This window comes from Sphingomonas elodea ATCC 31461 (genome assembly GCF_000226955.1).
In the GTDB taxonomy this organism is placed as follows: domain Bacteria; phylum Pseudomonadota; class Alphaproteobacteria; order Sphingomonadales; family Sphingomonadaceae; genus Sphingomonas; species Sphingomonas elodea.
The window spans coordinates 1-46,841 of record NZ_AGFU01000027.1; the positions used below are offsets into that span (position 1 = coordinate 1).

Consider the following 46,841-nt stretch of genomic DNA (forward strand, 5'->3'; position numbering starts at 1 on the left):
TCCAAGGATCCGCTGGTCGTCGCGTCCGACGAGGCGGCTGAAGCCCGCAAGGCGCTGGCGAACAACCCGCGGGGGCAGGTGGTGGTGCTGGAAGGGCTCAGCCACTGGTTCCAGGAAGGTGCCGTGACGGGCGGCGAGGAGGAAGTGGCAAGGCTGGGGCCGAACGCCGGTTCCCCGCGCCTGGTATCGCTCGTCGGCGACTGGCTGCAGAACGTCCTGACGGCGAAGTGATGGTGGCAGGCTGGGAACCGGGCAGGCCGCGCAGAGCAATCATCGCACATGAGGACGAGGCTCTCTCGACGCAACGTGAAACGCCGCGATTATAAATCACGGCTGACAACTTGAACCATCGCGGCATTCTCTGAGCTAGCCGATAGGGAACATGCAAAGCTGAATGCCCGGTCCTGGCAATACCTGACGTTCAACTTATAGCTAAGGAACGGCAGGAACGTCCCACATCAAGCTATCGGCCCGACGGTCGCCAACGACAATCAACGACAACAGCTGACTACAAGGCCCACTGAAGCGTCTTCCTCTCGATCTTCCCACGGCAAGACAACCAGGCCGATCTCAAAATGAGTTGCAATGCGCCACCCTGCGGGCAAAATGAAACCGGGGTGATGCCCGTTGTGCATCAGATTGGGGACTGAATGGCCAGCGTAGTGAAGGATAGGGCGCCAGAGGAGAAGTCCGGCCGTGCAACCATCATGCGGCTTTTTGACGATACCAGACGGAGACTTGTCGAGACGGGCACGCGCAACCGGCTCGTCCACGTCAACCGCAGCAACACCCGGGGCAACGTACTGAACGTCGTTAACGAGCGGTCGAATGACGTTTATGCGATCTTGTCCGGGGGCAAGGCGATGCGCTTCCTGGCCATCGGGCAGGATGTCGCCTCCGGCCAGGATGACATCCACTTCGGAGACTCAGGCGCCACAGACGCCGACGAGGGTCGCTTTACCGACGATTTCCTCGAAACGCGGCTTGGGCCGGACGCGCTTCAGAAGAAGCTGCTGAAAATCGCCCGCGAGGCGCAGACCGCCGAGGAAGAAAGCGGCGTCAACATTCTGTACCTCGCATTGGGCTTCCTCACCTGGTTCGAGGATAAGTCGTCCAGCGCGCCGCGTGAAGCGCCGCTGGTGCTGCTTCCCGTCGAACTCGTGCGCAACGCCCGCACATCGACCTATGACGTCCGCGTCCGCGAAGACGACATCATGACCAACCTGCCGCTGCAGCAGCGGCTGAAGGACGACTTCGGTATCGACCTGCCGGAGATCGACATCGACGAGGACTGGAGGCCTTCCAACTATTTCGCCGCTGTCGGAGAGACGATCGCCTCCCGCGCGCGCTGGAAGGTGGACGCCGACGGGATCCAGCTCGGCTTTTTCAGTTTCAGCAAGCAGCTGATGTATCGCGACCTGGATGTGCAGGCGTGGTCCGACGAGGCGCTGGCAGACCATCCGCTGACCCGCGGGTTGCTGTTCGAAGGCTTCGACAACGAACGACCGATGTTCAGCGGCGAGGATCGTCTGGACGATCTTCTCCCGCCCGAGCGCCTGTTTCACGTCGTCGACGCCGATGCCTCGCAGGCAAAGGTCATTGAGGAGGTCCGTTCGGGACACAATCTGGTCGTGCAGGGTCCGCCGGGCACCGGCAAGTCGCAGACCATCACCAATATCATTGCCTCGGCTGTACGCGATGGAAAGCGGGTGCTGTTCGTCGCGGAAAAGATGGCTGCGCTGTCCGTGGTGCACGATCGGCTGGTGAAGGTCGGCCTGCGCGACATCTGTCTGGAACTGCACTCGCGCACGGCGAACAAGAAGGCGGTACTGTCGGAACTGGGACGTACCATTACACAGGCGAGTACGCCTCCCGGCGAAGCCGGCGCGCCGACGGCGCTTCGGCAGTCGCGCGACCGCTTGAACGCTATCGCCACGGCGCTGCATGCCCCCATTGATTCAACCGGGGAGACGCCGTTCACAGTTCTCAGCCGACAGGCTCGATTTATTGGCCAGAACGTGCCGACGCCGACGCTGGCCGCGGACGCACTCGCGGCTATGTCTCGAGAAGTCGAGGCAGAGATCGCCGAAATCCTGACGCGCTACGGGGCGCTGCTCGCCGAAACTGGCGCCGGCGTTTCCCATCCGTTTGAGGGAACACGCAACCTCAACCTGCAGCCCGTAGAGCTCGCACGATTGCCCGTGCTGCTGAAGGAGGCAGTGGCACAGGCGGAAACCCTGGTCGCGGGGATCTCGGCACCCATATCCCACCTCAACCTCTCGCAGCCGATCATACTAGCAACGGCAGCCCCCCTCGATGATCTGCTGACCCGGCTCGAGGGCATGCCAGCGGGAACGCTGGAGATCGCGCGTGCCCTTCTTGCGGCGTCGGACTTGCCCAGGCTGCAGGCAGCCCTCGGCGACGCCGCCGCATGGCGTGCGGATCAGGACCGGCTCAGCGAACAGTTTGTAGATGCCGCGTTCACGACCCCGGTATCCCACCTCCGGGCGCCGCTTGTCGCCGGCACCCGATCCTTCTTTGCCCGACTTGGCGGCGCCTATCGTCGTGCTTCCCGGGAGCTCGCCGGCCTGCTCCGTGGTCCCATCCCGAAAGCAGCGGCCGAACGCGTCGCCTTGGTCGACGCACTCGTCGAACTCGCGTCGAAGCGGGCTTCATGGCGAGACGACGAAGCCTATTGCGCCAACGCCTTGGGCGATGCGTGGCGCGGCGAGCGCACCGACTTTCACCGCATTCTGGCGACCTGTGCGTGGTGCAGCAGGCTAGCGGAGGCCGAACTGCGCCCCGCGACGGCGGCGGCGCTGGAACTCGCCAGCAAACCGGAGACGCTGGCAGCGTTGCGGAAGCCATTGCGCGATCGGGGCGACGCGGCGCGATCCTCGCTCATCACAGCTGCAGCTTTCCTCGACTTGGACATCGCCTCGCTGGGGGCAGCCGACGTCGAGACAACCGATCTGAACACGATCGCTAGCCGCTTCGCAACGATTGCGAACGCCACCGATCGCTATGAGAGCTGGGCGCAGCTGGAACGGCATCGGCGGCGTCTTGAAGCGCTGGGCGTCGCAGAACTCGCGGAACGCATGCGGGCGGGCAGCCTGGACGGCCCTTCCGCCGTTGTGGAGCTGCAATTTGCCCGCGCCGAGCGTCTCTGGCAGATCGCCATGGAACGCCACGAAATTCTACGCGACCTGCGGATGGAGGAGCGTCACGCCCTCGCCACGCGCTTCGCCCAGCTGGAGCGCGAGCGACTGAAGGATAACGTAACCGACATACTCGCCGCGCATCTGGCCCAAGTGCCTCAGGGCGCGCAGGGCGAAATGGGGGTTATCCGAAGCGAACTTGCCAAGAAGAAGCGCCATCTGCCGATCCGGAAGCTCTTCGAACGCGCAGGAACCGCCATTCAGCGGATCAAGCCGGTGCTGCTCATGAGCCCGATCTCCGTGGCGCAGTTCCTCCCGCCGAACACCCTCTCCTTCGATCTGCTCGTGATCGACGAGGCGAGCCAGGTCCGGCCTGAAGACGCCCTGGGCGCAATCGCCCGCGCACAGCAGATCGTCGTCGTCGGCGACCAGAAGCAGCTTCCCCCCTCGTCATTCTTCGACCGCCTCAGCGCGGATCCGGAAGAGGATGAGGATGCCGAAGAGCAGGAACTGCTCGGCGGGGCAGCAAAGCTCGCCGAAATGGAGAGCGTATTGACGCTATGCGAGGCGCGCGGCCTTGGTTCGCGGATGCTGCAATGGCACTACCGCTCGCGCGACCCGTCCCTGATCCAGGTCTCCAATCGCGAGTTCTACGAGGACAAGCTGATCCTGCCGCCCTCGCCGCTGCAGCAGGACCCATCGTTCGGTCTGTGCTTCACGCGGGTGGACGGCGCCTATGACAAGGGCGGCAAGCGCGACAATCGCAAGGAAGGTGAGGCCATTGTCGCGCGTGTCGCCGAGCATGCGCGCCAGCACCCGACCCTGTCGCTCGGGATCGTCACTTTCTCGTTCGCCCAACGCAACCTGATCACCGAATTGCTTGAACTGGCCCGGCGCAGCGATGCGAAGCTCGATGCCTTCCTCCGGGAAGGTCAAGCCGAAGATGTCTTCGTCAAAAACATCGAGAATGTGCAGGGGGATGAGCGCGACGTGATCCTGGTGAGCGTCGGCTATGGCCCCACCACGCCTGGCGGCCGGCTGACGAGCATGTCGTTCGGCCCGGTCAACGGCGAAGGCGGCGAGCGGCGGCTGAACGTGCTGTTCACGCGCGCCCGCATCCGTTGTGAGGTATGCGCGTCGTTCGATCCTGGCGACATCGACGTCAGCCGGACCGCCGGCGAAGGTCCCCGGATCCTCAAGCGCTACCTGGAGTTTGCGAAAAACGGACAGCTGGAAGAGCACGCGCCGACTGGCCTCGACGCGGACAGCCCCTTCGAAGAGGATGTCGCCGACATCATCCGCAACTATGGTTTCATCGCCGATCCGCAAGTCGGCTCGGCGGGCTTTCGCATCGATCTTGGCGTGCGTCACCCGGACAAGCCCGGCACGTACATCCTCGCCGTTGAATGCGACGGCGCGACCTATCACAGCGCGCTTTGGGCCCGCGAGCGCGATCGCCTTCGCCAGGATGTGCTCGAACATCTCGGCTGGCGCTTCCATCGCATCTGGAGCACCGACTGGTTCTACAATCGAGCAGCGGAAATCGAGCGGCTTCGTCAGGCGCTGATCGCCGCGAAGGACGCAGCAGAACAAGGGATCCGCATCGACGGTGCCAATCGGACGCGCCCCGCACCTGCTGCTGCCGTAGAGGAGCAAACACCCGTCTTCGAGATCCCCGCCGCGGTGGAACGGCAGATGCCAGCCTATGAGCGCGCAGTCTTCCCGACCCGCAGCGACCAAGAGCCGCATGAAGTCAGCGTCACCATCCTCGCGGATCTTTCGTGGCGGATCGTCGAGAAGGAAGGTCCGATTCACTTGGAGGAGGTCGCCCGCCGGATCGCGGCGTGCTTTGGCAAGGAGAAGGCGGGATCCCGCATCGTCACCGCAACCAAGGCCGCTCTTGCCAAGGCGCAGAGAAAGCAGGCTGATCTTCTGTCTGATGGGACGTTCTGGTTTACCCGGGCGCAGTCCGAATCGCCGCCGGTCCGCGACAGGTCCAACGAATCGGGCGCAACCACCAAATGCGCGAACATCTCCATGCTGGAGATTCAGGCGGCCCTGGAGCTCGCACGCCAGGATAATGCAGGCGGCAGCGATACCGACCTGATCAGGACGGCCGCGCGGCTAATGGGGTTCAAACGGGTAGGGTCTGATCTGCAGGCTCGGATCGCGGAAGGGATGTGAGGCAGGAAGTTGCCGCCTGAGGTTTGCACAACAGGTAAAAGCGGCATCGCATCTGCCCCTCTAGCGTCCTGTTCGACAGCAGCCGGATGGGGAATTATTGCGCCGGCTGGCTGGCTCTCTCGGCGGCGAGACCTGTGACGCATGCCCCAGCCACTGCTTGAAGGTGAATGAGGAAGTCTCGAACACCGTCACGGACCAGCGGGTCGTTCAACCTCGTTGCTTCGAACGAGGGGTAGCCTTTCAGGTTCGACGTTCGCAGCGGACCGACAATCTTCGCAAGCTGATCGTACAGTGCCTGCCGGACCGCCTCATCCGCGAACGCTGGGCGGCTCAGCAGATAGGCGAGGCAGAGCGAGACAAGACCTCCTGCCTGCGGCGCGAGCGTCATCGGATAAAGCGTGTCCCCCGCTACGTCGAAAACGGCGATCATCGATGCCTGCGGACGCGTGATCTCGACATGCCCACCAGCCTCCGCAACAAGCTGCCGAAAGGCATGCGAAGCCTGCACGACCTTCGAGCCGAGCGGCGCCAGACGTGTCTCAACCCATTCGTCTTGGCTGATCCGCGGAAGCGCCGATCTCGCGGCCTTCTCCGTCTGCGCGCGCTGCGTTTCGCCGATCACCCGTGGCGTCAGCGCGGTCACACCATCGTCGCTTTCAAACCAACTTAGCTCGACGGCACGGACATCGGCGCGCATCTGCTCGTTCAGGAACTCGACAATCCGGGCGAGTTCCGCCGGGATCGTATCCGCCACAAAGACCATCTTGATGCGGCCCGCAGCGAAGTTTGCGTCCACTTGTTCCCAGAATTGCCGCGGGTCAGTGCCTTCACCAAGAAAGGCGAGCAGTTCCACATCGGCGTCCTTGTCCTGCGCCGCCATGGTTGCAGCAAAGCTCTCCGCAATCCTGCCGCCCTGCCAATAGGCCGTCCCATTGGCTGCGTAATCGAGCATCTGCCCGATGACTTCGCGACGTAGACGTGTGTCGACCGCCCGCTTCAGCTCGACGAGGACCGGAATGCCGGTGCGCGTGACGAACAGATGATCGAGCGACCAACGGCCAGCACCATCCTCGCGATCAGCAATGGGTTGCTCACGCCGGACCAGCAACAGCGCACCATCACCATCCGCGATGAGTTCCGGATGGGTGGCGACCAGACGTTGCATGAAGTCTTCGCTGCGAGGCTCCGAAGGGCGCATAGCGGTCAACTGCCCTGCACCATCGACCGTGTAGATAATGCTGCGTGTCATCCCTTCTCCTGCTCCTTGCGGCTCGCCTTTTCATAGGCTTGAATGGGGCGTCGCGCACAATGCAAACGCAACAGGCGGCAGGATACCCGTCGTCCAGAACGGGAGCCACTTCTCAAGCTGCGGTCTGACCGCAGCTAGCCCGATACGGGGCGACGGAAAACGTGGTCGCCCTACGGCGACCACGTCCTACCCCTTAACCCTGGCCCGAGCCGGCATCAGCGCGGGCAATCCGGCGCTGATGGCGCTCCAGTGCGATCAGCAGGAACAGGAACATCAGCACGACGAACGCGCCCACGATCCGTATGGCCGTCCAAAGACGTTCGGAACCGTTGGCATTGTCCTGCTGGATCTCCACGCGCGCCTTCTGCGCCTGCGCAGCATTGGCCTCGCGGCGCTCGATCAGCGTGTCGACGAACTTCTGATGATAGGCGCGGAACAGGTCCGCCGGATAGACGATGCCGTCCGGCAGCCGCGTCTCGGTGACCGTGCGGCTTACCGGCACCTCACGCGTCGACCAGCTGATGCAGCTGTCGATGTAATAGCCGTAATAGCTGCAGTAGCGTTCCGTCTTCATCTCGGTGACGGTGCGGGCGACCTGCACCTTCTTTGCCCGACGATAGGCCTGCAACCGATCCTTGGTCACCTTCAGATCGGCAGCACCGGTCACCGCCTTGAGCAGCGCCTCCAGATCCCCCTTGTCCTGCGCGAAGTCCAGGTCGCCACGCTCGATGGCGGTCAGCCGCCCATCCATGTCCACGAACAACGACGTGAACTCCTGATCCGTCAGTTTCGCGTCGTCCGGCTGCTGGAAGGGCTCGAACTTGCTCCGGTACAGCGCCAGATAGCGCTTGGCGAACCCCTGGTAGAAGCTGCGCTGCTGCCGCATCGGATCCGCCGCCTGCTTGGCCTTCGCCTCCTGTGCCTTCAGATCGACACTGGCGACATCCTCCGCGCTCACGCTCGCAACCGCTTCCTTGACCGACTTCACGTCGCGCGAGACCTTGTAGAGCCCGCTCACGCCCAGCCACGCGGCATAGGCCAGCAACAGCGTCGCGATCAGCAGTGCGCCCGCGCGCAGCACTGCCAGATAGACGTTCTCCATCCGATCGAGCATCGCGGCAAAGCCCCCGCGCACCGCGGGTTTCGGTTCCACTTGTTCCATCATTTCCCCCTGCATTCCTGCACCAGGCGCGGCATTGCGCCGGCTCCCCTCCGCGCAGCGCCCAGGCCCCTGCGCCGCGCGTGCGGGGAACCGGAAAGCCAATGCTTTCCTGAGCTTGTTCGGCTAGCACAGGCATTACCCATTTCAAGACATATTGTTGGCAAGCCGGAACGAACCCGGACCCCGCCACGCACCCCCTTGCACCACATCCGATCCTGCGCGAGCAGGGACACCAGCATCCGGCCGCCGCCCTCCCGGCGCGCGGCACCCATCACGGGAGACCCCATTTCCATGCTGACCGGCGAAATCCGCGGCCAGATCGACAAGCTTCGCGACGCGCTCTGGTCCGGCGGCGTATCCAATCCGCTTACCGGCGTCGAACAGATCACCTACCTCCTCTTCGCCCGCCGCATCGACGAGATGCAGACGCTGGAGGAGAACAAGGCGCAGGCACTGAAGAAGCAGGGCTATGTCGCCCGGCGCATCTTCCCGGAAGGCAAGGACGGGCTCGACACCCCCCAGTTCCGCGACGGCGGCTGTCCCTATGAACTGATGCGCTGGTCGCGCTTCAGGAACCAGCCGCCGGAGCGGATGTACGAGATCGTCGCCGATCACGTCATGCCCTTCCTGCGCACGCTGGGCGGATCGGAAGGCGTGATGGCCAGCCACATGAAGGGCGCCCGCCTCGCCTTCACCAAGCCCGCCTTGCTCGACAAGCTGGTCCAGGGCCTGGACGCGATCCCCATGCAGGATCGCGACACCAAGGGCGACGTGTACGAATACCTCCTCTCGATGATCTCCAGCGCGGGCGAGAACGGCCAGTTCCGCACGCCGCGCCACATCATCGACCTGATCGTGCGACTGATGAACCCCGGCCCGGAGGACACGGTGTGCGACCCCGCCTGCGGCACCGCCGGCTTCCTGATGATGGCGGCCGAGCATGTCCGCCGCGAGCATCCGGGGCTGTTCTACGATGCCGCCTCGCGCGCGCATTTCGAGACGCGCGCCTTCACCGGCTATGACTTCGACGAGACGATGCTGCGCATCGGCGCGATGAACATGATGCTGCACGGCGTGGAGGCGCCGCGCATCCTCTACCGCGACAGCCTGGCCGAAGGCGGCGGCGACGATGCCGGCCAGTACAGCATGATCCTGGCCAACCCGCCCTTCGCCGGCAGCCTGGACAACGAAACCGCGTCGAAGGACCTGCTCAAGACGGTCAACACCAGGAAGACCGAGCTGCTGTTCCTCGCTTTGTTCCTGCGGATGCTCTCCACCGGCGGCCGCGCCGCGGTGATCGTGCCGGACGGGGTGCTGTTCGGATCGTCCAAGGCGCACAAGGGCCTGCGCGAGACGCTGGTGGAGCAGCACCGGCTGGAGGCGGTGATCTCGCTCCCCTCGGGCGTGTTCCGCCCCTATGCCGGCGTCTCCACCGCGATCCTGATCTTCACCAAGACCGGGCGCGGCGGCACCGACCGGGTATGGTATTACGACATGACCGCCGATGGCTGGAGCCTGGACGACAAGCGCAACCCGCTGCTGCCCGAGGACCTGCTCGGCCCCGCCCCCGCCCGCGCACTGACCGCGGAGGAGCAGGCAAAGAACAACCTGCCCGATCTGCTCGCCCGCTGGGCCGACCGCGACGGCGGCGAACGCGCCAACCCGCGCACCGCGCAGAGCTTCTGCGTGTCGCGCGAGGACATTGCGGCGGCGGGCTATGACCTGTCGATCAATCGCTACAAGGAAGTGGTGCACGCCGAGGTGGAGCACGCCGCGCCGCAGGACATTCTGCGGGAGTTGCGCGCGCTGGAGACGGAGATTGCCCAAGGGTTGACGGCGCTTGAGGGGATGCTGGCATGAGCTGGCCAATGGTTGCCCTTGGAGAGATTTTTGAAATTTCTCGAGGCGGCTCCCCTCGTCCGATCGAGAAGTATTTGACTGACTCTCCGAGCGGCCTAAATTGGATTTCCATCTCCGATGCCACCCGATCAGACAAGATCATCAAAAAAGCAGAACGTCGAATAAAACCGGAAGGCCTATCGAAGAGTAGATGGGTTGAACCCGGGGATTTCCTACTGTCAAACTCGATGAGCTTCGGACGCCCCTACATCATGGGTACGACGGGCTGCATTCACGACGGCTGGCTAGTACTTAAGCCACTTAACGAGGCTGTCGACCCGAACTACCTTTATCACATTCTCGGCTCTGCGCCGCTTTTAGCACAGTTCACGAAGCGAGCTACAGGGACCACCGTTAAGAACTTGAACACTCAAATTGTCGCGGAAACCGAAATCCCCCTCCCACCCCTGCCGGAGCAGCGGCGGATTGCGGCGATCCTGGATCAGGCGGACGAACTGCGCCGCCTGCGCCGCCAATCCCTCTCCCGCCTCTCCGACCTCGGGCAGGCGATCTTCTTCGAGATGTTCGGCGACCCAGTCACCAACCCGCACGGCTGGGCCAAGGTGCCATTGACGCGGTGCGTTGCACAAGCTGATGACATCCGATGCGGCCCGTTTGGGACTCAACTTTTGAGGGAAGAGTTCGCTGAAACCGGGGTTCCGCTATGGGGCATCAAGCAGGTCAATCGCGGGTTTTCCATCCCGACACATGAATTTTTGTCGGAGACGAAAGCTCGCATGCTCTCCAACTACGACATTCATCCGGGCGACATCGTGATGACGCGGAAAGGTACAATCGGGAACTGCGCCGTCTACCCCGAGGGATTCCCCCCCGGAATAATGCACTCCGATTTGCTGCGCGTTAGGCTGGATCTCAGTAAATGCACCCCAGCCTTTCTTTCGGATCAGCTACATTGGAGCGCAGACGTAGAGCACCAGATTGATTTGATTAGCGGCGGAGCAATCATGAAAGGAATCAATGTCGGCAAGCTCAAGCAAATCGAGGTGCTGTTGCCACCCTTGGAAGTGCAGACCGCATATGTCAGAAGAGTGCGAACAGTGCGCGCAAAGCAACGCCTTATGCAGGACCATATGGCCGCTATAGATTCCCTCTTCGCCTCCCTCCAGCATCGCGCCTTTCGCGGGGAACTCTAAGCCATGACCACCGAACCGGGCGGCCGCAAGACGCTCACGCTCGCCCCCGGCGCCCGCCCCCGTGCGGCCGCGCCGGCCCCGGCCACCCAGTTCGGTTTCCTCGCCCCCTTCCCCTTCCTCGCCGATCATGTCGCGATGGCGGAGCGGCAGGCGCTGGCCGATCCGCGCGGCGCGGCGGTGCATTGCCGGCTCGCGGTCGAGGCGATGGTGCGCTGGCTGTTCGATCATGATGCCGATCTCAAGCGCCCCTATGGCGACCATCTCGCTGCCTTGATTGCTGAACCGAGCTTCTTCCGGCTTGTCGGGCCGACGGTGAACAGCAAGATCGACATCCTTCGCCGGATCGGCAACGCCGCAGCGCATCCCGGCAAGTTCGCTGCCAGCCAGGGGCCCGCCGCGGTGCGCCAGCTGTTCGACATCAGCTTCTGGTTCGCCTCCCGCTATTCGGACGATCCGCCGCCGGTAACGCTTGCCTTCTCCGCCGATCTGCTGCCGCGGGAATCCCCCGGTGCGCAGACCAGTCCCGAGCAGGTGCGGCGCTTGGAAGAGGAAACGGAGCGCGCACGCGCGGCGTTGGACGAAGCGCGCCGTGAGCAAATGGCTGATGCAGCGGCGCGCGAGGCGCTGAAGGCCGAGATTGCGCGGCTGCAAGTCGAAGTGACTGCCCAGCGGCGCGCCAATGAGGACCGGGATGCCGGCTATGATTACAGCGAGGCCGCTACTCGCGAACTGAAGATCGACGTGCTGCTGCGCGAAGCCGGCTGGCCGCTCGCCGATGCGCGCGACACCGAGTTCCCCGTCCATGGCATGCCCAATGCCCGCAGCGCGGACGGCAAGGGCAATGGCTTTGTCGATTATGTGCTGTGGGGGGCGGACGGCAGGCCGCTGGCGGTGATCGAGGCCAAGCGCGCCCGCAACAGCCCGCTGGAGGGGCAGCAACAGGCCAAGCTCTATGCCGATTGCCTGGAGGCGCAGTTCGGCCAGCGCCCGGTGATCTATTACACCAACGGCTATGACCATTGGCTGTGGGACGATCTGCGCTATCCGCCGCGCCCGGTCGCCGGTTTCCGCACCCGCGAAGAGCTGGAGCTGATCGTCCAGCGGCGCGAGACCCGGCTGCCGCTCGCCGACGTGCCGACCAGGCGCGCCATCGCCGGCGCCGGGCGGCGCACCTATCAGGAAAAGGCGATCCGCGCCGTCTGCCACCGCTTCGAGGAAGCATCGCGCGGCGGCGAGAACCACCGCAAGGCGCTGCTGGTGATGGCCACGGGCTCGGGCAAGACGCGCGTGGCGATCGCGCTGTCCGACGTGCTGATGCGCGCCAACTGGGCCAAGCGCATCCTGTTCCTCGCCGATCGGCAGCAGCTGGTGAAGCAGGCGACGGGCAATTTCCGCAAATATCTGCCCGATTGCTCGCCGGTGAACCTGCTGCAGACGCCGGGCAACGACGGGCGCGTCTATCTCTCCACCTATCCGACGATGATGAACCTGATCGAGCGGGGACGGCAGGACGGCACCCAGCGCTTCGGCCCCGGCTATTTCGATCTGGTGATCATCGATGAGGCGCACCGATCGGTCTATCGCAAGTACAAGGCGATCTTCGACTGGTTCGACGCGCCGCTGCTCGGCCTGACCGCGACGCCCAAATCGGACATCGACACCAACACCTGGGCGCTGTTCGAGCTCGAGGACGGCGTGCCCACCGACGCCTATGAACTGGCGCAGGGGGTGACCGACGGCTTCCTGGTGCCGCCGCGCGCGATCGACGTGCCGCTGCGCTATCCGCGCGACGGCATCCGCTATGACGATCTGACCGACGCCGAAAAGGACGAGTGGGACGCGCTCGACTGGGGCGAGGCTGGGCCGCCGGACGAGGTCGAGGCCTCGGCAGTCAACGACTGGCTGTTCAACATCAACACCGTCGACCAGATGCTGAAACAGCTGATGGAGGACGGGCTGAAGGTCGCCGGCGGGGACCGGCTGGGCAAGACGATCATCTTCGCCAAGAACCACCGCCATGCCGAGTTCATTGTTGAGCGCTTCAACGCCAACTATCCGGCGATGCTCAACTTCTGCCGACTGATCGACAATCAGGTGAGTTATGCCCATAGCCTGATCGACGAGTTCGAGAACCCGGACAAGGTGCCGCACATCGCGGTGTCGGTCGACATGCTCGATACCGGTATCGACATTCCCGACGTGCTCAACCTGGTGTTCTTCAAGATCGTCCGCTCGAAATCGAAATTCTGGCAGATGATCGGGCGCGGCACCCGGCTGCGCGAGGGGATCTTCGTCGACGCCGATGGCCAGCGGACGGACAAGGAATATTTCTACGTCTTCGATTATCTCGGCAATCTCGACTATTTCAACGCGCAGATGGACGGGGCCGAGGCGCGCGCCGCGGTGCCGCTGGGCGAGCGACTGTTCGCCGCAAGGGTCGATCTCGTCGGGCTGATGCAGCCGCCGCGCGAAGGCGTGCGCGCGCCGGTCGACGGCTTCCGTGGCGAGGAAGATAACGTGGCGGCCGAGCCGGGGCTGTACGAGGGTGCGCGCGAGCAGCTTCGCCAGGAAGTGGCGGGCATGCCGCTCGACAATTTCATCGTCCGGGCCAAGCGCCGCTATGTGGAGAAGTTCCAGGATCGCGGGGCCTGGACGCATCTGGGTGAGGAGGATCGCCACGAGCTGGTCGAGCATGTCGCCGGGCTGCCGACCAGCGTGACCGACCCGGACGTGGATGCCAAGCGCTTCGACCTGCTGTGCCTGCGCATCCAGCTGGCGATGCTGCGGAACGCCAGCTTCGCGCCGCTGCGCCGGGCGTTCGTCGATCAGGTCCATGCGCTGGAGGCCAAGGCCGCGGTGCCGGACGTCGCGCGGCAGATGGAACTGATCCTCGAGATCCAGACCGACGAATGGTGGACCGACGCGACGCCGGAGATGGTGGAAGTTGCCCGGCGGCGGCTGCGCGGGCTGATGAACCTGATCGAGCCGGGCAAGCAGGTGATCGTCACCACCAACCTCGCCGACGCGATGGGAGTGAAGCGCGAGGTGACCCTGGCCGATCTCGGCGGCGCCTCGTCGCTCGCCCAGTTCCGGCGAAAGGCCCGCGCCTACATCGACGCCCATGCCGACCACGTCACCCTCGCGCGCCTTCGCCAGGGTCGGCCGCTGACCCCAACCGACTTGGAAGAGCTGCAGAAGCTGTTGGTGGAAGCCGGTGTCGCCGAAGGCAGCGAGTTCGATCAGGTGCGCCAGCTACCCGATTTCCCGGATTTCATTCGCTCGCTGGTCGGACTTGATCGCCGGGCAGCGCAGGCGGCATTCAACGAGGCGCTGGCCGGCAGGACGCTCTCCCCGCGCCAGCTCGATTTCGTCGAGCGCATCATCGACTATCTTACAGTGTCGGGGACGATGGAGGCTGCAGCGCTCTACGAACCGCCCTTCACCGACAACGCGCCGAACGGCCCGAGCGACCTTTTTGACGGGGCGACGATCGGACGGATTGTCGACACGCTCGAGGCGTTCGAACCGAGGCTGGACGTGACCGCTACAGGCTGATCGCTTCGCCTCGCGTGCCATGGGCGGCGCGTCGTGGCGAGGTATCTACCCCAGGCATGGCGAGATCGTGCTTAGGCCGTCAGTCCCGCAGCTTGTTCAGCGTGTTGTCGTAGTCCTTGTTGATCTTCCCACGCAATTCGGCTCGATCCAGATCTGGACGCGGACGGGGCCGCCTATCCTGCGTCTCGGACGCGCCAGATTTTTTGTCTATCGTCATATAACGCTCCCAAGCGAGCCTATTGAACCAAAACAGATTACCGCAGCATCCAAACCCAGACTTGTTCCGCCGGAGGATGGCTCCGAGCATCGTGCCACCGGCGGATAGAGAGCATCCGGATAGAGGTTCCGTGGCTTCCCTAGGACTTCCACTCCGACCCAGACTGAGCCAACATGTCAGCGCGACGTTGGGCAACGAGCTCGTCGGGGTCACTTAGCCCTCCACTACGCTCCTTCAGCTCAGTCGCGATGACGGCTTAGCTTCCCAGCGCGCGAAATGTTTTCTCATATCGTGCAGCAATGTCGCGGTTGAGCTGTGCGCTATCCAAGTTTTGGCGCGGGCGCGCTCGCAAGACCCGACCCTTGCTCTTGGGAACCTCGGAACCGTCTGTCATCGACTTCCCCCTCGAATGCTCGCACCGTTGAACCGTATCATTGGACGGGAGGGGACGGCAAGGCCGCCACTCACCCGGGCGCCGGACATGCGGCAGGTGTTTGACCGTGCCCCTCAGGTTGCACTTGGAGAGCCCATGAATGATCGTTGTCCGCACGAAGCAGGAAAGTTGCATGTGCAACTTCATGGATTCTGAACCCGTTGGATTATGTCAGTAATGCCAAGCGCCTGGCCAATCGCTCGTGGATGGCCAGACGCGGCTAATGCAAAGAATGTGAGGCTTGGGGGCATTCGAGCCATCAGCCCCGGAGGTCAGAACTCCAGTCGCTGCCAACCCTCCTGGTAGTCGTAGAAGATTCGCCCTTCCCTGCGCTCCTTCAACAGCGACCACGTCGATTGCGACGCTTGCGGGGAATGACAGATCCAACCGGTAGTGACGTTCCACACCGCCACCATTTCCCCGGCATGCACCTCGTCCTGCGGCTCGATCGCAAGCTCCAATGCTCGCTTCAGCGAGGCAGCCACAACCGTTCGGGTGTGCCCCGTTCCCGGTACTGCGACCTGATACAGCCCAAAGCTTGCCTTAGCGCGTTCTGCTTCCGTCATGTGCTTGATCTCCTGTCACACCATGGTTGGTGAAGAGATCATTCGCGCATTGCGCACTGGCAGTCGGGTGGCTTCCACCTGCCCCAAAAACACGCAACTTTTCGCCAACTTCACGCAACCAACGGTCAGCCCGTATGAGCTCGAGAACTCACGCTGGCCTGCTTCGCTGAAGCGGTGGCCCATGGTGCCAGATTCTCGGGGCTCGGTATCGCGCAAATACCGGAGAAACTCGCGCGGCAACGTGCGCCAATGGTTGATGATAGAGCTTGCTCCGGAGGCGATACGTCGATGCGACGGGCGAGTGGCGTGTCACGACATCCGGAGGAAACTGCACGAGCGCAGACTCCCCCTCCGTAATGAGGCGCCAAAGCCGCTGAGCCTCTTGGTTCAGCTCGCGGTTCATAGACAGTCGGTTTGGCGGCAACAGCGTGGATCCCAGGTGCGCGTTCTTGAAAGCGTAGGAAATCCAGTCCGCGTTGTCGAAGGGACACCGAACGCAGTCGCACCAGACTTTCCGCGCCTGCGATTTACCCTTGTAAGTCACGGGACGCCCCTCGAGACCAGCGGCGGCGCGAAGCACCTCGCGGGTCTCGCCAATGTCAAAAATGAGGTCCGTGTGATGAGTCCCAAGCTCGAGTTCCAGCCTACCGCGAACGATGCGCTCGCGAAAGCGATCATCCTCCCGCTTCACAAGCGATCGCACCTCGATGATCCCATGGACGTGCGGCGCGGTATGCGACTTCCCGGACCTCGTCCTGTTCTCGATCACGAAGAGGAACCACGGCACAAATCGGTGTCGACGGCGGAAGGAACGTTCGATCCGATTACGGATGAAGCTCTTTACGCAATCACCTCGCGCGCGAACCTCCTCAAGCAGTTCATCATGCAGTGATAGCGTGAAAGCCACACAGTCCCTGCTCTGCAGGACCAAGCCCGCGATCTGCGCTTTCATCCACGGAGAGAGGTTTCGCCACGAGGGGTACGCGGAGCCATCGAGGTTCGTGAGAGGGTACTTATCGCCTCTGAATTGCCAGTATAATGTTTGATCGGAAAACCCGACCGCTCGGCGACCGCCGCCAAACGCGGTACTCTTTAGGCTACGCTGCAGATTTTGCAGGATTTTATGCTCTCGGCGAACATCCTCATCGCTGATCGAAAGCAAGGTAGTGGCGTCGAGTTTTTTCGCGCGCTTGCGCGACATACGGGGACGGGAGGTCATAGCTCTTTTGTCGCTGGTTGGTGGTCGTCGGTTAGGGGCGTAATGATTTGCTGTCTGCGGGACCTGCTTGCCCGCCATCCTCCGCACGGAGAGCCGATTCCAACCTTGAAATCTTTTCCCCCAAGTTTCGAACTGTACCCTCGCGTAGCCCCGGAATTGCACTCCTCAAGCTCTCGACAGCTGCAAGCTCCGCGAGGCTAAGCCAGCGCCGCTTGGGCATACGGTCTGCCACGACCTCCCGGAGGAGACTTTTCGTCTCAGCGGGCAACAGGTCCAAGGTGCAGCCGGCCACCGAAGCAAGCTCGTGCGCGAAGGAATCGTTGGTCCGGTCTGCCGGGCCGCCGAACACCGCCTCGAAGTCCACATCCGGGAAGCGCTGCCGGAAAACGGCAGCCACGAACGCGCTGGGCGCAATTCCGAGTATTTCGGCAACCTCTCGCGCTCGGTCCGGCGGAATGGGAGCCCTTCCGCTCGCCATGTGGCTGATAACGACTGACGATTTATACCCCATCTGGCGCGCGAGTTCGCGCTGGGAGACGTCTGGGCGGTCGGCGAGCGCATCCCGCATCATTTTCGCAGCGATGGTATTCCCCCATGGGAAGTCTTCTGTTCCCGCTATGTCGGTTTGGGTCATCCAGCCCTCCTCTTAGAAAGCCGCACATGCGCGGCGCGGCGCTGATAGCGCATGATTTTTCCCATACACAAGTGCATAAATGTGTTGTATACCATGCACGTCGCATGGAGGATTTATGCACATTCAAATTCGCAACCTGGAAGGCCTGCCTGACCGATGACCGTCATTCTGGAACTGATGGATAAACTGAGGAAGTCGATGCACAACAATCGCAAGCTCTGCCTCAGCATAGACCAGGCAAAGGTTTTACTCAGCGAACCAATCTACAACATACTTTCCAAATTAGAGGCCGAAGCACTTACCGCCGTATGCGACCAAGACAACGCACCCAACCTTCCCCCAAGAACTTCGAGCGCCGCTACCAACTCGGATCATTCTGGCTTTGGTACCGAGAAGACAGGGACAACTGGTGCCTATGCTGGTACGACAAGGGCAGCAATGGATCCGAGCGCCGGGTTCGCCGCAAGTCGCTTGGCATCAGCGGCGGTAGCGCAGACCAAGCACCGCAAGCCGCCCAAGACGCACTAGCCGAGCACTATCTCGCCAGCCAAAAGCTGGTGCAGGCGCCGGTCGAAGCAGTATATGTCGAAAAGCTGATGGCCGATTGGCTCCTTCAGCATGCCGTGCCCAACCTTTCCGCCCCGGACCGATATGCGAATGGCGTGCAGCACTGGCTGACCTTCTTCGCCGAGGAGCAGGCACAGGGTCGGCTTGCCGGCCCACCCACCGTCGCGGACGTCACGACCGCCTTGGTCGAGCGTTTCCATGCCTGGCGCGCACAGCAGGGTGTCAGCGGGCACACTATCGCCCGAGACACCGCGGCACTGCGTCAGCCGCTCAACTGGGCGTGGAAGCGCAACATGATCGCGTCGGCGCCCTTCGTGCCGGACGTGCGCCGAAAGCCGGAACCTCGTGAGCTTGTCTACACGGTCGAGCAGATCGCCGCGTTGCTGGAAGCCGCCTGGGCACTGGAAGAGCGGCGGCACATCCACATGTTCGCAATGATCATGCTCAGCACGAATGCCCGGGTGGAAGCGGTGCTGGAGCTCGACAAGGACACGCAGGTTCGGGACGGAGTGATCTACTTCAACGCACCGGGCCGCAACCAGACCAAGAAGCGTCGGTCCATCGTCCCGATCGCACCGACGCTCGCGCCGTGGCTGGAGCTCTATTCCGGTCGGGCCATCCAGTGGCAGCGACGCTATGTAGATCGCGATACCGGCGAGCATCGGTTTGTCTATGAACCCGCCGCCAGCATCAAGACCGCGTTCGAGAAGACGCTCGTTGGAGCCGGTATCTGCCGTCAGCAGACCGATGCGAGCGGAACGCCGATATGGCTGCCGCCGCGCGCGAAGTTGGGCGAGACCGTGCCGCGTCCTAAGCTCGTAGGGTTGGGATCACCCAACACGCTGCGGCACACAACCAGCACCGAGATGCACCGTCGTGGCGTCCCGGAAGCGCAGATCGAAACCGCCGCAGGACATCGGGGCGACGGGACGAACAAGCGCCACTATCGGCATCTCCGCCCGGAATACCTCGCCGACTTCATCGACGGCGTGGAATCGCTCTGGGAGGATGTGGGCAAGCTGACGAAGGTGCACCTGCTAAACGGCAACCGGGATCGAAAGATCATCGATCTTGCGGCGGGTCGCAGGCGCCTCCGATGAAGCAATTGCCGGCGGCGTGATACCCGCACAGGGCACGCTGCCGGCCATCACGGTCGATCAACATGGGATTGCGTCGCGTGATTCCTGTCCGCCGAATCTACGATCGCGGTGTACCAGGAACGCACCCGAATCCGGGTTGCGATACCAGCGCGATACCAAAGACGCGTAGGAACCCACCACCAACCGGTCGGCTGCAAAGAAAAGCTAGTGATTTCAATGGCTTGGAATGGTGCCGCTTACAGGACTCGAACCTGTGACCCCCGCATTACGAATGCGATGCTCTACCAGCTGAGCTAAAGCGGCGTACCAAATCGTCCAAGCACTGGCTCGCCTGGAGGATGGCGCGCTTACCAGCGGTTTCGAGTGGTGGCAAGCACCTCGTTGCCCGGCGCCGCACTTTCTTTAGGCGAGGGCCCGTTGCCTGCCGGAGGTTCTCACCTCCCCGCACGGGCGGCGGCGGCGGCCTCCGGCATTTCCCGCTGTCGCCTTTTACGTGCCATTTACCAAGCCGCCTGCACAGTGACGGAGAACAGCGTTTTCGGGCCCGGCCCGCAGTGGAGCATCTGCATGAACATGGCGCGCGGCATCCATCTTCCGGCCGATTCGGAGCCCGCGAACGCGCCCGACGAGGCGATCGACGAACGCCCGGTCGCCATCGGCGGGGACGAGCGCCGCATGCATGTGCGCGCCTATAACCACTGGGTATCGCTGCTGCGCGGCCGCCCCTATCCGGCGATCCAGGACCTGGATCCCGAGAACATCGCCGATTTCGGCCCCAACAGCGTGCTCCTGGACTTCACCGACGGCATCGAAAATCCCGCGATCCGCTATCTCGGCGCCGCGCTGCGCGCCGAATGCGGCATCGAGGGCGCGATCGCCCGTGTCGGCGAGGTACCGAGTCGGTCGCTGCTCTCCCGGCTCACCGACCATTATCTGCAGATCATCGCCAATCGCGCGCCGATCGGCTTCGAGGCCGAGTTCGTCGGGCAGCGCGGACACCAGATGTTCTATCGCGGCATCCTCATGCCGTTCGCATCGAACCCGGACAAGATCGACTTCATCTACGGCGTGATCAACTGGAAGGAAGTGGTCGACCCCGCGCTGCAGGCGCAGCTCGATGCGGAGATCGAGGCGTCGCGCCGCGCCGCGCCGCCCCCGGCGGCGGTACAGTCGGTCTGGGCGGACGGCCCGAGCGCCGGCTTCGAAACGCCGGTCAGCGCCGACCTGGCCCATAGCGAAATGACCTCCGCGCTTGCCGACCAGCTGATGCTGGCGCGCGAATCGGCCGCGGCGGCCCGCGCCTCCGATCTGCGCGGGCGGGTGGCGCTCTATCGGGCGCTGGACCGCGCTTATGGTTTCGCGCTCGCGGCCGAGAAGGACGCCGAGGGCTATGCCGCGCTGCTCGCCGAGGCGGGGATCGTGGCGCAGGCCCGTGCGCCGATGACGCCGGTGGTGAAGCTCGTCTTCGGCGCGGCGTACGACAAGACGCGGCTGGCCGAGTTCGCGACGGTGCTCACCCATGCCCGCCGGCTGGCGGTGCCCGAAGGCGGGCTCGACGCGTTCCTCGAGATCACGCCCGGCGGCATCAAGGGCGTGGTGAAGGCCGAACGCGAGCTTCGCGCCGCGCTGACCGGCGACCGCAAGCCTGCAGCCCTCGCCCGCGCCTCCGACGCGCTGCGGGCACGCGCGCCGATCGCGCATGTCGCGATGGCGGCCGGCGGGGCCGAGTTCGTGTTGCTGCTGGCACGCGCCGGCACCGGCGGGCTCGACATCATCGCCCGGGTGGAAGACGACGCGGCCCTGACCGACAGGGCCGTACGCCGCGCCGCAGCATGATTCACAGTGCGGCGAACGGCGCTTTTGCGCCTTTCCTAACGGTTTTTCCAGACTTGAGGTGACTTGCCCCCAGGAGCATAGCCGCAGCCATGAAGAACCTAGAAAAAAAGATCATGCAGGCCTTCGAGGAACGTATCTTTGAAGGCGCCCTGCCAGGAGAGCTGGAAGGACTGGACGAGGCCGAGCGCACGGAAGTGGCGCGGTTCGTCGCGGAAACGGCGGCGGAACGCCCGCCGCGCACCGTTCGGCTGAATCTCGAAACCTACCAGGACGATGCCAGCCGCAAGATGCGGCTCGCCGTGATCAACGACGACATGCCGTTCCTGGTCGATTCGATCGCCGGCGCGATCGCGTCCTTCGACCTCGGCATCTTCCGTATCATTCACCCGATCCTGCCGGTGGAGCGCAACGCGACCGGCCTGGTCACCGACATCGGCGAGAAGGCGAAGGATTCGCAGCCCGAATCGATGATCTACATCGAGATGGAGCGTGCCGACGCCCGCACGCGCCGCGCGCTGACCGCGGAGATCGAGCGGGTGCTGGAACATGTCCGCGACGTCGTGTCGGACTGGCGACCGTTGCAGCAGGCAATGGGCCTGGATGCCGCGCGCGTCCCCTCGCGCGAAGGCGAGGCGCTGCTGCGCTGGTTCGCCGACGATGCGATGACGCTGCTCGGCCACGAGAAATGGTCGGTCGGCGGCGAGAGCAGCGACCAGATCGGGCTTGCCCGCTACACCCATGAAACCCCGCTGCTGGCGGACGCCTCCCGCAACCTCGCGGTCGATTATTTCGAAATGGGCGGCGAAGTGCCGCTGCTTCTCAAGTCGAATGCCACCTCCACCGTGCACCGCCGCGTGCCGCTCGACATCGTCGTGACGCCGATCATGACCGGCCAGGAGGTGACCGGCCTGTCGATCCATTACGGCTTGTGGACCAGCCAGGCACTCAACACGCCGCCGGCGATGGTGCCGATGCTGCGCGGGCGGCTGGAGATGCTCGAATCGAAGTTCGGCTTCGATCCGGCCGGCCATACCGGCAAGGCGATGACCCACGCGCTCACCGGCCTGCCGCATGACCTTACCACCGCCTTCGACCTGGAGGCGCTGGAAAGCCTGGTGCTCACCGCGATGTCGGTCGCGGATCGCCCGCGCTCGAAGCTGGTGCTGGTGCGCAGCACGCTCGGCCGCCACCTGTTCGCCTTTGTCTGGCTGCCGCGCGAGCAGGTTGCCGCCGGCCACCGCGAGACGATCGGCAATATGCTGACCGAGGCGGCGCACGCGAAGATGATCAACTGGTCGATCGCGCTGGAAGACGGCGTGCTGGCGCAGTTGCGCTACACGCTCGACCTGCGCGGCGACACGACGATGCCGGACGAGGCCGAGCTGGACATGCGGATCGCCCGCATGGTGCGCGGCTGGGCGCCGGCCGTGGAAGCGTGCCTGAGCGAGATCGCCGGGAGCGGCGCCGCCCGCCTGTCGCTGCGGCTCGCCAACGCCTTCCCGGACGTCTATCGCCTCACCCACACGCCCGAGGAAGCCGCGCAGGACATGGTGCGGATCGGCGGGCTGGAGGACGACCATGCCCGTTCGGTGCGGATCGTTGCCCTGCCGGACGAACCCGGCAAGTATCGCATCAAGCTCTACCGCCTGGGCGGCGCCCTGGCGCTGTCCGATGCGGTGCCGGCGTTCGAGAATTTCGGCTTCCGCGTGCTCGAGGAAGTGCCGACCGAATTGACCAACGGCGCGTTCATCCACGACTTCAAGGTCGAGCCGGCGAACCGCAGCGACATGCTGGAACGCGATCCGGCGATCGTCGAGGCGGCCATTGCCGCCGTGCTGGAAGGCCGGGCGGAGAACGACCTGTTCAACCGCCTGATCGTAGAGGCCGGGATCAGCCCGGATGCGGTGGTGCTGTTGCGTGCCTGGTTCCGCTATCTGCGCCAGACCGGCATGCTCTACGGCCTCGGCACCGTGGTCGATGCGCTGCGCCGTGCGCCGCTGGTGGCGCTCGCGCTGGTCGAGCGGTTCGAAGCCGCGCACAACCCCGCGCGCGGCGGCGACGCCACCGCGATCGACGCGGCTTCCAAGGCGATCGACGCGGGGCTCGCCCAGGTCAACGCGATCGACGACGATCGTATCCTGCGGCTGTTCAAGGGCGTGGTGCTGGCGACGCTGCGCACCAACGCCTATGCCCCGGCAGGTGCCGAGGCGCTGGCGTTCAAGCTCGATTCCGCCAAGGTGCCGGGCCTGCCCGCGCCGCTCCCCTGGCGCGAGATCTGGGTGTACAGCCCGCGCGTCGAGGGCATCCATCTGCGCGCCGGCCCGGTCGCGCGCGGCGGCCTGCGCTGGTCCGATCGCCGCGACGATTTCCGTACGGAAATCCTCGGCCTGATGAAGGCGCAGCGCGTGAAGAACGCGGTGATCGTGCCGACCGGCGCCAAGGGCGGCTTCTATCCGAAGCACCTCCCCTCGCCCGCGATCGATCGCGACGCCTGGCTGGCCGAGGGTACCGAGAGCTACCGCATCTTCATCCGCGCGCTGCTGTCGATCACCGACAACATCGTCTCGGGCGAGGTCGTGCACCCGCAGGGCGTGACCGTGCTGGACGGCGAGGACCCCTATTTCGTCGTCGCCGCCGACAAGGGCACGGCGACCTTCTCCGACGTCGCCAATGCGCTCGCCATCGAACGCAATTTCTGGCTGGGCGACGCCTTCGCTTCCGGGGGAAGCGTCGGCTATGACCACAAGGCGATGGGCATCACCGCCAAGGGCGCCTGGGTCTCGGTCCGCCGCCATTTCCTCGAAATGGGCACCGACATCCAGACCGAGCCGGTGACCGTCGCCGGCGTGGGCGACATGTCGGGCGACGTGTTCGGCAACGGCATGCTGCTCTCCAAGGCGATCAAGCTGGTTGCGGCGTTCGACCATCGCCACATCTTCCTCGATCCCAATCCGGATCCGGCGAAGAGCTGGGAGGAGCGTGCGCGCATGTTCGCGCTGCCGCGCTCGAGCTGGGCCGATTATAACCCGGCGCTGATCTCCGAGGGCGGTGGCGTGTTCCCCCGCACCGAGAAGTCGATCCCGCTCAGCCCACAGGTCCAGGCGCTGCTCGACCTCGACGTGGACAGCATCGATCCCAACGGCCTGATGATCGCGATCCTCAAGGCGCGCGTCGGGCTGCTGTGGTTCGGCGGCATCGGCACCTATCTGAAGGCGGCGAGCGAGAGCAACGGCGAGGTGGGTGATCCCGCCAACGACCGGATCCGCATCAATGCCGAGCAGGTCCGCGCACAGGTGGTGGGCGAAGGCGCCAATCTCGGCGTCACCCAGGCCGCACGCATCGCGTTCGCGCGGAACGGCGGCCGGATCAACACCGACTTCATCGACAATTCGGCCGGCGTCGATTGCTCGGACAATGAGGTCAACATCAAGATCGCGCTCAACCGCGAGATGATCGAGGGCCGGCTCGGCTTCGAGGATCGCAACGCGCTGCTCGCCTCGATGACGGACGACGTGTCGCACCTGGTGCTGGAGGACAACCGCCTGCAGACGCTGGCGCTCTCCTTCATGGAGAATGACGGCGCGCTCGACCTGCCCAGCTATGTGCGGGTGATCGAGATCCTGGAGGCCACCGGCAGGCTCGACCGCAATGTCGAGGGCCTGGGTTCCAACGAGGATCTGCTGCGGCGCGCGCAGGAAGGCCGTGGGCTGACCCGGCCGGAACTGGCGGTGCTGCTCGCCTCGGCCAAGCTGGCGCTGCAGGACGCCATCGAGCAGGGCGACCTCGGGCATGACCCGGCGCTGGTCCAGGACCTGCACGCCGCCTTCCCACGCGCGATGCAGGAGCGCTTCGGCAAGGCGATCGACGAGCACCGGCTGCGCAACGAGATCGTCGCGACCAAGCTTGCCAACCGCGTGGTGAACCGCCTCGGCGTGCTCCACCCGTTCGAGCTGGCCGAGGAAGAAGGCGCCGCGATGCGCGACATCGCCGCGATGTTCGTCGTCGCCGAACAGCTGCTGGGCCTGCCCGAACTGTGGCAGGCGGTGGAAACCGCCGAGATCAGCGAGGGCGCCCGCGTCGCGCTGCTCGACGAGCTAGCGGTGGCGGTGCGCGGCCAGATCGCCGACCTGCTGCGCGTCACCCGCCCGGGTGCGAGCCCGGCGGAAGTGATCGAGCGGCTGAAGCCCGGCGTCGAAGCGCTGGGTCGCGAGGCCAAGGGCCTGATGCTGGAGGAGGTGCGCGCCCAGGCCGACCGGCTCTGCAGCAAGCTCACCACCGCCGGCGCCCCGCGCGAGCTGGTCGACCGCGTGGTCCGCGTCTTCGAGATGGATGGCGGCGTCGGCCTCGCCGATCTCGGCCAGCGCAAGGGCATCGACGAGCTGGTGCTCACCCGCGCCTTCACCGCACTCGGCCAGGCCCTCGGTCTCGACTGGGCACAGGCGACGGCGGCGCGGATCACCACCGGGGACGTGTGGGAACGCCTGCTGATCGCCGGCCTCGCCCGCGATTTCCAGCAGCTGCGACTGGACTTCCTGGGCCGTGTCGACGGGCAGGATCCCCAGGCGGCGGTGGAAGCGTGGCTGACCGAGCACCGCGACCGCGTCGACCAGTTCAGCGCGCTGGTGCGACGGGCCCGCCAGTCGGCCGTTCCCAACGCGGCGATGCTCGCACAGATCGCCGGGCAGGCCCGGGTACTGCTGGGCCGGGAATAACCGGAGAACGGCGCGGCCTTTCCCATGTCCCCATACGGGGGTAAAGGCCGCGCCATGACTCGTACTCCTCCCCCCGAATGGGCGCCGCATGATGCGGTCTGGATCGGCTTTCCCAGCCATGCCGACCTCTGGGTCGAAGACCTGGAACCCGCCCGCGAAGAAGTGATCGCCTTCGCCCGCGCGGTGCACGCCGAGGGCCGCGGCGAGCGCGTGATCCTCGTCGCCGCCGATGACGCCGCTGCCGAGACCGCCCGCACGATGGCCGGCGACGCTGCCGAGGTCGTGACCGAACTGTTCGGCGACATCTGGCTGCGGGATACCGCCGGCATCATCACCGGCGACGGCGTCGCGCAGGATTTCGGCTTCAACGGCTGGGGCGGCAAATATGACCTGGAAGGCGACGACACGATCGGCGCCCGCCTCGCGACGCGTCGCGGCCTGACCGCGCGCAAGCATGGCTGGGTGCTGGAAGGCGGCGCGATCGACGGCGACGGCAGCGGCCTGTGCGTCACCACCGAACAGTGCCTGCTCAACCCCAATCGCAATCCCGAGCTGGGCCGCGCGGAGGTTGAGGCGAAGCTCGCCAGCGACCTCGGCTACGACCGCGTGCTGTGGTTGGGCGACGGCCTCGCCAACGACCATACCGACGGCCATGTCGACAACCTCGCCCGCTTCGTCGGTCCCAATAGGCTGCTGATCCCGACGCCGGCCGAGGACGATCCCAATGCCGGCATCTATGCCGACGCGGTCGCCCGCGCCGAAGCGTTCGGGGTCGAGGTGGTGCGCATGCCCTCCCCCGGCACGGTGCTGGACGAGGAGGGCGAGGTGATCCCGGCCAGCTACATGAACTTCTACATCGGCAATGCCGCCGTGGTGGTGCCGCTCTACGGCCAGCCCAACGATCAGGCCGCGATCCAGACGCTGCAGGGCATCTTCCCCGGCCGTACCATCGTCGGCCAGCGGGCGGACCATATCCTCACCGGCGGGGGCAGCTTCCACTGCATCTCGCAGCAGATCCCGACGCTCGGGTGACCGCCTTCGCCGTCCGCGCGCTGCTTTCCGGGTTGATCGTCGCCGTCGTGGCGATGCTCGCCCGGCGCAGTCCCGCGTTCGGCGCCCTGGTCGCGTCGCTGCCGCTGATTTCGCTGCTGGGCGTGATCTGGCTGTGGCGTGACACACAGGATGTGGGGCGGGTGGCGGACCATCTCCAGGCGACCTTCTGGTATGTGCTGCCCTCACTTCCCATGTTCCTGTTCGTGCCGGCGCTGCTGCGATCGGGGGTCGGCTTCCCGCCGGCCCTGCTCGCGGGCGTCGGGCTCACGATCCTTTTGTATTTCCTGACCGCCGCGGCGCTCGCCCGGTTCGGCATCACGCTCTGAGGACCGTCATGACTGCAATCACCGTCGGCGCGCTGCAGCTCGCCTTCTCGAACGATATCGATGCGAACATCGCCCGCGTGACCGAACTGGTCCGCGAGGCGGCCGGCCGCGGTGCCCAGGTCGTGCTGCCGCCCGAATTGTTCGAGGGCGAATATTTCTGCCGCGTCGAGGACGAGGGCCTGTTCGCCAACGCCAAGCCGGTGACCGAGCACAAGGCGGTGCTGGCGATGCAGGCGCTCGCCGCCGAGCTCGCCATCCACATCCCCACCAGCTTCTTCGAAGCCGATGGCCCGCACCACTATAACAGCCTCGCGATGATCGGCCCGGACGGCAAGGTCGCCGGCGTCTACCGCAAGAGCCACATCCCCGACGGCCCGGGCTATGAGGAGAAGTTCTACTTCCGCCCCGGCAATACCGGCTTCAAGGTGTGGGACGGCCCCGGCGCCAAGCTGGGCGTGGGCGTATGCTGGGACCAATGGTACCCGGAAACCGCGCGCGCGATGATGCTGATGGGCGCCGAGCTGCTCTTCTACCCCACCGCGATCGGCAGCGAGCCGCACGATGACAGCCTCGACACTGCCCGGCTGTGGCGCCGCGCCATGGTGGGCCATGCGGTATCGAACGTCGTGCCGGTGATCGCCGCGAACCGTGTCGGCACCGAACATGGACAGACCTTCTACGGCACCAGCTTCATCGCCGACGAGCGCGGCGACATCCTTGCCGAGCTGGACCGCGAGGAAGAAGGGGTGATCACCGCGACCCTCGACATCGCGCGGGTGAAGCGCCACCGCGCCGCCTTCGGCTTCTTCCGCGATCGCCGGCCGGAGCTCTATGGCCGGCTGGTGCAGGACATCTGATCCCGCGATCCCGGCGCGTCAGCCGCGCGCCGGGGCCTTGCGGCGGAAGGGCACGTCGCGCCGCAGATAGGTGAGCGCCCGCCACACCCACTCGATCGGCCCATACTGGAAGCGCGCCAGCCACCATTGCGCGACGATGATCTGCACCGCGATCGCCACCAGCGCCACGCCTAGCCGGGTGGCGGCGCTCCAGTCGTCGTACAGCCCCAGGCCGTAGTGGTAGAAGATCGGCACGAACACGACCGACTGCAGGATGTAATAGGTCAGCGTCAGCCGCCCCGGTGCGGCGAGCGGCTGCACCAGTCCCCGCGCGCGGCTGTCGTACAGGGCGATCACCAGCAGCGCCCAGAAGGCGGTGCCCGCCAGATCCAGCCACATGTTGATCAGCGCCCAGAAGGCGCGCCCGGCGCCCGGGCCGAACCCTTGCGCCATGAAGGCTTCGCGCAGCGGCTCGCGCGTCATGAACAGCGCAGCGGCGATGGCGGCGGCGATCGGCAAAGCCCAGGCCCGCCAGCGCCGGCTATGCGGCAGGTCACCGAAGAAATCGGTCCGCCCCAGCACCAGCCCGAGCAGGTAGAGCCCGAGGATCTGCACCATCCGGCCATATTCGAGGAAGAACCAGTATTTGGACTGCTGCCCGGCCCAGAGGTTCACCCGCAGCACCTGCCAAAGGTCGCCGCCGAGATAGACCGGCATCCCCGGATCGACCGAGGACATGGCCGGTGCATTGGCCCACGCTGCGCCGCTTGCCCCGGCGACCAGCTGGACGATCAGCGACGGCCCGATGAGGCAGAAGGCCGCCCCCGCCAGCAGCACCGCCTGGCTGCGGATCCGGTTGAACAACAACAGCAGGAAACCGATCGCCGCCAGCGTCTGCATGATGTCGCCGCGATAGATCAGCGAATGCAGGAATCCGATCCCCTCCAGGATCAGCAATCGCCAGGCGAACCGCCAGGTGAAGTCCTGCCCCCGGCTCGCCGCCCGATCCATCAAGATGAAGAAGCTGAATCCGAAACAAAGCGCCAGCAGCGAGAAGCTCTTCCCCATGAACAGGGCAAAGACCGTCTCCGTTATTTTGCCGGGTTTTTCTCCCGCCCAGAACAGTTCATAGCTCTCGATGACGTGCACCAGGAACAGCGCCATCAATGCGAAGCCGCGCAACACGTCCACGACGTCCAGCCGGCGATCGCCGGTGCGCGGGGGGCTGTCGCCGCCCTGCACGGGCACCCCTGATGCGCCGACGCGGCCACCCTTGCCGGCGCGGCCTGCGGCAGTGTCAACGATGCTGGGTACTGGCCTCATTTACGTCTTCTTTGTCCGGCAGGCGTAGCGATGCCACCATGGTTAGCGCGCTTCTCCGCCGGTTGCTCTGCATCGCGCTGTCCGCGCTGGCGGGATGCCTCGTGCCGCCGGCACATGCCCAAGCGGGTGTTGCCGGTCAACCACTTGGCACATGCATGGTGCGCGATACGGGGCAGACGGCGGACGCACTGCTCCGCCGTCCCGAAGGATTGGACTGCACAACGCCGCAACATCGATTCGGTGCCGGAAACTATTGGGCGATGACCGAGGTGATCGACCGGCGGTCTACCTTCGCCGCGCCGCTGGTACTGCGCTTCGCCAGTTTCTGGCAGGACGGCGTCACCCTCTATTTCGTGTACGCCGACGGTGCGGTGCGGACCTGGCAGAGCGACCGGCGCGGCATCAGCCCGCTGATCCAGCTCGGCGCGATCGCCCAGGCCCCCGTGCCGGTGCGCGAGCCGGCGCTGGTGCGGGTACTGTTCCATGTGCGCGGAGCGGCCAACCTGCGCGGGGTGGTGGCCGGCGTGCGGATCGCCACCCGGGCGGAGGGCGACCATGCGAACCTCGTTCTTGCCGGGCTCTACGCCTTCTTCGCCGGCATCGCGGTGGCGCTGATCCTCTACAATCTCGCCCTCTGGTCGGCGATGCGGCACCGGTTCCAGCTCCATTACTGCCTGCTGCTGGCTGCCCTGCTCGGCTATACCGTCAGCTCGTCCGGCCTGCTGGCATGGGCGGCACCGATCCTCGCCAACAATGATCGGATCCGGTTCAACTATCTGTTCGTCGGGCTCGCGGGCGGGGCGGCGGCGCTGTTCACCCGCAGTTTCTTCGAGGACCAGCCCCTCCCGCGCTGGCTGGACCGCGGCAGCCAGATCGTGGCGATGGCGGTGCCGATGTCGGCGCTGGCCGTGGTGGTGCTGGGTGCCGCCAACCTCCGCCATGCGGACCTGCTCTACACGCTGGCGTTCAGCGGCCTGCTCGCGATCGTGGTACCCACGCTGTGGAGCGCTTGGCGGCTGCGATCGCATTTCCTGTGGCTGTTCGCGGTCGCGTGGTGCGCGCCCCTGGTGCTGGCCAGCGTGCGGGTGCTGGCCGCGCTCCACCTGCTGCCCTGGAACTTCTGGATCGACAATTCGACGATCCTGTCGATCGGCACCGAGGCGCTCGTCTCCTCGCTGGCCGTGGCCTATCGGATCAAGTTCCTCCGCGACGAGCGCGACGCGGCGCTCACCCGCGAGGTGCTGGCCCGCCAGCTCGCCGACATCGATCCGCTGACCAGCCTGCTAAACCGCCGCGCCTTCCTCCAGCAGGCGATCGGCCGGACCGACCCGCAACAGCTGCTGCTGATCGACATCGATCACTTCAAGCGCGTCAACGAGACGCTGGGCCATGACGGCGGCGACGAAGTACTGCGCCTGTTCGCCCGGGCGCTGCGCGGCGCCGTGCCCGCCGCCGTGCTGGTGGCGCGGATGGGGGGCGAGGAATTCGCCCTGCTGACCCCCGCCGATCGCCGGATCGAGCCCGAGTCCCTTCTCGCCACGCTGCGCCGCGTGCGCATGCCGTTCGATCTGACGATCACCGCCAGCATCGGCACCTGCACCGGCACCCTCGCCAGCGAGGTCGACTGGAAGGCGCTGTATCGCTGCGCCGATACCGCGTTGTTCGATGCCAAGGCGGCCGGCCGGGACCGGGCGCGGGTCTCGCTCCTGAGGCTGGGCTGATCTTGTACCGGGTCCGCATCGAGTGTAGGGATGCGGGCAGGGAGAAGTGCTCGCATGTCGCTTCGCAAGCATCTGCTGTTGCTCGCCGGACTCGTCACGCTGACGATCGCCGTGGTGCAGCCGACGCGCCCGCATGCAAATCTGGAAATCCTCACCCACCGCGCCGGCGACTCGGCACCCCAGCAGGTGCACGCCGCGATCGATCTGGGGGTCCTGGCCGTGTCGGTGCTCGTCACCTGGAGCCGCCAGCTCGCGCGCTGAGGCGCGGAATCCACCTCGGATGTTGCCGTAGGGACGAGCGCCCGCGTTCTGCGCGACGGTGCCGCAAGTCTATGTTACAAAAGTGCGCTTGCATGGCAAAATTCGGCTGCTTACATTGATGTCAATGACAAAGCCCGAAATGGTCTGGAAGACCGCCTATCGGCATCCAGGAGAGTGGGACCGCAGCTACGCGCCGCGGTCCATGGTAGACCTGTTCGAGGAGAGCGCGGCCGCCCATCCGCACGCGCCCCTGCTCGATTTCATGGGTCGCATCTACAGCTATGGCGAGACGCTGGACGGTGCCAACCGGGTCGCCTGCGGCCTGCGCGCGCTGGGCTACGGGCCGGGCGACCGGATCGGCCTATTCCTGCCCAATGTGCCGCACTACGTCGCTGCCTATTACGGCATCCTCAAGCTGGGTGCGACGGTGGTGAACTTCTCGCCGCTCTACTCGGTCGAGGAACTGGCCGCGCAGGTCGCCGATTCGGGCACAAGGCTGCTCTTCACCCTTTCCGCCACGGCGCTGCTGCCCACCGCGCTCAAGGTGCTGGAAAAGAGCGATCTGGAACGGCTGGTGGTCGGCTCGGTCGCGGGCGCGCTGCCCACCGCCAAGTCGCTCTTCTACCAGCTGTTCCGCGGCAGCGAGGTGACGGCCCGGCCGCACGATCCGCGTATCCTCGCCTTCTCCAAGCTGATCGCCAACAAGGGCGACTGCACGATCCCCGACATCGATCCGGAGCGCGACATCGCCCTGATCCAGTATACCGGCGGCACCACCGGCACCCCCAAGGGCGCGGTGCTCACCCACCAGAATCTCTCCGCCAATGCCCGGCAGGTGGCGGAGCTGGATCCCGAGCGCGGCCAGTCGGAGGATTCGGTCCTCGGCGTGCTGCCGTTCTTCCACGTCTTCGCCAATACCTGCGTGCTCAACCGCACAGTGATCAACGGCGGCAAGATCATCATGCTGCCGCGCTTCAACGCGCAGCAGGTGCTCACCGAGCTGCGCCGCACCCGTCCCCGCTCGCTGCCCGGCGTGCCGACCATGTACCAGGCGCTGCTCGACGCGCCGGGCATGCAGCCTTCCGACTTCTCGTCGCTGCGTTTCTGCATTTCGGGCGGCGCGCCGCTCCCCGAGCAGCTCAAGCTCAACTGGGAATCGACCACCGGCGCCCACATCATCGAGGGCTATGGCCTGTCGGAGAGCTCGGGCGTGGTCTCGGCCAACCCTTATGTCGGGCTGAACAAGAGCGGCACGATCGGCCAGCCGATCGCCGGCACCCGCGTGCGGCTGGTCGACAAGGAGGATCCCCGCAAGCCCGCGCCGGAAGGCGAGCCGGGGGAGATCGTCGTGCAGGGCCCGCAGATCATGCGCGGCTATTGGAACCGGCCGGAGGCCGATGCCGGCACCTTCGTCGACGATCACTGGCTGCGCACCGGCGATGTCGGCATCATCGACGAGGACGGCTATATCCAGATCGTCGACCGGCTGAAGGACATGATCGCGGTCGGCGGGTTCAAGGTGTTCCCCAGCCAGATCGAGGCGGTGCTCTACACCCACCCGGCGGTGAAGGAGACGCTCGTCCTCGGCCTGCCCGATCCGTATCACGGCGAACTGCCGCACGCCTATGTCGCGCTGAACGACGGCATGACCGCGGACGCCAAGGAGATGTGCGACTGGCTCAACGCCCAGCTCGGCAAGCATGAGCGGGTGAAGGAAGTGGTGATCCGCGACAGCCTGCCCAAGACGATGATCGGCAAGCTCAGCCGCAAGGACCTGCTGAACGAGGTGAAGGCGGGGCGATGAGGCCTGATACTTAAGCCCCTCCTCCTGGGAGGAGGGGTTGGGGTGGAGGGATTCCAGAACGTCCGTTGGTCTCTGCGAGACACTGCCCCACCCCCAACCCTTCCCCTTAAGGGGAGGGGCTTAGAATGCTGGCAACTCCCCCCCCCGGCTTGCCCGAGGTGAACATCACCGCCTTCAGGTTCATGAACTCGTGCAGCCCCCAGGGGCCCAACTCGCGGCCATGGCCGGAAAGCTTCACGCCGCCGAACGGCGCCTCGGGCACCGAGGCGAGCAGCGTGTTGACCGCCGTCATCCCCGCCTCGATCTCTCGGGCGAGCCGCTCGATTTCGCCTTCGTCCTGCGTCCACACCGACGAACCGAGGCCATAGGGTACGTCGTTCGCCAGCGCGATCGCCTCGTCGATATCGGCAACCTTGTACACAGCCGCGACCGGACCGAAGATCTCTTCCTTGGCGACGTCGCTTTCCGGGTCGATGTCGACCAGCACGCCCGGCATCATCCAGGCCCCCGGCCTGTCGATCGTCGCACCACCGGTCAGCAGCCGCGCCCCTTCCGCCGTGGCGCGAGCCACCTGCCCCAGCACGGTATCGCGCTGCTGGGTGCTGGAAAGCGGCCCCATCACGGTCTCCTTGTCCATCGGATCGCCGATCTTCACCGCGGCCATGCCGGCGACGAACTTCTCCAGAAAGGTGTCGTATACGTCGGCATGGACGATCATCCGCTTCGAGCAGATGCAGCTCTGCCCGGCATTCTGCACGCGCGCGGTCACCGCGGTCTTCACCGCCGCGTCGAGATCGGCCGAGGGCATGACGATGAACGGGTCCGAACCGCCCAGCTCCAGCACCACCTTCTTGAGCGCGCGCCCTGCCGCCTCGGCCACCTTCGCGCCCGCACCTTCCGAGCCGGTAAGCGTCACCGCCACCACGCGCTTGTCGGCGATGATCGCATCGACCTTGTCCGATTTGATCGCGAGGTTCTGGAACAGCCCTTCGGGGGCGCCGGCCTTGCGCGCCATCGCCTCCATCGCCGCCGCGCAGCCCTGGACGGACGAGGCGTGCTTGAGCAGCGCCACATTGCCCGCAAGAATCGTCGGCGCGAGGAAGCGCACGGCCTGCCAATAGGGGAAGTTCCACGGCATCACCGCCAGCACCGGCCCCAGCGGCAGCCAGCGCGCCACGGCATGGCCACTCGCGGTCTTGACGGTCGTCGGCTCCAGATAGGCGGGGCCGTGCTCGGCATAGTGCCGGAAGCCGCTGATGCACTTCTCCACCTCGGCGAGCGCGCTCGTGATCGTCTTGCCCATCTCGCGCACCGCCAGTTCGGCAAGATGCTGCTTGTCGGCTTCCCAGCTATCGGCGATCCTGGTCAGCAGCGCGGTGCGCGTCTCGATCGAGGTTTCGCGCCACTGCTTGTACCCGGCAGCCCCGCGCGCCAGCGCCGCCTCGATCCCGGCATCGTCCAGCTCCGCAATACGATCCACGGTCTCGCCGGTCGCCGGGTTGATGATTTCGAACATCCGCAAGTCTCCTTCGCGCTTCCCAACGCGGACCTAGGCACGCGGTGCCACGCGCTGCAATCATACCAGCGCCCAGCGCCACCGAACCGGCTTGCCAAGCGCCGGGTTGCCGCAGCACGATGCTGCATCTGTCCAGCCGGAGACCCGCCTTGCGCCTCGCCGCCCTCGTCCTGCTTCTGAGCATCACCGCCCCTGTCGCCGCCGTCGCGCAGGAGGGCCCGTCCCGCCTGTTCACCGGCAGCGACCTGTTCGCGCTGGAGCAGGCGAGCGACCCGCAGATCAGCCCGGACGGCAGCAAGGTCGCCTATGTCCGCCAGTCGGCCGACATCATGACCGATCGCGGCCGCGCGACGATCTGGCTTGTCGACGTGAAGACCGGCGCGCACACGCCGTTGGCTACCGGTGCGGGATCGCACAGCCAGCCGCGCTGGTCGCCGGACGGCACCCGCCTCGCCTATGTGTCGAGCGCCGAGGGCGGCACACAGCAGCTGTTCGTCCGCTGGATGGCGACCGGCGCCACCGCCCGCGTGACCGGCTTGGCCGAAAGCCCGCACGGGATCAGCTGGTCCCCGGACGGCAGGCAGATCGCCTATACCATGACCGTGCCCGGCGAGGGCATGAAGCTCGGCAGCCAGCCGCCCAGGCCCGAAGGCGCCAAATGGGCGGAGCCGCTGGAGGTGATCGACCGCGTCACCTATCGGGCCGACGGCGGCGGCTATCTGAAGCCCGGCTTTGACCATGTCTTCGTCGTTGCAGCAGACGGCGGGGCGCCGCGCCAGCTGACCTTCGGCGCGTTCGACGATGCCGGCCCGCTGGCCTGGTCGAGCGACGGCCGCACGCTGTTCTTCAGCAGCAATCGCCGCAAGGACTGGGAGCGCGAGCCGAACGACAGTGAGATCCACGCCGTCGACGTCACTTCCGGCACGCTGACCCAGATCACCAAGCGCTACGGCCCCGATGCCGCGCCGGTGCTCTCGCCCGACGGCACCCGCATCGCCTATCTCGGCTTCGACGACACCCATCGCAGTTTCCAGAACACCCAGCTCTATGTGATGAACCGCGACGGCAGCGGCAGCCGGTCGCTCACCGCCGGGCTCGACAAGAGCATCGACGACGCGGTGTGGGCCAAGGACGGCCGCAGCCTGTTCGTCTCCTATGACGATCACGGCCGCAAGCTCGTCGCCCGCATCGGGCTGGACGGGAAGGTCACCACCGTCGCGACCGGCCTTACCGGCGGGGGGCTCGATCGGCCCTATACCGGCGGCGACTTCACCGTCTCGGCAAGCGGCACCGTCGCTTATACCGGCGGCGACGCGCTGCACCCCGCCGACATCTATGTGAACGGGAAGCGCCTCACCCGTCTCAACGACACGGTGCTGGCCGCCAAGACGCTCGCCCCGGTGACCCCGCTGGCGGTGACCGCACCCGACGGCCGCAAGATCGACGCCTGGCTGGTGACGCCGCCGGGGATGAAGCCCGGCACCCGCGTGCCGACGATCCTGGAGATCCATGGCGGCCCGCACACCGCCTATGGCCCCGGCTTCTCCACCGATTACCAGCTCTATGCCGCGCACGGCTATGCGGTGCTCTACGCCAATCCGCGCGGCAGCACCTCGTACGGGGAAGAATTCGCCGACCTGATCGACAAGAAATACCCGGCGGATGACTATGGGGACCTGATGGCCGCGGTCGATGCCGCCATCGCCGCGGGGGTTGCCGATCCGGACAATCTGTTCGTCACCGGCGGATCGGGCGGCGGGCTGCTCACCGCCTGGATCGTCGGCAAGAACGATCGCTTCAAGGCCGCGGCCACGCAGAAGCCGGTGATCAACTGGATCAGCGAGGCGCTGACCATGGACAATACCGGCTTCACCTCGCGCTACTGGTTCGCCAAGCAGCCATGGGAAGACCCGATGAGCTATTGGAACCGCTCGCCGCTGAGCCTGGTCGGCAACGTCAAGACGCCGACGCTCGTCGTGGTCGGCAGCGAGGATTACCGCACCCCGGTGAGCGAATCGGAGCAATATTATGCCGCGCTCCAGATCCGCGGCGTGCCGACCGCGCTGGTGAAGGTGCCCGGCGCCAGCCATGGCGGCTTCACCGCAAGGCCCAGCCAGTCGGCGGCCAAGGCGGCGGCGATCCTCGCCTGGTTCGACCGCTATCGCACCGGCGCCAAGCCTGCCGATAAATGACCCGGCGCGCTTCCCGTGCCGTCATCCCGGCGAAAGCCGGGATCCAGTCGCCCCGCGGTGGCAGCTAGAGCCGTGGCGGAGACCCCAATGGATCCCGGCTTTCGCCGGGATGACGGTTGGATAGAAGCCTGGCGAGGGAGTTCGCGCGCAAATACCCGGCGGGGCCCGGTTGCCATCGGGCCCCACCCTGCCGCATAGCGGCACCATGGCGGAACAAGCGGACATCACGGCGCTCTCCTTCGAAGAGGCGCTGAAGGAACTGGAGAAGATCGTGAGCCGACTCGAAAGCGGCGAAGCGGCGCTGCAGGAGGCGATCGACCTGTACGAGCGCGGCGACCAGCTGCGCCGGCAATGCGCGGCGCGCCTGGATGCGGCGCAGGCCCGGATCGAGGCGATCCGCACCGATGCCGACGGGCGCGCCGCCGGCACCACCCCCTTCGCGGCCGGCTGAGGCGTGGCGAGCGTGACCCACGCTTCGCTCGCGCTCGAATCGGCGCTGCGCCAGGTCGCCGCCGAGATCGACGACCAGTTCGACCGGCTGCTCGAGGTGCCGGACGATCCCCGTGCCGACCTCTACCGGGCGATGCGCCACGCCGCGATCGGCGGCGGCAAGCGGCTGCGCCCGCTGCTGGTGTTCGCCACCGCCCAGCTGTTCAGCGTCGACAAGAGCTGCGCCGCGCGCGTCGCCACGGCACTCGAATGCATCCATGTCTATTCGCTGATCCATGACGACCTGCCGGCGATGGACGATGACGACATGCGCCGCGGCAAGCCCACCGTGCACAAGGCGTTCGACGAGGCGACCGCGATCCTCGCCGGCGACTGCCTCCACGATCTCGCTTTCGAGCTGCTCGCGCATGAGGCGACGCATGCCGACCCGTTCGTCCGTGTCGAACTGATTTCCGAACTGGCCCGTTCCTCGGGCCCCGCCGGCATGGCCGGCGGCCAGATGATGGATCTGGAGGCCGAGAAGGCCAGCTTCGATCTCGCCACCGTCACCCGGCTGCAGGCGCTGAAGACGGGCGCGCTGATCAGTTGCGCGGTCGAATGCGGCGCGATCCTCGGCCGCGTGCCGCACGAGGGCCGCACGGGCCTGCGCGGCTATGCGCGGGACATCGGCCTCGCCTTCCAGATCGTCGACGACATTCTCGATGCCGAGGGCGACGAGGCGGTGGTCGGCAAGAAGCTGGGCAAGGACGGTGCGGCGGGCAAGGAGACCTTCCTTTCGCTGCTCGGCATCGATCGCGCGCGCGAACAGGCGCGGATGCTGGTCGATCAGGCGATCGCCCATCTCCACGCCTACGGCCCCCAGGCCGATCTGCTGCGCGACGTGGCGCGCTTCACGCTCGAACGCGACCGCTGAGCGGTCCCGGGGGGAGAGACCATATGCACAGCCGTATCGGGGTCTATCCCGGCACCTTCGATCCGATCACCCGCGGGCACATGGACATCATCCGGCGCGGCGCGAAGCTGGTCGACCGGCTGGTGATCGGGGTCACCACCAACCCGTCCAAGTCGCCGATGTTCACGGTCGAAGAGCGGATGGCGATGGTCCGTCGCGAGGTGGCGGGGATCACCGGCGCGATCGAGGTGGTCAGCTTCGATTCGCTGCTGATGGACTTTGCCGAGCGTGAGCGCGCCAGCGTGATCGTGCGCGGCCTGCGCGCCGTCGCGGACTTCGAGTATGAGTATCAGATGGCCGGCATGAACCAGCAGATCAACGACCGCATCGAGACGGTTTTCCTGATGGCCGACGTATCGCTCCAGCCGATCGCCAGCCGGCTGGTCAAGGAAATCGCCCTCTATGGCGGCCCGATCCACCGCTTCGTGACCGAGGCGGTGGAGGCCGATGTCGCCGCCCGCGTCGAGGCGATGGGGCGCAAGGGCAGCAACTGACCCCAGGGTCCCACCACCGGGCTTTGCGGCGCCCGGCGATTGGTCTAGAGCCGCGCATTCACCAGAAGCGATTGGGAAGTTCGATGCGTTTGCTAGCCACGATGGTCGCCATGGCCGCCACGCTGTTTGCCGTGCCGGCGTTGGCGCAGGGCGGCGGGGGCAAGCCGAAGCCCGTCATCGAGCCGTTCAAGGGCGTCGCCTCGGATGCGAACACCCGTCCCGCCGTGGTGGTTCCCGCCGACCCCGAGAATACCTGGGTGCTGGACCTCTCGACCGGCGGCCGCGTGACCGTGCGCCTCCGCCCGGACGTGGCGCCGAAGATGGTCGAGCGGATCAAGACCCTCACGCGCCGCCATTTCTATGACGGCCTCAGCTTCCACCGCGTCGTCGACGACCCCTACAACATCGCCCAGGGCGGCGATCCCAAGGGCGACGGCACCGGCGATTCGGATCTGCCCAACGTGCCCGCCGAGTTCAGCTCGCTGCCGCACGTCCGCGGCACCGTGTCCGCCGCCCGTCGCGGTGCGCCGGACAACGCCACCGCCGAGCAGAAGGCCGAGGCGGAGAACAGCGCGAACAGCCAGTTCTTCATCATGATGCAGCCCAAGCTGGCATTCGACCACGACTATACCGTGTTCGGCCGCGTCACCTCGGGCATGGAGTGGGTCGACAAGATCGAGCGCGGCGAGCCGCCGCAGAACCCGACCAAGATCATCCACGCCTATATCCAGTCGGACAATCCCCCGCCCTATCAGCCGCTTGCCCCCGCCGCCCCCGCTGCCGCCGGCCCGATGCTGATCCCGACCGGCCCTGCCGCGCCGGCCAAGCCCGCGGCCACCGCCAAGCCGGCGGCAAAGAAGCCGGCACCCAAGAAGAAGTGATCGCGATCCTCCCGTGAACGTCGACCTTTTCGATTTCGAACTGCCGAACGCGCGGATCGCGCTGCGCCCCGCGTCCCCGCGCGACTCCGCCCGCCTGCTGGTGCTGGAGGGCGCCGAGACCCGCGACGCGATCGTCCGCGATCTGGCCGCGCAGCTCCACCCCGGCGACTGCCTGGTGTTCAACGACACCCGCGTGATCCCGGCGCAGCTGGAGGGTACGCGCGGCGAGGCGCGGATCGGGGCGACGCTCCACAAGCGCGAGGGGCCGCGCCGCTGGCGCGCCTTCATCCGCAACGCCAAGCGCCTGCGCGACGGCGACGCGATCGACTTCGGCCCCGACGCGATCGCCATCGCCTCGGACCGCGCCGAGGACGGCAGCTTCGCGCTCGACTTCCAGGGCGATGAACCGGTGGAGCTGCTGCTCCAGCGCTGCGGCCAGATGCCGTTGCCGCCCTATATCGCCTCCAAGCGCCCGACCGACGAACGCGACGCCGAGGACTATCAGACGATGTTCGCGGCAGAACCGGGCGCCGTCGCCGCGCCGACCGCCGCGCTGCACTTCACGCCCGAACTGATGGCGTCGCTCGCGGCAGCGGGGATCGAGCACACCACGCTGACCCTGCATGTCGGCGCGGGCACCTTCCTGCCGGTGAAGGCCGAGGATACCGACGACCACAAGATGCATGCTGAATGGGGGCGCATCACCCCCGAGGTGGCGGACCGGCTCAACGCGGTGCGCGCTGCCGGCAATCGCATCATCGCGGTGGGCACGACCAGCCTGCGCCTGCTCGAAAGCGCGGCGGACGAGAATCGCGTGATCCAGCCCTTCGAGGGCGACACCGCGATCTTCATCACCCCCGGCTATCGCTTCAAGGGTATCGACGGACTGGTCACCAACTTCCATCTGCCGCGCTCGACCCTGTTCATGCTGGTTTCCGCGTTGATGGGACTGGACCGGATGCAGGCGGCCTATGCCCATGCGATCGAGACGGGCTATCGCTTCTACAGCTATGGTGATTCGAGCCTGTTGCTGCCCGCCCGCTAAAGGGAATCCGATGCGCCTCTTCCTGCTGCTCGCCGCCTGCACTGCCGCCCTGCCCGCAGCCGCGCAGGAGCGCGTTGCCCAGCCGCCGATCGTCCCCGGCGCACCCGCCGCCCAGCCCCAGGCGACGGTGATCGCCGAGCCCGTCGCGCTGCTGATCGCAGGGTTGGACAGCGACGGCGATGCCCGCGTGACTCGCGCCGAGTTCGACGCGGGACTGAAGCGCAGCTTCGACAGCGCCGATACCAGCCACAGCGGCGGGCTCGGCTACATCGCCTATTCGGACTGGTCGCTGCGCTGGATGGGCGACCGCAACACCCTGCCAAGCCCGTTCGAGCTCGACCGCGACGGCGACAACAAGGTGAGCTGGGGCGAACTGCAGGATCGCTTCGCGCAGATCTGGACCCGGTTCGACAAGAACAAGGACGGCGTGATCGAACGCAGCGAGCTGGTGACGATCCGCCCGCCCGCGTTCAACATGATGGACGGCAAGCGCAAGCGCCGCTGACCGCACCCGCGCCCTGCCCTTGCTTCCCCGGGGGCGCGGACAGATCGATCCAGCCCGCACGCAACGTTCGCCGCAATGGGCTAGCATCACATGGGGAAGGCCCGCTAGGTGATGCGGCATGTCGGGAAATCACGCACATGGGCATGGCCATTCACATTCGCACGGGCATGGCCACAGCCACGCGCCCGCGGATTTCGGCCGTGCCTTCGCGATCGGCACGGCGCTCAACATCGGCTTCGTGCTGATCGAGGGCGGTGCAGGCATCTGGACCGGATCGATGGCGCTGCTGGCGGATGCCGGCCATAATCTCTCCGACGTGCTCGGCCTGCTGATCGCCTGGGTCGGTGCGGAACTGGGCAAGCGCCCCGCCACGCCGCGCTTCACCTATGGCCTGGGGGCCTCCTCGATCCTCGCCGCGCTGGCCAACGCACTGCTGCTGCTGATCGCGATCGGCGCGATCCTGCTCGAGGCGATCCAGCGCCTTGCCGATCCCCCCGCCGTCGCCCCCATCCCGGTGATGCTGGTGGCGGGCGCGGGCATCGTCGTGAACCTGGGCACCGCCCTGCTCTTCGCCCGCGGCCGCGACCACGACATCAACATCCGCGGCGCCTATCTCCACATGGCCGCCGATGCCGGCGTGTCGGCGGCGGTGGTGGTCGCCGGGGCGCTGATCTGGTGGACGGGCCTGCGCTGGATCGATCCGGCGATCAGCCTGCTGGTCGTTGCCGTGATCCTGATCGGCACCTGGGGGCTGCTCCGCGAATCGCTCACCATGGTCCTGCAGGCCGTGCCGGACCGGATCGACCTGGCCACCGTGGAGCGTACGCTGCTCGCCCAGCCCGGTGTCGCCCGCGTCCACGATCTCCATATCTGGCCGATGAGCACCACCGAAGCCGCGCTGACCGCGCATCTGGTCATGCCCGATGGTCATCCAGGTGACGCATTTCTGCTTCATCTTCAGCAACTGCTGGCGCATGATTTCCGGATCGAGCACAGCACCGTACAAATCGAGCTGGGCAACGGGGCGGAGTGCCGGATGCATGGAACTGGTAGCGGACATGGCTGACACGGGCGCCATCGCGACCCGGCCTCTCGACCTCGTCATCTTTGATTTCGACGGCACCTTGTCCGACAGCGGCGACTGGTTCGTCTCCGTTGCCAACGACCTCGCCGAACGGTTCCGCTTCCGCAAGATCGCGCCGGACGAAGTCGAGCTGCTCCGCCGCAAGAGCTCGCGCGAGGTGATCGAGTTCCTCGGCATCGCGCGCTGGAAGATGCCGTGGATCGCCCGCTATGTCCGCAAGCTGGTGCGCCGCGACGCCCACCGGATCGAACTGTTTCCCGGCACCCCCAACCTGCTCGACCGGCTGGTCGAGACCGGCGTGAAGCTGGCGCTGGTCACCTCCAACTCGGAGGAGAATGCGCGCAGGATCCTGGGGCCGCGCCATGCCGCCAAGATTCACTGCTATGCCTGCGGCTCCTCGCTGTTCGGCAAGGCGCCGAAGTTCCGCCGGGTGCTTCGCAAGATGGGCGTGACGCCTGACGCCGCGCTGGCGATCGGCGACGAGACCCGCGATGTGGATGCCGCCCGCGAAGTCGGCATGCGCGCCGGTTCGGTGCTGTGGGGCTATGCCGCCGAGGATCTGCTGATCAACATGGCGCCCGATGCGCTGTTCCGCACGCCGGAGGATATCCTGCGCTACGTCAGCCGGCACCGGGGCTGAGGCGCGGCGACGCCCCTCCGGCCGTCATCCCGGCGGAAGCCGGAATGACGGGCCACAGGGCGCCGGCGGCGATCAGATATCCAGCGCCCAGCCGTCGCGGCCCTTGGGATCGGGCGGGGTAACCGGCACGTAGCGCGTCGCGCCCGCTGCCAGCCGCAGGATCGTCCAGTCGCCGCGACGGTCGATCGCCTCCAGCGCGCAGCCGCACGCCTCGAACGCCTCCACCACCTGCGCCCGCTGCGTCTCCAGCAGCCCCGCCAGCACGATCGTCGCGTTCGGCGCGGCGATCGCGGCGAGTTCGGGCGCCATCGATACCAGCGGCCCCGCCAGGATATTGGCGATGACGAGGTCGTAGGGCGCCTTGGCCGTGATCGCGTCCGAAAGCGCACCGTCCGCCACGATCAGCTCGACGCCGTCGATCCCGTTCGAAACCGCATTCTCGCGCGTCACGTCCACCGCGGCCGGGTCGATGTCGGTCGCCATCACCCGAGCGTCCGGCCAGAGATGCGCCCCGGCAAAGGCGAGCAGCCCGGTGCCGGTGCCGACGTCGATGATGTTGGCGAACTGCCGGTCCGCCATCCCGTCGAGCATCGCCAGGCAGCCTGAGGTCGTCGCATGATGCCCGGTGCCGAACGCCCGGCCGGCATCGATCAGGAACGCGCGACCCCCTTCCGGCGCCTCGGCGGGATGCGCGCTGGTATGGACGACGAAGCGCCCCTCGCGGATCGGCTCCAGCCCTTCCTGGCTGAGCGTCACCCAGTCCTGCGCGGTCAGCGCCTCGACCTCCGGCTCCACGCCGCCCGCGCTCGGCACCAGCGCCTTGAGCACCGCCAGTATCGCCGCATCGGGCTCGTTCTCGAAATAGGCGTCCAGCCGCCAATGCTCGACATCGTCCTCCACCGTCTCGGTGGTCATCAGCACGGCGTCGATCTCGATCGTGCCCGCGTCGATCGCCTCGGCCTCGGCGCGGGTGCAGGGCAGGCTGACCTTCCAGCTGTCGATCTCAGCGGACATAGCTGGCTCCATTGGCGTCGAGGACCGCGCCGGTCATCGAGGGGGGCGCATCGAGCGCGCAGAATTTGGCGATGGCGGCGATCTCCTCCGGGCTCGCGACGCGGCCGAGCGGGATGTCGGCCAGCAGCTTGTCGCCGCCGCGGCTGGCCAGATAGTCCTCGGCCATGCCGGTCATGGTGAAGCCGGGGCAGATCGCGAAGGCGAGGATGCCCTCGCCCGCATAGCCGCGCGCGATCGACTTGGTCATGCCGACCATGCCCGCCTTGGAGGCGGCATAATGCCAGTGCGCCGGGCTGTCGCCGCGATAGGCGGCGCGGCTGGCGACGTTGACGATCCGGCCGCCGGTACCGCTGTCCTGCCAGTGGCGCACGGCGAGCCGGCACAGCTCGGCCGAGGCGGTGAGGTTGACGCGCATCGTGCGCTCCCAGCCCTCGACCCAGTCGTCGTGCTCGGCATCGAGCGGATTGGCCTCGAAGATGCCGGCATTGTTGATCAGCACGTCGATCCGGCCGTCGAGCGCGTCGAGGGCCTGCTGCCAGAGCGCTTGCGGTGCGGCGGGATCGGTGAAGTCGGCGGGAATGCCGCTGCGCGTGCCCTGGCCGACGAGCTTCACGCGCGCATCGTCGCCCAGCAGCACCGCCGTCGCCGCGCCGATGCCCCGGCTGCTGCCGGTGAGGAGGATATGGGTGGTCATGGGCGATGCCCTAGCGCGAGCGCGCGGGCGCGTCACCCCGTAGGTATCTCCCACACGAGGGTGCAAGGCTCCTCTCGCCCAACGGCAGACATTAGAGATGGCTTTTCCAATCCCATTAGCAGTCATAGGATAGGGCATGACTTGTATCCCGCGCATCGGCGCTCTCGACATCGCCGAGGCGGTCGCGGAGCGGATCGGCTCCTACGTTGACATGAACTTCATCCAGTTCCTCGCTGTTGAAGGAGACCGGGTGCGCTGCTGGTACATGAACAGTGGCGGCGATGGGCCGACGTTTGAGATCGACTTACATAGAGAGTCTAGCGGATGGCTGATGACGTTGCAGGAGCATCCACCCGGCACCGAACAGGACATCGAGGTGCCGTGAACGGCCGCTTCCCACCAACGTCGGACATATGCGGCGATCCGGCGTGGCCCAGCTGCACGCTTGCAACCGCAGCAATGTTTCCCATATGTTCCGAGGTTGCAGCTTTCCGGTCGGCCGCTCTTTGAACCTGCTTTATGACGACCAGCCGATCGCGAAGCGACACGCTTCGCGGTCCAGAACAAGCTTCGACGATCACCCAAGCCAATGCGTCGGGAGCCTGAACTTCCTAAACTTCGGTCCACGCTCATGCCCCCGTCGCAAACGTTTGACCGGCGCCCCTTCCCCATCCGCCCCTATCGGCGCTAGGGCCGCGCGACCGGACCAGGAGGAGCCCCCGATGATCTTGCGCAGCGACGAAACCACGGATGTCGACATTCCCGGCAGCGGCGCGATGCGGATCCACTGGTTCCGCCCTGCGGTGGAAGGGACCTTCCCCGGCCTCGTCCTCTATTCCGAGATCTACCAGGTCACCGCGCCCATCCGGCGGCTGGCGGCGATGCTGGCGGGAAACGGCTATGTGGTGGCGGTGCCCGAGGTCTATCATGAGTACGAACCGGCCGGCACGGTGCTCGCCTATGATCCCGCCGGCACCGATCGCGGCAATGCGCTGAAGTTCACCAAGCCCGTCGCCGCCTTCGACGCCGATGCCGCCGCCACGCTCACCGCGCTCGCCGCGCATCCGGCGTGCAATGGCCGGCTCGGCAGCTTCGGGGTGTGCCTGGGCGGGCACCTCGCCTATCGCGCCGCGCTCGATCCGCGCGTCTCGGCGGCGGCATGCTTCTACCCGACCGACATCCATTCGGGCACGCTGGGCGAAGGCAAGGCCGATGACAGCCTCGCGCGGATGGCAGATCTCAACGCCGAGATGCTGTTCGTCTGGGGGCGGCAGGATCCGCACATTCCCTTTGCCGGGCGCGAGGCGATCCGCGCCGGGCTGGAGGCGCACGGCATCGCCTATGAGTGGCACGAGCTGAACGCCCAGCACGCCTTCCTGCGCGACGAGGGGCCGCGCTATGATCCGGCGTTGTTCCTCCACTCGATGGCGATCACGCTGGCCTTCTATCGCCGCACGCTAGGCTGAGGGGCGCCCGGCGGCTCAGTCGTGAAGCGGCGCGATGCCGAGCACGCCGAGATTGACCGTCAGCTGCACGCTCAGCGCATGGTCCATCTGCGCCCGTGCACCGTTCCGCGCGAGGCGATACTGGTTGAGATAGCCGATATCGGCGTTCACGCCCTTGCCGAAGGGCACCGCCAGCCCGAGGATGTTGCGCATCCGCTCATAGCCGGCGCGCTGGCCCCAGCTGGTGGTGTTGAGCAGCAGGAAGCTCTCATGGCTGGCGAACAGCGCCAGCCGCGGGCGGCCTAGCGGCAGGTTGTAGCGCAGCAGCGGCCGCAACCGCAGCCCGATGCCCCGGCCGACCGTGCTCAGCCGCTCGTCGAGTCGCAGGCGTCCCGCGAAACGCCCGCTGGTCACCACGATGTGCTGGCGAAGCCGATCCTCGTCGGCGGCGAGATTGCGGTTGTGGAAGCCGACGCGCCGATAGCCGGCACCGATCTCGACGCCCTTGGCGATCTGCCAGCCCAGGATGCCGCCATATTCCGTCGTGTAGATGCCGCCCTGCCGGTCGCTGCCGCGCGCGATCTGCTCGAGGGTGAGACGCACGGTCGGCGTGATCGGGGCGACCACGTTGACCTGTTCCCAGAGTTGCCCATCCTCCTGCTGCGCCCAGGCAGGCGGAACGCCGAGGATCAAGAGCGGAGCGGCGCAGGAGAAGGACCGGAACATCGCCGCAGCGGTGACACAGACGACCCGTCTCCGGCAAGGCGGGAGACTCGACCGTTCAGGCGGCGACCGCGCTCGAGAAGCTGTCCGCCGCATGGCGGAGCTGGTGCAACCGGTCGTCGACTTCGGTCACGTCGTGCTGCAGCGTGTCGATCTCGCTGGTAACGCTCTTGGTGTCCTCGCGGATCGCGCCGATCGTGGCGGACATCGAATCGGCCGCCAGCGCGGTCTCGTCCA

Annotated in this window: 36 protein-coding genes and 1 tRNA gene; 27 read left to right on the forward strand and 10 right to left on the reverse strand. The window is 66.1% G+C overall.

The genetic code is table 11. From position 1 onward, the window contains the following. On the forward strand, positions 1-231 hold a 231-nt coding region (locus tag KK7_RS22885; RefSeq protein WP_010544427.1), incomplete at its 5' end, for a hypothetical protein. A gap of 419 nt (positions 232-650) precedes the next feature. Further along, on the forward strand, positions 651-5,342 hold the full coding sequence (locus tag KK7_RS0109595) for a DUF3320 domain-containing protein (protein WP_237709177.1): 4,692 nt from the start codon (positions 651-653) through the stop codon (positions 5,340-5,342). Positions 5,343-5,436: 94 nt separating this feature from the next. On the opposite strand, the gene KK7_RS21530 is transcribed toward KK7_RS0109595, so the two are convergent. Further along, on the reverse strand, positions 5,437-6,591 hold the full coding sequence (locus KK7_RS21530; protein WP_010544429.1) for a PDDEXK family nuclease: 1,155 nt from the start codon (positions 6,589-6,591) through the stop codon (positions 5,437-5,439). 193 nt (positions 6,592-6,784) lie between these two features. Further along, positions 6,785-7,756, reverse strand: coding sequence for a hypothetical protein (locus KK7_RS20465; RefSeq protein ID WP_138983943.1), 972 nt, complete (start codon positions 7,754-7,756; stop codon positions 6,785-6,787). Positions 7,757-8,044: 288 nt separating this feature from the next. On the opposite strand from KK7_RS20465, the gene KK7_RS0109610 reads away from it, so the two are divergent. The 3 genes from KK7_RS0109610 to KK7_RS0109620 are packed head-to-tail and all read left to right on the forward strand — an operon-like array spanning position 8,045 to position 14,361. Continuing rightward, positions 8,045-9,613 (forward strand): class I SAM-dependent DNA methyltransferase, encoded by a 1,569-nt coding sequence (locus KK7_RS0109610; protein ID WP_010544431.1) that lies wholly within the window; start codon positions 8,045-8,047, stop codon positions 9,611-9,613. Beyond that, positions 9,610-10,806, forward strand: a complete 1,197-nt coding sequence (locus tag KK7_RS0109615) for a restriction endonuclease subunit S (protein WP_029623142.1) — start codon at positions 9,610-9,612, stop codon at positions 10,804-10,806. The genes KK7_RS0109610 and KK7_RS0109615 overlap by 4 nt, the downstream gene beginning before the upstream one ends. Before the next feature lie 3 nt (positions 10,807-10,809). Continuing rightward, positions 10,810-14,361: a DEAD/DEAH box helicase family protein gene (locus KK7_RS0109620; protein WP_010544433.1), complete on the forward strand. Its 3,552-nt coding sequence runs from the start codon at positions 10,810-10,812 to the stop codon at positions 14,359-14,361. Between the two features lie 922 nt (positions 14,362-15,283). On the opposite strand, the gene KK7_RS22545 is transcribed toward KK7_RS0109620, so the two are convergent. Beyond that, on the reverse strand, positions 15,284-15,577 hold the full coding sequence (locus KK7_RS22545) for a hypothetical protein (RefSeq protein ID WP_010544434.1): 294 nt from the start codon (positions 15,575-15,577) through the stop codon (positions 15,284-15,286). A gap of 619 nt (positions 15,578-16,196) precedes the next feature. Here KK7_RS22545 and KK7_RS22550 point away from each other — a divergent pair. Continuing rightward, positions 16,197-16,469: a hypothetical protein gene (locus KK7_RS22550; RefSeq protein ID WP_010544435.1), complete on the forward strand. Its 273-nt coding sequence runs from the start codon at positions 16,197-16,199 to the stop codon at positions 16,467-16,469. A gap of 358 nt (positions 16,470-16,827) precedes the next feature. Here KK7_RS22550 and KK7_RS0109635 read toward each other — a convergent pair whose 3' ends face one another. Beyond that, complete coding sequence (locus KK7_RS0109635) at positions 16,828-17,430, reverse strand: helix-turn-helix domain-containing protein (protein ID WP_010544436.1); 603 nt, start codon at positions 17,428-17,430, stop codon at positions 16,828-16,830. Between the two features lie 156 nt (positions 17,431-17,586). Between KK7_RS0109635 and KK7_RS22890 the strand changes: the two genes are divergently transcribed. Next, entirely contained in the window at positions 17,587-17,958 is a 372-nt protein-coding gene (locus KK7_RS22890; RefSeq protein ID WP_157999998.1) for a hypothetical protein, read from the forward strand. Between the two features lie 68 nt (positions 17,959-18,026). Continuing rightward, positions 18,027-19,097: a tyrosine-type recombinase/integrase gene (locus tag KK7_RS0109640; protein ID WP_157999999.1), complete on the forward strand. Its 1,071-nt coding sequence runs from the start codon at positions 18,027-18,029 to the stop codon at positions 19,095-19,097. Positions 19,098-19,324: 227 nt separating this feature from the next. On the opposite strand, the gene KK7_RS0109645 is transcribed toward KK7_RS0109640, so the two are convergent. Then, positions 19,325-19,400 (reverse strand) — tRNA-Thr (locus KK7_RS0109645). 264 nt (positions 19,401-19,664) lie between these two features. On the opposite strand from KK7_RS0109645, the gene KK7_RS0109650 reads away from it, so the two are divergent. From KK7_RS0109650 to aguB, 5 genes are all read left to right on the forward strand, one after another. After that, the gene (locus tag KK7_RS0109650) at positions 19,665-20,933 is read left to right on the forward strand and encodes a PAS domain-containing protein (RefSeq protein WP_010544438.1); all 1,269 of its coding nucleotides are present in this window, start codon (positions 19,665-19,667) and stop codon (positions 20,931-20,933) included. A gap of 89 nt (positions 20,934-21,022) precedes the next feature. Then, positions 21,023-25,645 (forward strand): NAD-glutamate dehydrogenase, encoded by a 4,623-nt coding sequence (locus KK7_RS0109655; protein ID WP_010544439.1) that lies wholly within the window; start codon positions 21,023-21,025, stop codon positions 25,643-25,645. A gap of 54 nt (positions 25,646-25,699) precedes the next feature. Next, positions 25,700-26,677, forward strand: a complete 978-nt coding sequence (locus KK7_RS0109660; protein ID WP_010544440.1) for an agmatine deiminase family protein — start codon at positions 25,700-25,702, stop codon at positions 26,675-26,677. Beyond that, positions 26,674-27,024 carry a DUF3147 family protein gene (locus KK7_RS0109665; RefSeq protein ID WP_010544441.1) on the forward strand — a complete coding sequence of 117 codons (351 nt, stop codon included), beginning with the start codon at positions 26,674-26,676 and terminating at the stop codon, positions 27,022-27,024. Before KK7_RS0109660 ends, KK7_RS0109665 begins: the two co-directional genes overlap by 4 nt. Positions 27,025-27,032: 8 nt before the next feature. Next, positions 27,033-27,881 (forward strand): N-carbamoylputrescine amidase, encoded by an 849-nt coding sequence (gene aguB / locus KK7_RS0109670; RefSeq protein WP_010544442.1) that lies wholly within the window; start codon positions 27,033-27,035, stop codon positions 27,879-27,881. Positions 27,882-27,899: 18 nt separating this feature from the next. Here the strand turns inward: aguB and KK7_RS0109675 are convergent, their stop codons facing one another. Then, entirely contained in the window at positions 27,900-29,183 is a 1,284-nt protein-coding gene (locus KK7_RS0109675; protein ID WP_237709178.1) for a DUF418 domain-containing protein, read from the reverse strand. Positions 29,184-29,338: 155 nt separating this feature from the next. Between KK7_RS0109675 and KK7_RS0109680 the strand changes: the two genes are divergently transcribed. From KK7_RS0109680 to KK7_RS0109690, 3 genes are all read left to right on the forward strand, one after another. Further along, the gene (locus tag KK7_RS0109680) at positions 29,339-30,904 is read left to right on the forward strand and encodes a GGDEF domain-containing protein (RefSeq protein ID WP_237709179.1); all 1,566 of its coding nucleotides are present in this window, start codon (positions 29,339-29,341) and stop codon (positions 30,902-30,904) included. 54 nt (positions 30,905-30,958) lie between these two features. Next, positions 30,959-31,165: a hypothetical protein gene (locus tag KK7_RS0109685; RefSeq protein ID WP_010544445.1), complete on the forward strand. Its 207-nt coding sequence runs from the start codon at positions 30,959-30,961 to the stop codon at positions 31,163-31,165. Positions 31,166-31,289: 124 nt separating this feature from the next. Continuing rightward, positions 31,290-32,969, forward strand: a complete 1,680-nt coding sequence (locus tag KK7_RS0109690; protein WP_029623147.1) for a long-chain-fatty-acid--CoA ligase — start codon at positions 31,290-31,292, stop codon at positions 32,967-32,969. Between the two features lie 106 nt (positions 32,970-33,075). On the opposite strand, the gene KK7_RS0109695 is transcribed toward KK7_RS0109690, so the two are convergent. Then, a complete protein-coding gene (locus KK7_RS0109695; protein WP_010544447.1) occupies positions 33,076-34,485 on the reverse strand; it encodes an NAD-dependent succinate-semialdehyde dehydrogenase in 1,410 nt (469 codons plus the stop codon). Positions 34,486-34,604: 119 nt separating this feature from the next. On the opposite strand from KK7_RS0109695, the gene KK7_RS0109700 reads away from it, so the two are divergent. From KK7_RS0109700 to KK7_RS0109740, 9 genes are all read left to right on the forward strand, one after another. Further along, positions 34,605-36,677, forward strand: coding sequence for an alpha/beta hydrolase family protein (locus KK7_RS0109700; RefSeq protein WP_051121294.1), 2,073 nt, complete (start codon positions 34,605-34,607; stop codon positions 36,675-36,677). A gap of 205 nt (positions 36,678-36,882) precedes the next feature. Further along, on the forward strand, positions 36,883-37,128 hold the full coding sequence (locus KK7_RS0109705; RefSeq protein ID WP_010544449.1) for an exodeoxyribonuclease VII small subunit: 246 nt from the start codon (positions 36,883-36,885) through the stop codon (positions 37,126-37,128). Positions 37,129-37,131: 3 nt separating this feature from the next. Further along, on the forward strand, positions 37,132-38,040 hold the full coding sequence (locus tag KK7_RS0109710) for a polyprenyl synthetase family protein (RefSeq protein ID WP_010544450.1): 909 nt from the start codon (positions 37,132-37,134) through the stop codon (positions 38,038-38,040). Between the two features lie 23 nt (positions 38,041-38,063). After that, positions 38,064-38,573 (forward strand): pantetheine-phosphate adenylyltransferase, encoded by a 510-nt coding sequence (coaD, locus tag KK7_RS0109715; RefSeq protein ID WP_010544451.1) that lies wholly within the window; start codon positions 38,064-38,066, stop codon positions 38,571-38,573. An 83-nt stretch (positions 38,574-38,656) separates the two neighbouring features. Beyond that, positions 38,657-39,454 (forward strand): peptidylprolyl isomerase, encoded by a 798-nt coding sequence (locus KK7_RS0109720; RefSeq protein ID WP_029623149.1) that lies wholly within the window; start codon positions 38,657-38,659, stop codon positions 39,452-39,454. Between the two features lie 13 nt (positions 39,455-39,467). Further along, positions 39,468-40,499 carry a tRNA preQ1(34) S-adenosylmethionine ribosyltransferase-isomerase QueA gene (gene queA, locus KK7_RS0109725; RefSeq protein ID WP_010544453.1) on the forward strand — a complete coding sequence of 344 codons (1,032 nt, stop codon included), beginning with the start codon at positions 39,468-39,470 and terminating at the stop codon, positions 40,497-40,499. A gap of 10 nt (positions 40,500-40,509) precedes the next feature. After that, on the forward strand, positions 40,510-41,004 hold the full coding sequence (locus tag KK7_RS0109730; RefSeq protein WP_010544454.1) for an EF-hand domain-containing protein: 495 nt from the start codon (positions 40,510-40,512) through the stop codon (positions 41,002-41,004). Positions 41,005-41,122: 118 nt separating this feature from the next. Then, a complete protein-coding gene (locus KK7_RS0109735) occupies positions 41,123-42,070 on the forward strand; it encodes a cation diffusion facilitator family transporter (protein ID WP_010544455.1) in 948 nt (315 codons plus the stop codon). Next, positions 42,063-42,728, forward strand: a complete 666-nt coding sequence (locus KK7_RS0109740) for an HAD hydrolase-like protein (RefSeq protein WP_010544456.1) — start codon at positions 42,063-42,065, stop codon at positions 42,726-42,728. Before KK7_RS0109735 ends, KK7_RS0109740 begins: the two co-directional genes overlap by 8 nt. Positions 42,729-42,800: 72 nt before the next feature. Here KK7_RS0109740 and KK7_RS0109745 read toward each other — a convergent pair whose 3' ends face one another. After that, complete coding sequence (locus KK7_RS0109745; RefSeq protein WP_010544457.1) at positions 42,801-43,742, reverse strand: 50S ribosomal protein L11 methyltransferase; 942 nt, start codon at positions 43,740-43,742, stop codon at positions 42,801-42,803. Beyond that, complete coding sequence (locus KK7_RS0109750) at positions 43,732-44,436, reverse strand: SDR family NAD(P)-dependent oxidoreductase (RefSeq protein ID WP_010544458.1); 705 nt, start codon at positions 44,434-44,436, stop codon at positions 43,732-43,734. Before KK7_RS0109750 ends, KK7_RS0109745 begins: the two co-directional genes overlap by 11 nt. A 136-nt stretch (positions 44,437-44,572) precedes the next feature. Between KK7_RS0109750 and KK7_RS0109755 the strand changes: the two genes are divergently transcribed. Both KK7_RS0109755 and KK7_RS0109760 read left to right on the forward strand, forming a co-directional pair. Next, positions 44,573-44,821 carry a hypothetical protein gene (locus KK7_RS0109755; RefSeq protein WP_010544459.1) on the forward strand — a complete coding sequence of 83 codons (249 nt, stop codon included), beginning with the start codon at positions 44,573-44,575 and terminating at the stop codon, positions 44,819-44,821. Between the two features lie 337 nt (positions 44,822-45,158). Next, the gene (locus KK7_RS0109760; protein ID WP_010544460.1) at positions 45,159-45,902 is read left to right on the forward strand and encodes a dienelactone hydrolase family protein; all 744 of its coding nucleotides are present in this window, start codon (positions 45,159-45,161) and stop codon (positions 45,900-45,902) included. A gap of 15 nt (positions 45,903-45,917) precedes the next feature. Here KK7_RS0109760 and KK7_RS0109765 read toward each other — a convergent pair whose 3' ends face one another. Next, positions 45,918-46,607, reverse strand: coding sequence for a DUF2490 domain-containing protein (locus KK7_RS0109765; RefSeq protein ID WP_010544461.1), 690 nt, complete (start codon positions 46,605-46,607; stop codon positions 45,918-45,920). Between the last annotated feature and the right edge of the window lie 234 nt (positions 46,608-46,841).

Coding starts and splice junctions, on each gene's coding strand:
- KK7_RS0109595 (WP_237709177.1), top strand. CDS start 651: ATGGCCAGCGTAGTGAAGGATAGGGCGCCAGAGGAGAAGTCCGGCCGT.
- KK7_RS21530 (WP_010544429.1), bottom strand. CDS start 6,591: ATGACACGCAGCATTATCTACACGGTCGATGGTGCAGGGCAGTTGACC.
- KK7_RS20465 (WP_138983943.1), bottom strand. CDS start 7,756: ATGATGGAACAAGTGGAACCGAAACCCGCGGTGCGCGGGGGCTTTGCC.
- KK7_RS0109610 (WP_010544431.1), top strand. CDS start 8,045: ATGCTGACCGGCGAAATCCGCGGCCAGATCGACAAGCTTCGCGACGCG.
- KK7_RS0109615 (WP_029623142.1), top strand. CDS start 9,610: ATGAGCTGGCCAATGGTTGCCCTTGGAGAGATTTTTGAAATTTCTCGA.
- KK7_RS0109620 (WP_010544433.1), top strand. CDS start 10,810: ATGACCACCGAACCGGGCGGCCGCAAGACGCTCACGCTCGCCCCCGGC.
- KK7_RS22545 (WP_010544434.1), bottom strand. CDS start 15,577: ATGACGGAAGCAGAACGCGCTAAGGCAAGCTTTGGGCTGTATCAGGTC.
- KK7_RS22550 (WP_010544435.1), top strand. CDS start 16,197: ATGAGTCCCAAGCTCGAGTTCCAGCCTACCGCGAACGATGCGCTCGCG.
- KK7_RS0109635 (WP_010544436.1), bottom strand. CDS start 17,430: ATGACCCAAACCGACATAGCGGGAACAGAAGACTTCCCATGGGGGAAT.
- KK7_RS22890 (WP_157999998.1), top strand. CDS start 17,587: ATGACCGTCATTCTGGAACTGATGGATAAACTGAGGAAGTCGATGCAC.
- KK7_RS0109640 (WP_157999999.1), top strand. CDS start 18,027: ATGGCCGATTGGCTCCTTCAGCATGCCGTGCCCAACCTTTCCGCCCCG.
- KK7_RS0109650 (WP_010544438.1), top strand. CDS start 19,665: ATGAACATGGCGCGCGGCATCCATCTTCCGGCCGATTCGGAGCCCGCG.
- KK7_RS0109655 (WP_010544439.1), top strand. CDS start 21,023: ATGAAGAACCTAGAAAAAAAGATCATGCAGGCCTTCGAGGAACGTATC.
- KK7_RS0109660 (WP_010544440.1), top strand. CDS start 25,700: ATGACTCGTACTCCTCCCCCCGAATGGGCGCCGCATGATGCGGTCTGG.
- aguB (WP_010544442.1), top strand. CDS start 27,033: ATGACTGCAATCACCGTCGGCGCGCTGCAGCTCGCCTTCTCGAACGAT.
- KK7_RS0109675 (WP_237709178.1), bottom strand. CDS start 29,183: ATGAGGCCAGTACCCAGCATCGTTGACACTGCCGCAGGCCGCGCCGGC.
- KK7_RS0109680 (WP_237709179.1), top strand. CDS start 29,339: ATGGTGCGCGATACGGGGCAGACGGCGGACGCACTGCTCCGCCGTCCC.
- KK7_RS0109685 (WP_010544445.1), top strand. CDS start 30,959: ATGTCGCTTCGCAAGCATCTGCTGTTGCTCGCCGGACTCGTCACGCTG.
- KK7_RS0109690 (WP_029623147.1), top strand. CDS start 31,290: ATGACAAAGCCCGAAATGGTCTGGAAGACCGCCTATCGGCATCCAGGA.
- KK7_RS0109695 (WP_010544447.1), bottom strand. CDS start 34,485: ATGTTCGAAATCATCAACCCGGCGACCGGCGAGACCGTGGATCGTATT.
- KK7_RS0109700 (WP_051121294.1), top strand. CDS start 34,605: ATGCTGCATCTGTCCAGCCGGAGACCCGCCTTGCGCCTCGCCGCCCTC.
- KK7_RS0109705 (WP_010544449.1), top strand. CDS start 36,883: ATGGCGGAACAAGCGGACATCACGGCGCTCTCCTTCGAAGAGGCGCTG.
- coaD (WP_010544451.1), top strand. CDS start 38,064: ATGCACAGCCGTATCGGGGTCTATCCCGGCACCTTCGATCCGATCACC.
- KK7_RS0109720 (WP_029623149.1), top strand. CDS start 38,657: ATGCGTTTGCTAGCCACGATGGTCGCCATGGCCGCCACGCTGTTTGCC.
- KK7_RS0109730 (WP_010544454.1), top strand. CDS start 40,510: ATGCGCCTCTTCCTGCTGCTCGCCGCCTGCACTGCCGCCCTGCCCGCA.
- KK7_RS0109735 (WP_010544455.1), top strand. CDS start 41,123: ATGTCGGGAAATCACGCACATGGGCATGGCCATTCACATTCGCACGGG.
- KK7_RS0109740 (WP_010544456.1), top strand. CDS start 42,063: ATGGCTGACACGGGCGCCATCGCGACCCGGCCTCTCGACCTCGTCATC.
- KK7_RS0109745 (WP_010544457.1), bottom strand. CDS start 43,742: ATGTCCGCTGAGATCGACAGCTGGAAGGTCAGCCTGCCCTGCACCCGC.
- KK7_RS0109750 (WP_010544458.1), bottom strand. CDS start 44,436: ATGACCACCCATATCCTCCTCACCGGCAGCAGCCGGGGCATCGGCGCG.
- KK7_RS0109755 (WP_010544459.1), top strand. CDS start 44,573: ATGACTTGTATCCCGCGCATCGGCGCTCTCGACATCGCCGAGGCGGTC.
- KK7_RS0109760 (WP_010544460.1), top strand. CDS start 45,159: ATGATCTTGCGCAGCGACGAAACCACGGATGTCGACATTCCCGGCAGC.
- KK7_RS0109765 (WP_010544461.1), bottom strand. CDS start 46,607: ATGTTCCGGTCCTTCTCCTGCGCCGCTCCGCTCTTGATCCTCGGCGTT.